The 56088-nt window shown below is 72.7% G+C and carries 53 protein-coding genes and 1 pseudogene (1 of these 54 only partly in view); 25 read left to right on the top strand and 29 right to left on the bottom strand.

The window, feature by feature from the left end:
• Positions 1 to 2: a 2-nt sliver of an ABC transporter substrate-binding protein gene (locus tag ABD998_RS15280; RefSeq protein WP_345441002.1), read on the bottom strand. 1282 nt of this gene lie to the left of the window's left edge; only 2 of the gene's 1284 nt are visible here; the start codon is cut by the window's left edge — 2 of its three bases fall inside, at positions 1 to 2; the stop codon falls past the left edge of the window.
• Between the two features lie 155 nt (positions 3 to 157).
• Positions 158 to 1636, bottom strand: coding sequence for a C-glycoside deglycosidase beta subunit domain-containing protein (locus tag ABD998_RS15275; protein ID WP_345440999.1), 1479 nt, complete (start codon positions 1634 to 1636; stop codon positions 158 to 160).
• Positions 1637 to 1737: 101 nt separating this feature from the next.
• Between ABD998_RS15275 and ABD998_RS15270 the strand changes: the two genes are divergently transcribed.
• Both ABD998_RS15270 and ABD998_RS15265 read left to right on the top strand, forming a co-directional pair.
• The gene (locus tag ABD998_RS15270) at positions 1738 to 1980 is read left to right on the top strand and encodes a hypothetical protein (RefSeq protein ID WP_345440996.1); all 243 of its coding nucleotides are present in this window, start codon (positions 1738 to 1740) and stop codon (positions 1978 to 1980) included.
• On the top strand, positions 1964 to 2380 hold the full coding sequence (locus tag ABD998_RS15265) for a PIN domain-containing protein (RefSeq protein ID WP_345440993.1): 417 nt from the start codon (positions 1964 to 1966) through the stop codon (positions 2378 to 2380). The genes ABD998_RS15270 and ABD998_RS15265 overlap by 17 nt, the downstream gene beginning before the upstream one ends.
• A gap of 88 nt (positions 2381 to 2468) precedes the next feature.
• On the opposite strand, the gene ABD998_RS15260 is transcribed toward ABD998_RS15265, so the two are convergent.
• Genes ABD998_RS15260 through ABD998_RS15245 form a run of 4 tightly spaced genes read right to left on the bottom strand, consistent with a single transcriptional unit; the run spans position 2469 to position 6487 of the window.
• Positions 2469 to 3482, bottom strand: a complete 1014-nt coding sequence (locus ABD998_RS15260; protein WP_345440990.1) for a sugar phosphate isomerase/epimerase family protein — start codon at positions 3480 to 3482, stop codon at positions 2469 to 2471.
• Positions 3483 to 3499: 17 nt separating this feature from the next.
• Positions 3500 to 4582, bottom strand: coding sequence for a Gfo/Idh/MocA family protein (locus tag ABD998_RS15255; protein WP_345440988.1), 1083 nt, complete (start codon positions 4580 to 4582; stop codon positions 3500 to 3502).
• Positions 4572 to 5687: a Gfo/Idh/MocA family protein gene (locus ABD998_RS15250; RefSeq protein ID WP_345440986.1), complete on the bottom strand. Its 1116-nt coding sequence runs from the start codon at positions 5685 to 5687 to the stop codon at positions 4572 to 4574. The genes ABD998_RS15255 and ABD998_RS15250 overlap by 11 nt, the downstream gene beginning before the upstream one ends.
• A 35-nt stretch (positions 5688 to 5722) precedes the next feature.
• Positions 5723 to 6487: a sugar phosphate isomerase/epimerase family protein gene (locus ABD998_RS15245; RefSeq protein WP_345440984.1), complete on the bottom strand. Its 765-nt coding sequence runs from the start codon at positions 6485 to 6487 to the stop codon at positions 5723 to 5725.
• 149 nt (positions 6488 to 6636) lie between these two features.
• Here ABD998_RS15245 and ABD998_RS15240 point away from each other — a divergent pair, with 149 nt between their 5' ends.
• Positions 6637 to 7800, top strand: coding sequence for an ROK family protein (locus tag ABD998_RS15240; protein WP_345440982.1), 1164 nt, complete (start codon positions 6637 to 6639; stop codon positions 7798 to 7800).
• Positions 7801 to 7863: 63 nt separating this feature from the next.
• Here the strand turns inward: ABD998_RS15240 and ABD998_RS15235 are convergent, their stop codons facing one another.
• Positions 7864 to 10089, bottom strand: coding sequence for a beta-glucosidase family protein (locus ABD998_RS15235; RefSeq protein ID WP_345440979.1), 2226 nt, complete (start codon positions 10087 to 10089; stop codon positions 7864 to 7866).
• Positions 10090 to 10193: 104 nt separating this feature from the next.
• Between ABD998_RS15235 and ABD998_RS15230 the strand changes: the two genes are divergently transcribed.
• Entirely contained in the window at positions 10194 to 11177 is a 984-nt protein-coding gene (locus tag ABD998_RS15230; RefSeq protein WP_345440976.1) for a LacI family DNA-binding transcriptional regulator, read from the top strand.
• A gap of 141 nt (positions 11178 to 11318) precedes the next feature.
• On the opposite strand, the gene ABD998_RS15225 is transcribed toward ABD998_RS15230, so the two are convergent.
• Both ABD998_RS15225 and ABD998_RS15220 read right to left on the bottom strand, forming a co-directional pair.
• Positions 11319 to 12137, bottom strand: a complete 819-nt coding sequence (locus tag ABD998_RS15225) for a M56 family metallopeptidase (protein ID WP_345440973.1) — start codon at positions 12135 to 12137, stop codon at positions 11319 to 11321.
• An 11-nt stretch (positions 12138 to 12148) separates the two neighbouring features.
• Entirely contained in the window at positions 12149 to 12505 is a 357-nt protein-coding gene (locus ABD998_RS15220; RefSeq protein ID WP_345440971.1) for a BlaI/MecI/CopY family transcriptional regulator, read from the bottom strand.
• A 172-nt stretch (positions 12506 to 12677) separates the two neighbouring features.
• Here ABD998_RS15220 and ABD998_RS15215 point away from each other — a divergent pair, with 172 nt between their 5' ends.
• The 9 genes from ABD998_RS15215 to ABD998_RS15175 all read left to right on the top strand — a co-directional run bounded on the left by ABD998_RS15215 (position 12678) and on the right by ABD998_RS15175 (position 29431).
• Positions 12678 to 14258 carry a cytochrome ubiquinol oxidase subunit I gene (locus tag ABD998_RS15215; protein WP_345440969.1) on the top strand — a complete coding sequence of 527 codons (1581 nt, stop codon included), beginning with the start codon at positions 12678 to 12680 and terminating at the stop codon, positions 14256 to 14258.
• Positions 14259 to 14270: 12 nt separating this feature from the next.
• Entirely contained in the window at positions 14271 to 15308 is a 1038-nt protein-coding gene (cydB, locus tag ABD998_RS15210) for a cytochrome d ubiquinol oxidase subunit II (protein ID WP_345440967.1), read from the top strand.
• A complete protein-coding gene (cydC, locus tag ABD998_RS15205; protein WP_345440964.1) occupies positions 15305 to 18661 on the top strand; it encodes a thiol reductant ABC exporter subunit CydC in 3357 nt (1118 codons plus the stop codon). The genes cydB and cydC overlap by 4 nt, the downstream gene beginning before the upstream one ends.
• Positions 18662 to 18740: 79 nt before the next feature.
• On the top strand, positions 18741 to 20756 hold the full coding sequence (locus ABD998_RS15200; protein WP_345440961.1) for an APC family permease: 2016 nt from the start codon (positions 18741 to 18743) through the stop codon (positions 20754 to 20756).
• Positions 20757 to 20826: 70 nt separating this feature from the next.
• Positions 20827 to 24105, top strand: coding sequence for a transglutaminase family protein (locus ABD998_RS15195; protein ID WP_345440958.1), 3279 nt, complete (start codon positions 20827 to 20829; stop codon positions 24103 to 24105).
• Positions 24102 to 26594 (top strand): circularly permuted type 2 ATP-grasp protein, encoded by a 2493-nt coding sequence (locus ABD998_RS15190; protein WP_345440955.1) that lies wholly within the window; start codon positions 24102 to 24104, stop codon positions 26592 to 26594. Before ABD998_RS15195 ends, ABD998_RS15190 begins: the two co-directional genes overlap by 4 nt.
• Positions 26591 to 27496: a transglutaminase family protein gene (locus ABD998_RS15185; protein WP_345440953.1), complete on the top strand. Its 906-nt coding sequence runs from the start codon at positions 26591 to 26593 to the stop codon at positions 27494 to 27496. The genes ABD998_RS15190 and ABD998_RS15185 overlap by 4 nt, the downstream gene beginning before the upstream one ends.
• Positions 27493 to 28470, top strand: coding sequence for a zinc-binding metallopeptidase family protein (locus tag ABD998_RS15180; RefSeq protein ID WP_345440951.1), 978 nt, complete (start codon positions 27493 to 27495; stop codon positions 28468 to 28470). The genes ABD998_RS15185 and ABD998_RS15180 overlap by 4 nt, the downstream gene beginning before the upstream one ends.
• A 1-nt stretch (position 28471) precedes the next feature.
• Positions 28472 to 29431 carry a GlxA family transcriptional regulator gene (locus ABD998_RS15175; RefSeq protein WP_345440949.1) on the top strand — a complete coding sequence of 320 codons (960 nt, stop codon included), beginning with the start codon at positions 28472 to 28474 and terminating at the stop codon, positions 29429 to 29431.
• A 28-nt stretch (positions 29432 to 29459) separates the two neighbouring features.
• Here the strand turns inward: ABD998_RS15175 and ABD998_RS15170 are convergent, their stop codons facing one another.
• The 3 genes from ABD998_RS15170 to ABD998_RS15160 all read right to left on the bottom strand — a co-directional run bounded on the left by ABD998_RS15170 (position 29460) and on the right by ABD998_RS15160 (position 31791).
• Entirely contained in the window at positions 29460 to 30458 is a 999-nt protein-coding gene (locus tag ABD998_RS15170) for a PHP domain-containing protein (RefSeq protein WP_345440946.1), read from the bottom strand.
• Positions 30459 to 30671: 213 nt separating this feature from the next.
• Entirely contained in the window at positions 30672 to 31190 is a 519-nt protein-coding gene (locus ABD998_RS15165) for a DUF1697 domain-containing protein (protein WP_345440943.1), read from the bottom strand.
• A gap of 10 nt (positions 31191 to 31200) precedes the next feature.
• Complete coding sequence (locus ABD998_RS15160; RefSeq protein ID WP_345440940.1) at positions 31201 to 31791, bottom strand: TetR/AcrR family transcriptional regulator; 591 nt, start codon at positions 31789 to 31791, stop codon at positions 31201 to 31203.
• An 87-nt stretch (positions 31792 to 31878) separates the two neighbouring features.
• On the opposite strand from ABD998_RS15160, the gene ABD998_RS15155 reads away from it, so the two are divergent.
• Entirely contained in the window at positions 31879 to 32160 is a 282-nt protein-coding gene (locus tag ABD998_RS15155) for a hypothetical protein (protein WP_345440937.1), read from the top strand.
• Here ABD998_RS15155 and ABD998_RS15150 read toward each other — a convergent pair whose 3' ends face one another.
• The 7 genes from ABD998_RS15150 to ABD998_RS15120 form a co-directional block, all read right to left on the bottom strand.
• The gene (locus ABD998_RS15150) at positions 32161 to 33162 is read right to left on the bottom strand and encodes a DNA topoisomerase IB (RefSeq protein WP_345440934.1); all 1002 of its coding nucleotides are present in this window, start codon (positions 33160 to 33162) and stop codon (positions 32161 to 32163) included. It lies immediately after the preceding gene.
• 33 nt (positions 33163 to 33195) lie between these two features.
• Positions 33196 to 33867, bottom strand: a complete 672-nt coding sequence (locus tag ABD998_RS15145) for a DUF624 domain-containing protein (RefSeq protein WP_345440931.1) — start codon at positions 33865 to 33867, stop codon at positions 33196 to 33198.
• A complete protein-coding gene (locus tag ABD998_RS15140; protein ID WP_345440928.1) occupies positions 33864 to 34772 on the bottom strand; it encodes a carbohydrate ABC transporter permease in 909 nt (302 codons plus the stop codon). The genes ABD998_RS15145 and ABD998_RS15140 overlap by 4 nt, the downstream gene beginning before the upstream one ends.
• 14 nt (positions 34773 to 34786) lie before the next feature.
• Complete coding sequence (locus tag ABD998_RS15135; protein WP_345440925.1) at positions 34787 to 35761, bottom strand: ABC transporter permease; 975 nt, start codon at positions 35759 to 35761, stop codon at positions 34787 to 34789.
• Entirely contained in the window at positions 35758 to 37383 is a 1626-nt protein-coding gene (locus ABD998_RS15130; RefSeq protein WP_345440922.1) for a type 2 periplasmic-binding domain-containing protein, read from the bottom strand. Before ABD998_RS15130 ends, ABD998_RS15135 begins: the two co-directional genes overlap by 4 nt.
• Positions 37384 to 37535: 152 nt before the next feature.
• Entirely contained in the window at positions 37536 to 38525 is a 990-nt protein-coding gene (locus ABD998_RS15125) for a LacI family DNA-binding transcriptional regulator (RefSeq protein WP_345440920.1), read from the bottom strand.
• Entirely contained in the window at positions 38522 to 39496 is a 975-nt protein-coding gene (locus ABD998_RS15120; protein ID WP_345440918.1) for a LacI family DNA-binding transcriptional regulator, read from the bottom strand. The genes ABD998_RS15125 and ABD998_RS15120 overlap by 4 nt, the downstream gene beginning before the upstream one ends.
• A 91-nt stretch (positions 39497 to 39587) precedes the next feature.
• On the opposite strand from ABD998_RS15120, the gene ABD998_RS15115 reads away from it, so the two are divergent.
• Positions 39588 to 41783, top strand: coding sequence for a beta-L-arabinofuranosidase domain-containing protein (locus ABD998_RS15115; RefSeq protein WP_345440915.1), 2196 nt, complete (start codon positions 39588 to 39590; stop codon positions 41781 to 41783).
• Between the two features lie 37 nt (positions 41784 to 41820).
• Here ABD998_RS15115 and ABD998_RS15110 read toward each other — a convergent pair whose 3' ends face one another.
• Complete coding sequence (locus ABD998_RS15110) at positions 41821 to 42522, bottom strand: gamma-glutamyl-gamma-aminobutyrate hydrolase family protein (protein WP_345440912.1); 702 nt, start codon at positions 42520 to 42522, stop codon at positions 41821 to 41823.
• Positions 42523 to 42791: 269 nt separating this feature from the next.
• On the opposite strand from ABD998_RS15110, the pseudogene ABD998_RS17800 reads away from it, so the two are divergent.
• Together ABD998_RS17800 and ABD998_RS15105 are read left to right on the top strand one after the other, a co-directional pair.
• Positions 42792 to 43391, top strand: a pseudogene (locus ABD998_RS17800) (cutinase family protein); the annotation flags it as partial.
• A 34-nt stretch (positions 43392 to 43425) separates the two neighbouring features.
• Entirely contained in the window at positions 43426 to 43746 is a 321-nt protein-coding gene (locus ABD998_RS15105; RefSeq protein ID WP_345440909.1) for a hypothetical protein, read from the top strand.
• 52 nt (positions 43747 to 43798) lie between these two features.
• Here the strand turns inward: ABD998_RS15105 and ABD998_RS15100 are convergent, their stop codons facing one another.
• Positions 43799 to 44734: a LysR family transcriptional regulator gene (locus ABD998_RS15100; protein ID WP_345440906.1), complete on the bottom strand. Its 936-nt coding sequence runs from the start codon at positions 44732 to 44734 to the stop codon at positions 43799 to 43801.
• Positions 44735 to 44805: 71 nt separating this feature from the next.
• On the opposite strand from ABD998_RS15100, the gene ABD998_RS15095 reads away from it, so the two are divergent.
• The gene (locus ABD998_RS15095) at positions 44806 to 45720 is read left to right on the top strand and encodes an EamA family transporter (protein ID WP_345440903.1); all 915 of its coding nucleotides are present in this window, start codon (positions 44806 to 44808) and stop codon (positions 45718 to 45720) included.
• A gap of 36 nt (positions 45721 to 45756) precedes the next feature.
• On the opposite strand, the gene ABD998_RS15090 is transcribed toward ABD998_RS15095, so the two are convergent.
• Genes ABD998_RS15090 through ABD998_RS15080 form a run of 3 tightly spaced genes read right to left on the bottom strand, consistent with a single transcriptional unit; the run spans position 45757 to position 47517 of the window.
• Entirely contained in the window at positions 45757 to 46530 is a 774-nt protein-coding gene (locus ABD998_RS15090; protein ID WP_345440901.1) for a thioesterase family protein, read from the bottom strand.
• Positions 46527 to 47084, bottom strand: a complete 558-nt coding sequence (locus ABD998_RS15085) for an NYN domain-containing protein (protein ID WP_345440899.1) — start codon at positions 47082 to 47084, stop codon at positions 46527 to 46529. Before ABD998_RS15085 ends, ABD998_RS15090 begins: the two co-directional genes overlap by 4 nt.
• Positions 47085 to 47142: 58 nt before the next feature.
• Positions 47143 to 47517, bottom strand: a complete 375-nt coding sequence (locus ABD998_RS15080; RefSeq protein WP_345440897.1) for a hypothetical protein — start codon at positions 47515 to 47517, stop codon at positions 47143 to 47145.
• A gap of 105 nt (positions 47518 to 47622) precedes the next feature.
• Here ABD998_RS15080 and ABD998_RS15075 point away from each other — a divergent pair, with 105 nt between their 5' ends.
• Genes ABD998_RS15075 through ABD998_RS15060 form a run of 4 tightly spaced genes read left to right on the top strand, consistent with a single transcriptional unit; the run spans position 47623 to position 50283 of the window.
• Positions 47623 to 48015, top strand: coding sequence for a TOBE domain-containing protein (locus tag ABD998_RS15075; protein ID WP_345440895.1), 393 nt, complete (start codon positions 47623 to 47625; stop codon positions 48013 to 48015).
• 24 nt (positions 48016 to 48039) lie between these two features.
• Complete coding sequence (gene modA, locus ABD998_RS15070; RefSeq protein WP_345440893.1) at positions 48040 to 48813, top strand: molybdate ABC transporter substrate-binding protein; 774 nt, start codon at positions 48040 to 48042, stop codon at positions 48811 to 48813.
• 4 nt (positions 48814 to 48817) lie between these two features.
• A complete protein-coding gene (locus ABD998_RS15065) occupies positions 48818 to 49630 on the top strand; it encodes an ABC transporter permease (protein WP_345440890.1) in 813 nt (270 codons plus the stop codon).
• Entirely contained in the window at positions 49627 to 50283 is a 657-nt protein-coding gene (locus ABD998_RS15060) for an ATP-binding cassette domain-containing protein (RefSeq protein WP_345440887.1), read from the top strand. Before ABD998_RS15065 ends, ABD998_RS15060 begins: the two co-directional genes overlap by 4 nt.
• 6 nt (positions 50284 to 50289) lie before the next feature.
• Here ABD998_RS15060 and ABD998_RS15055 read toward each other — a convergent pair whose 3' ends face one another.
• A complete protein-coding gene (locus ABD998_RS15055; RefSeq protein ID WP_345440884.1) occupies positions 50290 to 51225 on the bottom strand; it encodes an aldo/keto reductase in 936 nt (311 codons plus the stop codon).
• 107 nt (positions 51226 to 51332) lie between these two features.
• Between ABD998_RS15055 and ABD998_RS15050 the strand changes: the two genes are divergently transcribed.
• Entirely contained in the window at positions 51333 to 52208 is an 876-nt protein-coding gene (locus ABD998_RS15050; RefSeq protein ID WP_345440881.1) for a LysR family transcriptional regulator, read from the top strand.
• 61 nt (positions 52209 to 52269) lie between these two features.
• On the opposite strand, the gene ABD998_RS15045 is transcribed toward ABD998_RS15050, so the two are convergent.
• Complete coding sequence (locus tag ABD998_RS15045) at positions 52270 to 52920, bottom strand: FMN-dependent NADH-azoreductase (RefSeq protein WP_345440878.1); 651 nt, start codon at positions 52918 to 52920, stop codon at positions 52270 to 52272.
• A gap of 78 nt (positions 52921 to 52998) precedes the next feature.
• Between ABD998_RS15045 and ABD998_RS15040 the strand changes: the two genes are divergently transcribed.
• Positions 52999 to 53334 carry a winged helix-turn-helix transcriptional regulator gene (locus ABD998_RS15040; RefSeq protein ID WP_345440875.1) on the top strand — a complete coding sequence of 112 codons (336 nt, stop codon included), beginning with the start codon at positions 52999 to 53001 and terminating at the stop codon, positions 53332 to 53334.
• A 22-nt stretch (positions 53335 to 53356) separates the two neighbouring features.
• On the opposite strand, the gene ABD998_RS15035 is transcribed toward ABD998_RS15040, so the two are convergent.
• Positions 53357 to 53854 carry a SixA phosphatase family protein gene (locus tag ABD998_RS15035; protein WP_345440872.1) on the bottom strand — a complete coding sequence of 166 codons (498 nt, stop codon included), beginning with the start codon at positions 53852 to 53854 and terminating at the stop codon, positions 53357 to 53359.
• Between the two features lie 143 nt (positions 53855 to 53997).
• On the opposite strand from ABD998_RS15035, the gene ABD998_RS15030 reads away from it, so the two are divergent.
• Entirely contained in the window at positions 53998 to 54198 is a 201-nt protein-coding gene (locus tag ABD998_RS15030) for a hypothetical protein (RefSeq protein ID WP_345440869.1), read from the top strand.
• Positions 54199 to 54248: 50 nt separating this feature from the next.
• Here the strand turns inward: ABD998_RS15030 and ABD998_RS15025 are convergent, their stop codons facing one another.
• Both ABD998_RS15025 and ABD998_RS15020 read right to left on the bottom strand, forming a co-directional pair.
• Positions 54249 to 54614: an SdpI family protein gene (locus ABD998_RS15025; RefSeq protein ID WP_345440866.1), complete on the bottom strand. Its 366-nt coding sequence runs from the start codon at positions 54612 to 54614 to the stop codon at positions 54249 to 54251.
• 99 nt (positions 54615 to 54713) lie between these two features.
• Positions 54714 to 56088, bottom strand: a 1375-nt coding sequence (locus tag ABD998_RS15020; RefSeq protein WP_345440861.1) for an HNH endonuclease signature motif containing protein, incomplete at its 5' end; no start/stop codon positions are given.

The following is a 56088-nucleotide window of genomic DNA, read 5'->3' as shown; positions in this document are numbered from 1 at the left end:
ATGGTGTTGCCTTTCTGACGTCATCGTCGGAACTGCGCGGGTACGGGAGCGCGGGTGCTCCCGTGGAGAAGCATGCCCTCGTTCCGCCGGAAAGACACATAAGGGTTCCGGATGCCGCGCATCAGCGCCATGGAAGTGCGCGGCACCCGCACCGCTGTCAGGCGGGCTGCACCGCCCGGCGCATGCTCGCGCGGATGAGGTCGTGCTGGCGGCGCACGAGCGCGAGCGGGTCGACCTCGCCGAGCTCGGCGAAGGCGTGGCCCTCCCACTCGCTCGACCAGTAGCCGCGGTACCCGCCCTCGACGAAGACGCGCACGAGCTCGGGGTAGTCGATCGCGGGCTCCTGACCCGTGTCGTCGATGTCGTAGAACTTGGCGTGCACGTGCAGGATCTGCGGCATGATGTCGGCCCACTCGCGCGGGTCGACGTGGCCGTGCATGTTGAAGGCGAGGTGCGCGAACGCCCCCAGCCGGCCCGGGTCGAAGCCCCTGCCTCGCAGGTACGCGATGAACTCCTCCTGGCGTGCGCGCATCGGCTCGTCCGTCGCCCAGATCTCCTGCAGGCGTGCGACCGCCTCGTCGTCGAGACCCGCCCGGCTGACGGCCCTCAGCAGCGTCGGCGACATCGCGTGCATCGTCGCCGAGAAGTCGGCGACGAAGCCGAGCAGCGGCGAGTCGAGCTCGGCGTACAGCTCGCGGATGCGCAGCACCTCGGGCGCGTTCGGCCCCGAGGGCGCGTGGATCTCGTACGCGAGCTTGAGATCGAGCTGCTCGGCGACGGGCAGCAGCCGTCGCAGCAGGTCGGGCTTGGCCGACTGGATGCGCACGAGCGGGAACCCGAGCCGCTTCGCGCCCTGGAAGAGCAGCTCGCTCACCTCGAACTCCTCGTCGGGCGTCATGTCGCGATCGCGCCTGCGCCCCATGTCGAGGTTCGCTCCGAACGAGCTCGCGGCGAAGCCGTGCCGGTCGAAGGCGGCTCGCCAGGTGCGCTCGAAGTCGCCGGAGACGCGCGGATAGGTCGGGAGCATCTGCGAGGCGACGATCTCGATGCCGGGGCCGATGCCCAGCTCCGCGACGCGGTCGAGCAGGCCGTCGAAGTCGTACCAGCCGGCGCGGAACTCGGCGCTCGCGGAGTAGAGCGTGAGTCCGAGCCGGAACGGATCGCGCTCGTCGTCGACGGGGGCGGGCGGCACGGCCGTCTCGAGCCCGACGGGTGCCGCGTCGTGGTCGGTCGCTGTGAGGCGGAGCTCCTGGTGCACGACGTTCGGGACGTAGACGCCGGGCCCGCCGTCGGCCCCGGGCGCGATCTGCATGTACGGCAGCCGCAGTTCGCCGTGGATCACGACGTCGGCCGTCTCGCCGAGGGCGATGGGCTCGTCGCGCCGGACGACGAGCACCGGATGGCTCTGCAGATACCAGAGCACGTCGCTCTGCGCGGGGAGGTCGCCGACGGCGTACCGCACGCCGTCGAGCTCGAACGCGAGGTCCGCCTCCTCGACGGGCTCGTCGTCGATCCGGACGGCGAGCGATGTCACCGACGAGAGCCACAGGCTGCGGTACCACGGGATGGTCAGCTGCAGCGCCGCGCCCTCGGGATGGACGCGCAGGCTCGATGCGTCGAGCAGGCCGTTCGGCATGGTGACTCCTTCGTCGGGGGGATTTATGTTGAGACTAGACCTACTTTCGCCTGTTTTCAACATAAGCTCGCGTGTCACAGTTCCTGTGATACTCTCGGCGCGTGAGGAACATCACGGTGACCGTCTCCGACGAGGCGTACCGCCGCGCGCGCCTGCATGCGGCGCAGGCGGGAACCTCTGTGAGCCGCATGGTGGCCGACTTCCTCTGGTCGGTGGGCGACGACGATCTCGCAATCGCGGAGGCGGCCACGGCGCGCGAGGCGCTCGCGCAGCGGATCACCGGCTTCCGCGCATCCGACCGCCTGCCCCGCGACGACATCCACGATCGTGCCGCGATTCGTTGACACGAACGTCCTGCTCTATGCGCTCTCCGACGACCCCGGAGAGAAGGCGAAGCGCGACGCCGCGCTGTCGCTCCTGCGCGCGCCCGACCTCGCCCTCTCCACTCAGGTGCTCGCCGAGTTCCATGTGCAGGCGACCCGGCCGTCGCGCCCCCACCCCGTCGCCCACGCCGACGCGGTCGCGTTCGCCGAGACGCTCCTGGTGTTCACGATCCAGCCCGTCACGACGGACGTCGTGCGCGCGGCCTTCGCCATCCAGAGCCGCTTCGACCTGTCGTTCTGGGATGCGCAGATCGTCGCCGCTGCGCGCACGGCCGGATGCCGCGAGCTGCTCACCGAGGATCTGAACACGGGGCAGGACTACGACGGCGTGATCGCCGTCGACCCGTTCGCAGTGCGCTGAGCCTCCCTCTCGCGGCGTTGTCCTCGACGCCCCCGACGCAGAGAACGCCGCCCCGGGCTCCCGGGACGGCGTTCTCCGCATGCAGGGCCTACTGGTTGCTGAAGGCGGCATCGAACGACGCCGCAGGCAGCTTCCACAGCAGCGAGCGGATGTAGGCCACCGCCTCCGCGGCGCCGTGGAGGCGGTCCATGCCGGCATCCTCCCACTCGATCGAGATGGGGCCGTCGTAGCCGATCGCGGCGAGGGCGCGGAAGGCGTCCTCCCACGGGATGTCGCCGTGCCCGGTGGAGACGAAGTCCCAGCCGCGGCGCGGGTCGCCCCAGGCGAGGTGCGAGCCGAGCACGCCCTGGCGGCCCGACGCCTTGCGGATGCGCGTGTCCTTGCAGTCGACGTGGTAGATGCGGTCGGCGAAGTCGCCGATGAACGACACCGTGTCGACGCCCTGCCACGCCATGTGGGAGGGGTCCCAGTTGAAGCCGAACGCCGCGCGGCGGTCGATCGCCTCGAGGGTGCGCACGCTCGTCCAGTAGTCGTAGGCGATCTCCGACGGGTGGACCTCGTGCGCGAACCGCACGCCTTCGGCGTCGAACACGTCGAGGATGGGGTTCCAGCGGTTCGCGAAATCCTCGTAGCCGGCATCGATGACGTCGGCCGGCACGGGCGGGAACATCGCCACGTACGGCCAGATCTTCGAGCCCGTGAACCCGACGACCGTGTCGACGCCGAGCTTGCGCGCGACGCGCGCCGCGCGCTTCATGTCCTCGGCCGCCCGCTGGCGGACGCCCTCGCCGTCGCCGTCGCCCCACACGTAGTCGCGCAGAATGGCCTGGTGCCGGAAGTCGATGGGGTCGTCGCACACGGCCTGGCCGGCGAGATGGTTCGAGATCGCCCACACCTTGAGCCCGTACTTGTCGAGGATGTCGAGCCGCGACTGCACGTAGGCGTCGTCCTCGTCCGCGCGCCGCAGGTCGAGGTGGTCGCCCGACGCGGCGATCTCGAGGCCGTCGTAGCCCCACTCCGCCGCGCGCTGGGCGAGCTCCTCGAACGGCATGTCGGCCCACTGGCCGGTGAAGAGGGTGACGGGATGCCGTGCCTCGGTCATGGTTCCTCCTGGTCTGTTCATTCGTCGAAGGGCGTCTCGACCCACGCGCCCGTGCGCGCGGACTCGACGACCGCCTCGGTCAGCTGCGCCGCGCGGAGACCGTCGCGGAACGTGGCGAGCCCCTCGGGCTCGGCGCCCGCCGTCGCCGCGTAGGCGTCGGCGACGAACGCGTTGAAGGCATCCTGGTACCCCATCGGATGGCCGGACGGCACACGGCACAGTCGCGCGGCGTCGGGCGAGAGGATGCCCTCCTCGCGCGGCAGCAGCAGCACGCCGTCGCGGCGCCCGATCCAGAGGTCCTCCGGCCGCTCCTGCTCGAAACGGTATGCGGCGTCGCCCGTGTGCACCTCGAGCGTGAGCCCGTTCTTGCGTCCCGCCGCCATCTGGCTCACGAGCGCCGTGCCGGGCGCCCCGCCGGAGAGCTGGAACAGCACGGCGGCGATGTCCTCGTTCGCGACGGGATGGCCGGCGCGCTCGGCGAACACGGTGCGCGTGAGGGCGCTCAGCTTCACGACCCGCTCGCCCGTGACGAACTCGACGAGGTCGAACAGGTGCGAGCCGATGTCGGCGAAGGCCCGCGAGGCGCCGCCCGCGGCGCCCGCGCGCCAGTTGCCGTCCTCCTCGCCCAGCAGCCAGTCCTGCAGGTAGGCGGCGTCGAGCGACAGCACGGCCTCCCCGCCCGCCGCGACGCGCGCCCGCGCCTCGCGCACCATGGGGTGGTACCGGTAGACGAACGGCACGGCGCCGACGAGACCCGAGCCGGCCTGGGCGTCGACGAGCCGGCGCGCATCCGCCGACGTCGTCGCGATGGGCTTCTCGCACACCACGTGCTTGCCTGCCGCGAGCGCCGACAGGGTCTGCTCGGCATGCTGCGCGTTGGGCGTGACGACGTGGACGACGTCGACGTCGTGCTCGGCGAGCAGCGCGTCGTAGCCCGCGAACGCGTTCTCGATGTCGAGGTCGGCCGCGGCCGACGACGCGCGCTCGGCCGACGACGAGCTCACGCCGACGAGGCGGGCGCCGGCGGCGCGCGCGGCACGGCTGTGCACGCGCGCCATGAATCCTCCGCCGACGAAGCCGGCGCCGATGTCAGAGCTCATAGGGCGTCCAGTCCGCGGGGATGGGCGCCGGCCGCTCGATGCGGCTCTCGACCGCGACCGTCTCGCCGGTCGCGATCGACCGGTCGATCGCGATCATCGTCTCCAGCACGTGCAGGCCGATGTCGCCCGACGCACGGTGCGGGCGGTTCTCGCGGATGCCGCGCACGAGGTCGACGACGCCGAGGCCGCGTCCTCCGACGATGCCGTCGACGGGGAGGTCCTCCCACTCCTGCTCGCGCGGGTCGCCCGCGCCGCCCCGGAGGATGCGCAGCGGGCCCTCGAACATGTTCGGGTCGGGGATGACGAGCGTTCCCTCCGTCCCCGTGATCTCGACGACGCCCATCCGGGTGAGCCACGACTCCCAGCTGAAGATGCTCGAGCTCGTGCCGCCCTCCACGAACTCGAGGTTCGCGTTCACGAGCGTGGGCACGAGCACCGGGAACTCCTGCCCGGCGCGGTCGCCTGCGACGACGGTGCGCGTCTTCGTGCTCGACAGGCCGAAGGCGGAGGCCTTCGCGACCGATCCGAACACGTTGACGAGCGTCGTCAGGTAGTACGGCCCCATGTCGAAGACGGGGCCGGCGCCCGGCGCGAAGAAGAAGTCGGGGTTCGGGTGCCACTTGTCGGGGCCGATGCTCATCATCTGCGTCGATGCGCCGATGGGCTGGCCGATGTCGCCGCGCGCGATGGCGCGCAGCGCGCTCTGCACACCCTGGCCGAGAACGGTGTCGGGGGCGATGCCGACGCGCAGGCCCTTCTCCGCCGCGCGGCGCACGAGCTCCCGGCCGGAGGCGAGATCGACGGCGATGGGCTTCTCGCTCCACACGTGCTTCCCGGCGTCGATCGCGGCGAGCGACACCTCGGCGTGCACGGCGGGGATCGTGAGGTTGACGATCAGCTCCACGTCGGGGTGCGCGAGGACCTGGTCGGGGGTGCCGGAGAACGGCACGCCGTGCTTCTCGGCCTGCGCCGCCGCACGGGCCGTGTCGATGTCGCCGACCGCCACCACGACGACGTCGGGGAACTGCCCGAGGTGCTCGAGGTAGGTGTCGCTGATCATGCCGGCGCCGATGAATCCGACGCCGACGGGCTGCTGTCCGCTCACGGGACGCTCGCTTTCTCTCTGGTTCCGGGTGGACGTCAGGCGCCGAGGAGGGCTCGCGTGCCCGCGAGCCCCTGGGCGATGCCGTCGAAGATGTCGCCGCGGTACTCGTCGAACTCGACGACGAGCAGCTCGGCCTGGGGGGCGGCGGCGAGGACCGGCTGCCACTCGATCGCGCCCTGGCCCGCGGGGAGCTGGTCCTCGCGGTCCTTGCTGAGGGCGCCGTCGACGAGGGGTGCGTCCTTGATGTGGAGCTGCCGGACACGCGAGCCGAGCGACGCGAGCAGGGCCGGCACGTCCGCGCCGCCCACGGCGGCCCAGTAGGCGTCGACCTCGAGGCCGACCTCGGCCGGCAGGGCGCCCGCCAGCACCTCGAGGGCGGTCTCGCCGTCGAAGACGTTCTCGACCTCCCAGAAGTGGTTGTGGTAGCCGAACGAGAGTCCGTACGCCTTCGCCTTCTCGGCGTGCGCGGCGAGCTCGTCGGCGATGCGCAGCACCTCGTCGCGGTCGGCCCAGCGCTCGGGGGCGATGAACGGGTCGATGAGGGTCGTCACGCCGAGGGCCTGCGCGGCCTCGAAGAACGCCTCCGGCTCGCCGCTGGAGAGCACGGCGTGCGCGGTCGGGGCGGTGAGCCCGTTGGCGGCGAGACCCTTCTCGAGCTCGGCGCGCCACTCGACGATGTTGAAGAGCTCGATCTGCTCGAAGCCGATCCCGGCGGCGCGCGCGAGGGCGGCGCCGGCGTCCGCGGTCACCGCCTCCCGGATCGTGTAGAGCTGGAGCGCGATGGAGGGGGAGGCGGACATGGTTCTCTCTTCTCTGAGTCTGCGGGTCCTGATGACCGCGCTCTCACGGCCATCCCTGCGATGCTATCCGCACTTCTGTCGGTGGACAAGCAAAAGTATGGGTAACGCCGGCCGAAATCCTCTACGCTGGCACCCGACGAGGAGGACGGATGCCCGATGCCACAGGACCGCTGACCGCAGGCGGGCTGTTCCAGCGCTTCAGAGACGGCGCGCCGCGCACGCGCGGCGAGGTCGTCGCCGACACGGGCCTCGGCCGCGCCGCCGCGTCGGCGCGGCTCGACGCGCTCGTCGGCGCCGGGCTGCTCGTCCCCGCGGGGGCGGCGACGTCGACGGGCGGGCGCCCCGCCCAGGTGCTGCGCTTCGACCCTCAGGCGGGGGTCGTGCTCGCGATCGACTTCGGCGCGCACCACGCCACGATCGGGCTCGCCGATCTCTCGGGATCCCCTGTCGCCACCGTGTCGCGCGAGCTCGACATCACGGCCGGCCCTGCGGCGAGCCTCGACATCGCCCTCGGCCACGCGGGCGAGCTGCTCGCCGACGCCGGAGCCGAGCTGTTCGGCATCGGCGTGGGCATCCCTGGCCCCGTCGAGCATTCGTCGGGGCGCCCGGTGAACCCGCCGATCATGCCCGGATGGGACGGGTTCGACATCCCCGCCGCCGTGCGCGCGCGGATCGACGGCGAGGTGCACGTCGACAACGACGTCAACATCCTCGCCATCGGCGAGCACGCGCTGCGCGGGGGCGAGGTCGACGACCTCGTCTACGTCAAGGTCGCCACGGGCATCGGAGCCGGCATCATCTCCGGCGGACGCATCCAGCGCGGCGCCCTCGGGTCGGCCGGCGATCTCGGCCACATCCACGTGCGTCTGCCCGACTCGCCGCTCGTCGCCGACTCCGACGGCGATCTCGAGGCGGTCGCGAGCGGCACCGCCGTGGCCGCGGCGCTCCGGGCCCGCGGCGTCGACGCCGCCTCCAACGCGGATGTCGTCCGGCTTGTGCAGACGGGCCATCCCGAGGCCGTCGCCCTCACGCGCGAGGCGGGCCGCATTCTCGGCGAGGCGCTGTCGATCGTCGTGAACCTCGTGAACCCGTCGCTCATCGTCATCGGCGGGAGCCTCGGTCGCGTCGCCGACCACCTCATCGCAGGAGCGCGCGAGGTCGTCTACCGCCGGTCCATCCCTCTCGCGACGCAGCACCTGCGCATCGAGCCCTCGCGCGGCGGCGTCACATCGGGTGTGCGGGGAGCGGCGACCATGACGCTGCAGTACGCCCTGTCGCCCTCCGCGATCGACAAGCGGCTCGCACGCGCCTGAACGGGGGCCCGCACGCGCCCTGGACGGCAGGCCCGCCCCCTCCGGGTGCGGGCCTGCCGCCCATCACACCTGCGCGAGCAGCTGCTCCGCGGCCGCCGTGCCGTCGACGTCGCCGCCGAATCCGAGCACGGTGCGCAGCGGCATCGACTCCATCATGCGGCTGATCTCGGGGTCGGCGAAGATCGCCGCCGACGCCCCGCCGTTCGCGGCGAGGGCGGACTCGAGGACGCCGGCGCCCTTCGGGTGCCGCTGCCAGTCGCCGATCGTCGACTCGATGTCGAGCGTCGACTCCGGCACGGGCACCGCGAGCTCGATCTCCGCGGACGCCGCGATGTCGCGCGACGACGTGCCGACCTCGACCGTGAACGCACCGGGCTCGACGGTCCATCCGCTCTCGCCCCAGAACGCGAAGGCGCGCTCATCGAGCTCGATGCGCACCCGCTCCGACGCGCCGGCGGCGAGGCGCACCTTCGCGAAGCCCTTGAGCTCGCGCACGGGGCGGTCGACCGACGCCTCCACGTCGCCGACGTAGACCTGCACGACCTCGGCGCCCGCACGCGCGCCGGTGTTCGTCACGGTGACCTCGACGACCGCGTGCGCGACGGCGGTGTCGGCGACCGACACCGCGACGTCCGACAGCGCGAACGTCGTGTAGCCGAGGCCGAATCCGAACGGGTACTCGACCTCGCGCTCGGTGCGGTCGTACCAGCGGTAGCCGACGTAGATCCGCTCGCCGTAGACGACCTTCTTCGGGGTACCGGGGAAGTTCACGTGCGCGGGGTTGTCGGCGAGGCGCACCGGCACGGTCTCCGCGAGGCGGCCGCCGGGCTCGACGGCGCCGAACAGGATGTCGGCGGTCGCCGACCCGGAGGCCTGGCCGCCGAGCCACGTCTCGAGGATGGCCGGCACGCGCCCCGCGATGCCGTCGAGCGCGACGACGGCGCCGTTCGACAGCACGACGACGACGTTCGCGTTCACCTCGAGCACGGCATCGACGAGCGCGCGCTGGACGGCGGGCAGGTCGATGTGCGTGCGGTCGAAGCCCTCCGACTCCTCGGCGTCGGGCAGGCCGAGGAAGAGCACGACCGTCTCGGCCCCGGCGGCGAGGTCGACGGCCTCGGCGCGCAGCGCCTCGTCCTCGGCGCCGTCGAGGCGGAAGCCTGCCGCGAAGCGCACCTCGCGCGACGCGGTCGCGCGGATGGCCTCGAGCGCGGTGTCGAGGCGGGTCGGCTGGATGTGCGATGAGCCGGCGCCCTGATAGCGCGGGGTCTCGGCGAACGCGCCCACGACCGCGATCGCCCCGCCCTCCGCGGGAGACAGCGGCAGCACGCCGCCCTCGTTCGCGAGCAGCACGGCGCTCTCCGCGGCGATGCGGCGCGCGAGCGCGTGGTGCGCGTCGACGTCGACCGGCTGGGTCTCGCCGCGCGCCTCGCGCAGGCGGTCGTGCACCGTGAGGATGCGCGAGACCGCGATGTCGACGACCGACTCGTCGAGCGCGCCCGACTCGAGCGCGGCACGGACGTCCGCCGCGTGGCGGGGGCCCGCGGCGGGCATCGTCAGGTCGAGGCCGGCCGCTACAGCGGCGGCCGGGTTCGACACGGCGCCCCAGTCGGAGACGACGTAGCCCTGGTAGCCCCACTCGTCGCGGAGGACCTCGGTGAGCAGCCAGTGGTGCTCCGACGCGTACGTCCCGTTGATGCGGTTGTACGAGCACATCACGGTCGCGGGCTGGGCGTCCGTCACGGTGCGCTCGAAGGCGGGGAGGTAGATCTCGCGCAGCGTGCGCTCGTCGACCTCGGCGCTCACGCGCATGCGCTCGGTCTCCTGGTTGTTGGCGGCGAAGTGCTTGAGCGAGGCGCCGACGCCCTGCGACTGGATGCCGCGCACCCATCCGGCGCCGAGCGCGCCCGCGAGGAGCGGGTCCTCGGAGAAGTACTCGAAGTTGCGGCCGCAGAGGGGCGAGCGCTTGATGTTGACGCCGGGGCCGAGGAGCACGTCGACGCCGAGTGCGCGGCTCTCGCGGCCGAGCGCCTCGCCCATTTCCTCGAGGAGGGCGGGGTCCCACGTCGAGCCGGTGGCTGCGGCCGTCGGGAACGCCGTCGCGGGGTGGCTGTCGTTGATGCCGAGGTGGTCGGCGCTGCCGGACTGCAGCCGCACACCGTGCGGGCCGTCGGTGAGGACGGCGCCCTCGACGCCGGCGTGCGCGACGGAAGCGGTGGACCAGAAGCTGTCGCCGGTGAGCAGAGAGAGCTTCTCGTCGAGCGAGAGCTTCGAGACGGCGGGGTGCATGGGAGGCCTTTCTCTTGCGCGGACGCCCTCGTCGGCCATCCACTTACGCGCTTCAGTGTGGTGTTGAATGTATCTTGCCCGCCCCCTCGATCGCAAGGACGCGCATGGCTTCACAGGAATCACGCCGGATCACGGCCGCCGACGTCGCCCGCGCCAGCGGCGTCTCGCGCGCGACCGTCAGCTACGTGCTGAACGACACCCCGGGGCAGACCATCCCGGAGTCCACGCGGCAGCGCGTGCAGCAGGCGGCGGATGAGCTGGGCTACGTCCCGAGCATCCACGCACGCGCACTCGCCTCGCGCAGCACGGGCATCGTCGTGATCGACAGCAGCACCATCCCGCCGGGCGCCCTCGTGGCGGGCGCGACGCGCTCGCTGTCGAGAGGGCTCGTCGACCGCGGGTACGTGCCGGTCGTGAACCAGTACACGGGCGCCGACGAGGCGGGAGAGGTCCTCGTCACGCTCGCCCAGCGGCTGCAGCCCGTCGCGGTCGTCGCCCTGGGCGGGCTCGACCCCGCACTCACCGCGCTCCTGGAGCAGGCCGGCGTCGAGCGCATCGTCGCCCCCTCGCCCGGCGACGATCCCGCCTCCGAGCGCATCGGCGAGCTCGCGGAGGTGCAGATCGCGTACCTCGCGGATCGCGGACATCGTCGTGTCGTCTACGTCACGCCCGCCGAGCCCGAGCTCGCGGCGCTCGCCGAGCTCCGGCTGGCCGGCGCTCGCGGCGCCGCGGCCGCGCACGACGTGTCGCTCACAGCCATCCCCCTGCACGAGCAGGAGCACCTCGCCGACGAGCTCGCCCGGCTGCACGCCGACGGCGCGACAGCCGTCGCGGCGTACAACGACGAGGTGGCCGTGGGCGTGCTCGGAGCCGCCGCGCGCGCAGGGGTCGACGTCCCGGGAGCGCTCGCGGTGATCGGCATCGACGACCTCCCCCTCGCGCGGCGCACGCACCCGCAGCTGACGACGGTGTCGCAGAGCGACGGGGCCGCGCAGCTCGAGATCGTCGACGTCGACGCCGTGCTCGCGGGGAGGACGGCCATCCTCCCCCACCCGCGCCCGCGGGTCGTCGTCCGAGGCTCCGCGTAGCGGGCGGGGTCGACGCGGCGGAACCGCTGCCGCGTTTCGCGGCGACCGCCGCACCGTTCGACGCGAATCGCGGCAGGGGTTCGGCAGAATCCGACTGTCGCCCCGAAACACGGCGAGAAGCGCGCCCCGCCGGCACCCCGCCTACTCGGCGAGCCGCCGGAAGCGGTCGCTCACGCGGGTCGAGCCCGATACGGCCGCCTCGGCGCCCGGCACGCCGCTCGCGCCGACGTGCAGGATGGCCCGCGCCAGCACCTCGTCCCGCACCTCCCTGCGGGCATGGTCGTCCGCGAGCATCTCCACGAGCGCCGCGACCTCGGCCTCCGCGCGCGCCGCGATCGGGAACCACGGCAGCGCAGAGCGCCATGCGCGGAAGGCGAGGAGCAGGATGTCGTGCCGCTGCTCGACGTGCGCCCGCTCGTGCGCGATGACGGCGACGAGCTCGTCGGCGTCGAGTCGGTCGAGTAGGCCCTGCGACAGCACCGTGACCGAGCCGGCGCCGCGGGGCAGGCAGTAGGCCACCGGCACGGCGTCGTCGATGACCCGCGTCCGCGCCCGCGTCGGGTGGGGCGACGTGAGCATGTCGAGGAGAGCCAGGTGCCGCCGGCGCTGGCGCGTGACCTGCACGACCGTGACGGCGAGGTGCACGAGCAGGTAGACCGTGAAGGCGATCGCGGGCACGACGGCGATCCATCCGTGCCGCGGGGCCACGGCATGCCCCGCGAGCGCGAGCGCGCCGATCATCGAGAAGCCTCCCGCGAGGCCGATCGCCTGCCACAGCAGCAGCGCGATGACGGGGTTGCGCATGGGCCACGTCGCCCGCGACAGGGCGACGGGGACGGGCCACGCGAGAGCGAGCGCGACGACGCCGAGCACGACGGCGCCCCACACGATCAGATCGTGCGGGATGATCAGCGCGCCGTCGAGTGCCGGATCGGCGAGCGCGGGAAGCGCCGCGGCCATGGGATGTCGGCTCAGGCGGCGCCGCGCAGCAGCTTGCGGAGCACGGCGGCGTCCTCGGCCGAGACGCCTCCGACGAACCGCTCGAGCACAGCCATCCGGTCGGTCGACTCGCCGAGCACCTCGTGCATGAGCTCCGCGACGTGATCGGCGCGGGACGCGACCGGCGTGTACCGGTGGGGGCGGACGGAGCGGTCGGAGGCGACGAACCCCTTCTTCTCGAGACGCGAGAGCACGGTCAGCAGCGTCGTGGCGGCGAGCTGACGCCCGTCCCCCTCGAGCTTCTCCTTGACGTCGTACGCGGTCACGGGCATCTGCGCGTCCCAGACGGCGTCCATGACGGCGCGTTCGAGTTCGCCGAGCGTCCCCATGCGCACCTCCTCCCGGCCTGCGTCCGCGACGCGGACTGACGATCAGACCATCCTGCCATCCAATTCTACTCCCCGTCGAATTTCTTCTATGCTCTGTCGAAGTAGTTCTACAGAGCGTAGAATTGCGAGCAGGCCGGGAGACCGGCACCTCATCCCTGCGAAGGAGACCCGCGTGGACGTCCTCGACATCGCCCGCTGGCAGTTCGGCATCACGACCGTCTACCACTTCCTCATGGTGCCGCTCACGATCGGCCTCGGCATGACGGTCTCGATCCTGCAGTCGGCGTGGGTCCGCACGGGCGACGAGAAGTTCCTGAGGGCGACGAAGTTCTGGGGAAAGCTCTACCTCATCAACTTCATCCTGGGCGTCGCCACGGGTCTCGTGCAGGAGTTCCAGTTCGGGATGGCCTGGAGCGAGTACTCCCGTTTCGTCGGGGACGTGTTCGGCGCCCCGCTGGCCCTCGAGGGGCTGCTCGCCTTCTTCGCGGAGTCCACCTTCCTCGGCGTCTGGATCTTCGGATGGGGGCGCCTCCGCAAGGGCGTGCACCTCGCGGCGCTGTGGTGCGCCGTGCTCGGATCGTGGATCTCCGCCTACTTCATCATCGTCGCGAACTCGTGGATGCAGCACCCCGTCGGCGTCGAGCTCGGCGACGACGGCCGCCCCGTGATGACCGACATCTGGGCCGTGCTGACGAACAACACCGCGATCGCCGCGTTCACGCACACCGTGTTCGGCGCGCTCGTCGTCGCCGGGATGTTCCTCCTCGGCATCTCCTGGTACCACCTGTGGCGTCGGCGCCACGACGGCATCGACACGGTCGACGCGTCCGACCGCGTCGTCGTCGGCTCGGCTCCCGACGTGCCGGGCCGCGACGAGAAGGATCACGGCGTCTGGATCTGGTCGCTGCGCTTCGGCGCGATCGTCGCCATCCTCGGCTTCGCCGGCACCGTCGCGACGGGCGACATCCAGGGCAAGCTCATGTACGAGCAGCAGCCCATGAAGATGGCCGCGGCCGAGGCCGCCTGCCACACGGGCTCGGCGTTCTCCGTGCTCTCCCTCGGCGACCCCGGATCGCGCGACTGCTCCGACGTCGTCACCCTCATCGAGATCCCCGGGGTCCTCGGGTTCCTCGGCACGGGCGAGTGGGGCGCGGAGATGCCCGGCATCAGCGACCTCGAGCCGCAGTACGTCGACCAGTACGGCGAGACCATCCCCGACGACGAGCTGTACGGCGACCGCGCGGGCAGCGAGGTCGAGTACGTGCCCGTCATGTGGGTCACGTACTGGGGCTTCCGCCTCATGATCGGCCTGGGCGGCATCGTCGCGGCCGCCGCCGTCGTGGCCCTGTGGCTCACCCGCAAGGGCACCGTGCCGCGCTCCCCCTGGATCATGCGGCTCGCTCTGCTCGGCATCGTCGCGCCCTTCGCGGCCAACATCGCCGGCTGGATCTTCACCGAGATGGGGCGGCAGCCGTTCGTCGTCGCGCCGAACCCCGACGCCACCGGCGTCGACGGCGTCTTCATGTTCACCGCGGCCGCCGTCTCCCCCGGCGTCACGGCGGGCGAGCTGCTGTTCTCTGTCATCACCCTCGCCGCCGTCTACGGCGTGCTCCTCGTCGTCGAGCTCTTCCTCCTCGTGAGGTACATCCGCGGCGGGGTCGCGAGCGCGATGCCCGAGCTCGCCCACGAGGCCGACGACGACCATCCCGACGACGACGCGAAGCGAGACGACGTCCTCGCGTTCGCCTACTGAACGGAGCTCCCCATGGACGCCCTTCCCGTCTTCTGGTTCATCGCCATCGCCGTCCTCTGGATCGGCTACCTCCTGCTCGAGGGCTTCGACCTCGGCGTGGGCATGCACATGGTCTTCTCGACCCGCGCCGAGAAGGACCGCCGCGTCATGCTCAACACGATCGGCCCCGTATGGGACGGCAACGAGGTGTGGCTCATCACGGCGGGCGCGGCGATCTTCGCCGCCTTCCCGCACTGGTACGCGTCGCTGTTCTCCGCGCTCTACCTCCCGCTCACGATCACGCTCGTCGGCCTCATCGTGCGGGCGGTCGGCATCGAGTACCGCGGCAAGGTCGCGACGGCGCGCTGGGCGACGTTCTGGACGTGGATGATCGGCCTCGGCTCGACCATCGTCGCGTTCTGCATCGGGGCGGCTCTCGCGCTGACCTCGACGGGCCTGCCGCTCGACGAGAACGGCAACCGCGTGGGCGGGCCGTTCGTCTGGCTGACGCTGCCTGCCATCGTGGGCGGCCTCGCCGTGGTCGGCTTCGCGCTCGCGCACTCCGCGACGTTCCTCGCGCTGAAGTCCGACGGCCCCGTGCGCGAGCGCGCCGGACGCTTCGCGGCGCGGTGGGCGCCGCTGTGCCTCGTTCCCGCCGCCGTGTGGGCGCTGTGGGTGCAGCTGCGCTTCGGCGGCACGCCGCTGTCGTGGGCGCTCACGGCCGTCGCCGTCGCCGCCGCCCTGTTCGGGTGGCTGCAGGCGCGACGCCGGCGCGAGGGCCTCGCGTTCGTCGGATACGCGGCGTTCGGCTTCGCGGGCGCCGGGGCGGTCTTCGCGGGCATGTTCCCGCGCGTGCTCCCCTCGACGATCGACCCCGCCTTCGACCTCACGGTGTGGAACGCCGCGAGCGGCTCGTACACACTGGGCGTCATGACCGCCGTCGCCGTCGTCGCCCTCCCCGTCATCCTGCTCTACCAGGCGTGGAGCTACTGGGTGTTCCGCAAGCGCGTGACGCCGGGCATGATCCCCGACGCGCACGTCGTGCTGCCCGCCGTGCTGCGCGCGCGGTGAGGCGCAGCGGGGCCTCGGGCATCGACCCCTGGGCGATCGAGGCGGAACGCGCGGCGGCGGCGCCCGGTTTCCGGCGCCCCGATCCGGGGCCCGTGCCGAGGCGGCGGCTGTTCTCGCTCGGCCTGCTCGCGGCGTTCAGGGCGCTCGGCCTCGTGCTCGTCGCCGAGGCGGTCGCACGCGGCATCACGGCGCTCGGCGCGGGCGGCATCGGGCCGGAGGCGACACGGCTCATCCTCTCGCTCGGGATCGCCGGTGCCCTGCTGCGAGCGGGCGCAGAGTGGGCGACCGCCGTGCTGGCACGGCGCATCGCCTCGGGCGTCAAGACCGACCTGCGCGGGAGGCTCTGGCGGCGAATCACGCGGGGCGGGGCGGATGGCGGCGGCACGGCCGTGCTCGCGGCCGACGGGCTCGACGACCTCGACGACTACTACACACAGTCGCTGCCGTCGCTCGTCGCCGCCGCCGTCGTCCCCCTCCTCGTCGGGGTGCGGATCCTGGGGGCCGACTGGCTGAGCGCGCTCGTCATCGTCGTCACGGTGCCGCTCGTGCCGCTCTTCATGACGCTCATCGGGAAGCACACCCAGCAGCGCACGGACGCCGCGCTGACCGCGCTCACGCGGCTGGGCGACCACCTCGCCGAGCTCGCCAGGGGCCTCCCCGTGCTCGTGGGCCTCGGCCGCGTCGAGCGGCAGACGCAGGCGCTCGACGGCATCCAGCGCGAGTACCGCGCGCGCACGCAGGAGACGCTGCGCTGGGCGTTCCTGTCGGCGCTCGCCCTCGAGCTCGTCGCGACGATCTCGGTCGCGGTCGTCGCCGTGTTCCTGGGGCTGCGGCTTCTGAACGGCACGATCGGGCTGGAGGCGGCGCTCGTCGCCCTCATCCTCGCGCCCGAGTGCTTCGCGGCGCTGCGAGAGGTCGGCACGGCCTTCCACGCCTCGCAGGACGGCCTGTCGGCGCTCGAGCGCGCGACGCGGCTCATCGCGCGCCCCGCAGCGCGCGACGTGCGCACGGGCCCGGCGGGGGCCATCCGCCTCGAGGGGCTCGCCGTGCGCTACGCGGGTCGGGCGGAGCCCGCCCTCCGCCCCGTCGACGCGGAGCTGTCGGGCGTCGTGTCGATCGCAGGCCCCTCGGGGGCGGGCAAGTCGACGCTGCTGGCGGCGCTCGCGGGCACGCTCCCCGACGACGCCCAGGTCTCGGGCCGGGTCGTCGGCGTCGACCCGGCTGGCGTCGGCTGGGCGCCGCAGGCCCCGCACGGGTTCGCGGCGACACCGCGCGCCGAGCTCGCCCTCTACGGCGCCGATCCGGAGCCGGCGCTCGCCGAGCTCGGGCTCCTCGACCGCGCCGACGCGGCCATCGCGGAGCTGAGCCCCGGCGAGCAGCGCCGGCTCGCCGTCGCCCGCGCCTTCGCCCGCGTCGACGCGGGCGCCGGCATGCTCGTGCTCGACGAGCCGACCGCCCACCTCGACTCCGCCTCGGCCGAGCTCGTGCGCGCGGCCATCCTGCGCCGTGCCGGCCGCGCCGTCGTCGTGCTCGCGAGCCACGAGCCCGAGACGCTCGCCCTCGCGACCGCGACCGTGCCGGTGGCCGGCCCTGCGGCTGCGACCCCCGCTGCGGCTGCTGCTTCCCCTCTCTCGCCCATCGGATATCCGTTTGACGAGAGCCCCTCCGAGAACGCGTCTTCGCATGTCCTTTCGACAAGCGGATATCCGTTGGGCGAGGAAAGAGGCGGCGACCAGGTGACACGGCGGCGGCCTCTCACCCTGTTCGCGCTGCTGCGCCCGCAGCTATGGTCATGGCTCGGCGCGGTCGGGCTCGCCGCCATCGCGACAGGGCTCGGCCTCGCGCTCACGGCCGTCTCGGGATGGCTCATCGTGCGGGCGAGCGTCGAGGAGTACATCATGTACCTCCTCGTCGCGATCGTCGGCGTCCGCGCGTTCGGCATCGGCCGCTCGGTCGGCCGGTACGCCGAACGGCTCGCGACGCACCGCGCGGCGTTCCGCGCCGTCGACGCGCTGAGGCTGCGGCTGTGGCGCGCGATCGCGGCGCGCGGAGCGGGCTCACGGCGGCTGCTGGAGGGCGGTGCGCCCCTCGACTACCTCGTCACCCTCGCCGACGACCTGCGCGACCAGCTGCCGCGCGTGGTCGCCCCGCTCGTCGTCGGACTCCTCGTCGTCGCGGGCGCCGGCGTGACGACGGCGTTCGTCGTGCCGCAGCTCACGTGGCTCGTCGTCGCCGTCCTCGCGGTCGCCACGGCGGCCGGAGCGGCGCTCGCCGTCGTCTCGGCGCGGGGGTCGGGGGCGGCAGGGCTCTCGGCCCGCTCGGGGATCGTCCGCGGCACGACGTCGCTCGCCGCGGCGGCGGGAGACCTGCGCGGCAACGGGCGCGTCGACGCCGCGCTGGCGGATCTCGACACCCGCGCCGCAGCGCTCGCGCGCGCCGAGCGCCGGTCGGCGTGGTCGGCAGGGCTCGGCGCGGCCGTCGTGACCGCGGGCGCGACGGGTCTCGCCGTCGTGGTGCCCGTGCTCTCCGGGGGCGCCGCAGCCGAGAGCGCCTCCGTCGTGGCCCTGCTGTCGCTCGCGGTGCTCGAGCCGCTCGCCGCGTCGGTCGCCGCGGCGCACCGCCTGCCCGCCCTGCGCGCCGCGCTCGCGCGACTCGGCGACGTGCTCCGCCCGGCCCCGCAGCCGGAATGGGGAGACGGCGGACCCGGACGGCCCGTGGCGGAGGTCGCGCTCGACGACGTCGCGATCGGCTACCCCGGCGCGACGGCGCTCGCGGTCGACGGGGTCGACGGCGCGGCGCGGCGCGGACGCTGGCTCGTGCTCGACGGGCCGTCGGGCGCCGGCAAGTCGACCGTGCTGTCGGCCGTCATGGGCGCGCTCCCGCTCGCACGGGGCGCCGTGCGCGCCGACGGCGCGCCCCTCACGGCCTTCCGCGAGCGCGCATGGAAGGACGCCGTCGCATGGTGCCCGCAGGACGCGTACGTCTTCGACTCGACCCTGCGGGGCAACCTCCTGCTCGCCGATGCGTCCGCCGACGACGCCGCGCTCGAGGGCGCCCTGCGGCTCGCGGGCCTCTCCCCCCTGCTGTCGGCGCTCGACGAGGGCCTCGACGCGCGGGTCGGCGCGGGCGGCTCCGCCCTGTCGGGCGGCGAGCGCCAGCGGCTCGCCGTCGCGCGGGCGCTGCTGTCGCGCGCCGACGTCGTGCTCCTCGACGAGCCGACGGCGCACCTCGACGCCCCGACCGCGGCCGCGATGATGACGGATGTCCGCGCCGCGACGCGCGACCGCGTCGTCGTGCTCGTATCGCATCGGATGGCCGACCGCCACGCGGAGGACGCCGTGGTGCGGCTCTGACGCGATCCGCGCCACCGCGGGCGACACGCCGTCGCCCGCGGCTTGCACGGAGGCGCGCGCAGGCGTAGTTTCGCCCGTCGTGACGAACGAGCCCCGTGACCCGGGTGACGGGTTCACCGCGAAGCGGTGGATCATCGGCGAGACGCTGCCGACCGACAAGCTGGACGACCAGCTGCTGCCGAAGAAGATGGCGCTGCCGATCTTCGCCTCCGACGCGCTCTCCTCCGTCGCGTACGCGCCGCAGGAGCTGCTCATGATCCTCATGACGGGAGGGCTCGCGTTCCTCGCGTTCAGCCCGTGGGTGGCGGTGGCGGTCGTCGCGCTGCTCGTCGTCGTCGTGACCAGCTACCGGCAGCTCATCAAGGCGTACCCCTCCGGCGGCGGCGACTACGAGGTCGCGCGCACCAACCTGGGAGAGATCCCGGGGGTGGTCGTCGCGGCCGCGCTGCTCGTCGACTACGTGCTCACGGTGGCGGTCTCGGTCGCCTCGGGCGTCGACAACATCATCTCGGCGGTGCCGGAGATCGCGCCGCTCCGGGTCGAGCTCGCGGTGCTGTTCGTCGTCCTCATCATCGTGGTGAACCTGCGCGGCGTACGCGAGGCCTCGCTCGTGTTCGCCATCCCGACGTACCTCTTCATCGGCTCCGTCGCCCTGATGATCGTCGTCGGCGTGCTCCGCACCGTCGCCGGCGATCCTCCCGTCGCCTCGAGCGCCGAGTTCGCCGTGCAGGCGGAGGACCTCACGCAGGCGGGCGTCATCCTCCTCGTGCTGCGCGCGTTCTCGAGCGGATGCTCGGCCCTGACCGGCGTGGAGGCCGTCTCGAACGGCGTCCCCGCGTTTCGGCGGCCCAAGGTCCGCAACGCGCAGCTCACGCTGACGATGATGGGCGGCATCGCGATCGCGCTCTTCTCGGGGCTCACGCTGCTCGCGCTCGTGTCGGGAGTGCACTACGCCGAGGACCCGTGCGCGCTCATCGGGTTCGACTGCGCGACCCCGCAGCCGAGCCTCATGGCGCAGGTGGCGGCGGCGACGTTCGGGGGCGGCTCCCTCCTCTTCTACGTCGTGCAGGCCGCGACGGCGTGCGTCCTCCTCCTCGCCGCCAACACGGCGTTCAACGGCTTCCCGCTGCTCGGCGCGACGCTGGCCCGCGACGGCTACGCGCCCAAGGCGCTCAACACGCGCGGAGACCGCCTCGTGTTCTCGAACGGGATGGTCGTCCTCGGGATCGCGGCCATCGCCATCCTCGTCGTGTACCGGGCCAACCTCACGACCCTCATCCAGCTGTACATCATCGGCGTCTTCGTGTCGTTCTCGCTCGGCCAGCTCGGGATGGTGAGGCACTGGCGGCGCGTGCTGCGTGAGCTCCCCGCGGCGTCGGCGGAGCGGCGGCCGGCGCGCACGGGGCTCGTCATCAACGGCGCCGGCGCGGCGCTCACGGTGCTCGTGCTCGTCATCGTGACCATCACGAAGTTCACGCACGGGGCATGGCTCGTCTTCCTCCTCATCCCCGTGCTCGCGACGCTCATGGTGGGCGTGAGCCGCTACTACCGCGATGTGGAGCACGAGATCGCGGCCGACGACGACACGCACTTCGGATCGCGCGGCGACCTCGCGCTCGTCCTCGTCAACCGCGTGCAGAAGCCCGTCCTGAAGGCCGTCGACTACGCGCTCGCGGCCCACCACGAGAAGACCCTCGCCGTGCACGTGGCCGTCGACCCCGAGACGGCCGAGCGCGTCCAGCGGGAGTGGCGCGAGCACCGCGTCCCCGTGCCGCTCGTCATCGTCGAGTCGCCCTACCGCGAGTTCGCGCATCCGGTGAAGGCGTTCATCGAGGCGTACCGGGAGAAGCACGGCCCCACGGTCGCGACCGTCTACCTGCCGCAGTACATCGTCGGGCACTGGTGGGAGGGGCTGCTCCACAACCGCCGCGCCCGGCGCATGGCGAGCCAGCTCATGCTCGTGCACGGCGTGAAGATCGCGCTCGTGCCGTGGCTGCTCGACTCGTCCGAGCTCATCTACGGGCGGCGCTCGCGTCCCGTCCCCGGGCAGGAGCGGGCCGGCCGGCCGGTCGAGCGCGCCCGTTCCGACGGCTGAGCCGGCTCGCGGTCGTCATCCGTGCGCATTCCGTAACCACCCCGCAACCGATTCGCGACACGATAGGCGCATGTCGATCAAGGTCGCGCTGACGCATGCCACCGAGTACCGCTTCGCGAAGCCCGTGGCGGTGTCGCCGCATCTCGTCCGGCTGCGCCCTGCCCCGCACACGCGCACGCCGATCGAGGCCTACTCGCTCGACATCAGCCCCGCGAACCACTTCGTCAACTGGCAGCAGGATCCGTTCGGCTGCTGGGTGGCGCGCGTCGTCTTCCCCGAGCGCGTCGACCACGTCGCCATCACGGTGGGCCTCGTCGCCGACATGAAGGTCATCAACCCGCTCGACTTCTTCATCGAGGAGCACGCAGAGAGGTTCCCGTTCTCGTACGCGCCCGAGCTGGCCGCCGACCTCGCGCCGTACCTGCGCCCGGTCGACGATGCGGAGGAGGCGGAGGCCTGGCGCACCCGCCTCCCGGCACTCCCCGCCGACGGCGTCCCGACGGTGCAGTTCCTCTCCGACCTCAACGCCGCCGTCTACGGTGCCGTCGACTACGACATCCGCATGGAGCCCGGCGTGCAGGCGCCGGACGTCACGCTCGACCGCGGCATCGGCTCGTGCCGCGACAGCGCGTGGCTGCTCGTCAGCCTGCTGCGCGGCTACGGCCTCGCGGCGCGCTTCGTCTCGGGCTACCTCGTGCAGCTCGCGGCCGACGAGGAGTCGCTCGACGGTCCGAGCGGGCCGGCGAGCGACTTCACCGATCTGCACGCGTGGGCCGAGGTGTACGTCCCCGGCGCCGGATGGATCGGGCTCGACCCGACGAGCGCCCTGTTCGCGGGCGAGGGGCACATCCCGCTGAGCGCCGCTCCCCATCCCACGTCGGCCGCGCCCATCGAGGGCGCCACCGACCCCGTCGAGGTGACGTTCGCGTTCCGCAACGAGGTGCGGCGCGTGCACGAGGATCCGCGCACGACGAAGCCGTACTCCGACGAGCAGTGGCGGCGCATCGACGCCCTCGGCGAGGAGGTCGACGCGCGGCTCGAGGCGGGTGACGTGCGGCTCACGATGGGCGGCGAGCCGACGTTCGTCGCGCTCGACGACCAGGTGAGCGCGGAGTGGAGCACCGAGGCGGACGGCCCGCACAAGCGGGAGCGCGCGAACGATCTCGCCGAGCGCCTGCGAAGGGCGTACGCCGAGAACGGCGTCGTGCACCGCGGGCAGGGCAAGTGGTACCCCGGAGAGCCGCTGCCGCGCTGGAACATCGCGCTGCAGTGGCGTACGGACGATGTGCCGCTCTGGCGCGACGCCGACCTCTTCGCCGATCCCTGGGCGGCCGAGCGCAACCCGCGAGCAGACGAGGAGGCGGCCGAGCTCGCCCGCGTCGTCGCCGACCTCATGCGCCTTCCCGCGACCTCGCTGCACGCGGCGTTCGAGGATCCGCTCGTCGCCCTCCACGCGCAGGTGAGCCGCCCCGAGGGGCCGCGCCCCGTCGGCGGCGACCTCGACGCCGACGGGCTCGCCGCTCTCGACCGAGAGGCCGGCGATCCGACCGCGTGGGTGCTGCCGATCGCGATGGAGTTCGGACGCTGGACGAGCCCCGCATGGCGGTTCCGCCGCGGGCGGCTCTTCCTCTCCCCCGGCACGAGCGCCGCGGGTCTGCGCCTTCCCCTCGACTCCATCTCGTGGCGCGACCCCTCGTCGCAGGGCGAGCCGTCGTACGAGCGCCCCGAGCCCGTCTCCGTCGCGCCGGGAGCGCCCCGGCCGGTCATCGTCGAGCCGGAGGGGGCGGCGCGGACGGCGCTCGCCTTCGAAGCCCGCGACGGGCAGGTGCACGTGTTCCTCCCCCCGACGGCGACGCTCGAGGAGTACGCGACGCTCCTCGTCGTCCTGGAGGAGGCGGCGGCCACGGTCGGCACGCGCATCGTCGTGGAGGGCTACATGCCGCCGCCCGACGCGCGGCTCGCGCAGATCGTCGTCACGCCCGACCCCGGCGTCATCGAGGTCAACGTCCATCCGACCGCCAGCTGGGCCGCGCAGCGCGATCTCGCCTTCGACCTCTACGAGCACGCGCGGCAGGCGCGGCTGTCGACGGAGAAGTTCGACCTCGACGGCCTCCACACCGGCACGGGCGGCGGCAACCACATCACGCTCGGCGGTCCGACACCCGCCGACTCCCCGCTCCTGCGCCGCCCCGATGTGCTCGCGAGCCTGATCGCGTACTGGCAGCGCCATCCGTCCCTCTCGTACCTCTTCTCCGGGCGTTTCGTCGGGCCCACGTCGCAGGCGCCGCGCTTCGACGAGGGGCGTCCCGAGGCCGTTTACGAGATGGAGATCGCGCTCGTCGAGCTGGGGCGCCAGCTCGACATGGCCGCGTCGCTCGGGGAGGAGCCCGTGCCGTGGCTCGCCGACCGGTCGTTCCGCCATCTGCTCACCGACCTCACGGGCAACACGCACCGAGCCGAGTTCTGCATCGACAAGCTGTACGACCCCTCGACGAGCCGCGGGCGCCTGGGCCTGCTCGAGATGCGCGGCTTCGAGATGCCGCCGCACCCGCAGCTCGCGCTCGTGCAGGCCCTCCTCGTCCGCTCGCTCATCGCGATGTTCTGGGAGCGCCCGTACCGCGAGCCGCTCGTCCGCTGGGGCATGCGGCTGCACGAGGACTTCCTGCTCCCCGAGGGCGTCACGCGCGACATCCGCCAGGTCGCGGCGGATCTGCGCGCCCACGGCATCGCGTTCGACGACGCCTGGCTCGAGCCGTTCGTCGAGTTCCGGTTCCCGCGGATCGGCACGCGCACCGTCCCGACGCCCGCGGGAGCGGTCGACCTGGAGCTGCGGCAGGCGATCGAGCCCTGGAACGTGCTGGGAGAGGAGGCGACCGGACGGGGGACGGCGCGCTACGTCGACTCCTCGGTCGAGCGCGTCGAGGTGCGCGTGTCGGGATTCGATCCCCGCACCGCCCTCGTGACGTGTCAGAGTATTCCGGTGCCCCTCACTGCGACCGACCGACCCGGCGTGTACACCGCCGGCATCCGGTACGTCGCGTGGCAGACGTGGTCGTCGATGCACCCGTCCATCGGCGTGCAGGCGCCGCTCGTGTTCGAGGTCGTCGACGCGTCGACGGGCGTGAGCCTCGGCGGTGCGACGTACCACGTCGTGCACCCGGGAGGGCGCGCCTACGAGCATCCGCCCGTCAACGCGAACGAGGCGGAGGCACGGCGCGGCGGCCGCTTCGAGCCGTTCGGGCACAGCACGGGCCGCCACAGCATCGCCGAGCTGCGCGAGCGCGGCGCGCGCGCCGCGAGCCCGGATCTGCCGCGCACGCTCGACCTGCGGAGGGCCGCCATCGGGTGACCCTGCTCCGTGACTACGCGGCATCGCTGTCGCAGCCGACGCTCCCCCTGCACCCGACGGGAGGGGCGGGTGCGGCGCGCTTCGACGAGGTCGTGGGGGCCGACGGACGGCTGCGTCCGGCGTGGCGCGACCTCGCATCGGTGGTCTCCGACCTGACGCCGGACGAGCTCGCGCGGCTCTCCGCCGAGGGAGCGGAGCTGCTCGCCGACGACGGCGCGAGCTATGCGCAGCAGGGCACGAGGCCGCGGCCGTGGCGGCTCGATCCCGTCCCGCTCGTCCTGGACGCTGCGGAGTGGGACAGGCTCGAGGTCGGGCTCGCACAGCGCGCCGAGCTGCTCGGCGCCCTGCTCGCCGACCTCTACGGACCGCAGCGGCTGCTCGCGTCGCGCGTCGTGCCGTCGGCGGCGGTCTTCGGCCACGCCGGGTTCCTCCGTCCCCTCGTCGGGGCGTCGGACCCGGCGCCGCTCGTGCTCACGGGAACCGACCTCGGCCGCGGCGCCGACGGCGAGTGGCGCGTCCTGTCCGACCGGGTGCAGGCGCCGTCCGGACTCGGCTACGCGATGGAGAACCGCCGCGTCACGGCACGCGTCCTGCCGGGGCTCCACCGCGAGACGCGCGCCCACCGCGTCGAGCCGTTCCTGTCGGCGCTGCGCACGGCGCTCGTGCAGGCGGCGCCTGCGGGTGCCGACGGCCCGCGCGTCGTCGTGCTCTCGCCCGGGACCCGGTCGGAGACCGCCTTCGACCAGGCGTTCCTCGCGCATGCGCTCGGCTTCCCCCTCGTCCGCGGCGGCGACCTCGTCGTGCGCGACGGACACGTCTGGATGACGCCGTCGGGATGGCCGCGCACGGCGCCCGTCGACAGGGTCGACGTCATCCTGCGCCGCGTCGACGCCGACTGGAGCGATCCGCTCGAGCTGCGCGGCGAGTCGCAGCTCGGCGTCACGGGTCTCGTCGAGGTCGTGCGCCGCGGCAACGTGCGGATCGCGAACGGCCTCGGCGCCGGCGTCCTGGAGAACCCTGCGCTCCTCTCCGTCATGCCCGCGATCTGCGAGGCGCTCCTCGGCGAGGAGCTGCGCCTGCCCGTCGCGGAGACCTGGTGGTGCGGCGACGACGCGCAGCGGCGCACCGTGCTGGACCTCCTCCGCGCCAGCCCGGACGAGGTCATCGTGCGGCGCATCGACGGCGGGCCCGATCTCGCGTCGGCTCCCCCGGACCAGCTGCGCGCACGCATCGAGCGAGAGCCGCTCCGATACGCGGCCCAGCGGCGCGTCCCGCTCTCGCAGGCGCCCGTCCTCCGCGAGGGCGCGCCGGACGACGAGCGGATCGGCACGGCGCCCGTGACGCTGCGGGCGTTCACGGTCCGCGACGGCGCGGCGCAGCGCCCCTTCGCGGGCGGCCTCGCCATGGTGGCGGATGCCGGCCCGCGCGCGCGAGCACTCCGCCCTGCCGGCGGGGTGCCGATCACGAAGGACGTCTGGGTGCTCAAGGCGCAGGCGGACGACCCCGACCAGGGCATCGACCGCGTCGTCCGCACCGCCCTCGCGCGCGCGACGCCCGTGTTCTCGCCGCGGGCGCTCGACGATCTGTTCTGGGCCGGCCGGTACTCCGAGCGCGCCGAGGACCTCGTCCGCATCGTGCTGACGGCCGACGCGCTCGCCCGCGGCAGGCGGCGCTCCGACGGCGCGGACGCCCTCGGCTCGGCGCTCGCCCACCTGGCGGGAACGCGCGGGGAGGACCGCGAGGCCGACCATCGCTCCGTGCTGCTCGACGCCGACCGGCAGGGATCGGCCGCGGAGGCCCTCGCGCGGCTGCGCGACGCGCTCGCCGGCGTGCGCGACCAGCTGTCCGACGACACGTGGCGCGTCTTCGGAACGACCGACCGCGCCGCCGACCTGCTGCGGGCGGACGAGAGCTATCCCATCTCGGATGCCGCCGCTCGCACCCTCACGGGTCTGCTGTCGCTGCACGGCGTGACCCGGAGCATGATGCGCGACGACGGCTGGAACGCGCTCGAGGCGGGGCGGCAGCTGGAGCGCGCCATCCAGGTGTGCCTCCTCACCCAGGCGACGCTGCCGGCGCTCGCGGGCGCCGGCTCGGAGGAGGCGCTCGAGGGCGTGCTCACGGCGGCGGAGAGCGCCGTGACCTACCGGCGCCGGTACGGCGGCTCCGGGAGGTCGGCCGAGGCCCTCGAGCTGCTGCTGATCGACGCGGACAACCCGCGCTCGCTCGCCGCGGCCGTCGGCGCGCTCGCCGAGCACCTGGGCGCGCTGCCCCTGTCGACGGGGTCGACGCGCCCCGAGCGGCTGCTCGAGGACCTCGCCTCCCGCATCGGAGGACGCACGCCGCTCGCCCCGGGCACGGCGCTCGAGGAGTTCCTGCGGGCGGCGCTCGCCGACCTCCGCCAGCTCGGGGAGGCGATCGCCGTGGTCCACTTCGAGTCCGGGCCGCTGCCGCGCTCGATGGGCGCCGCCGCGGAGGTGCCCGCATGAGGTACCTCGTGACCCACACGACGACGTACACGTACGACGACGACGTGCACGACAGCTACGGCGTCGGGCATCTCGTGCCCCGGCCGCTGCCGTGGCAGTTCGTCGCCGCACACGACGTGCGCATCGCGCCGTCGCCCGCCGCCCTCCGCACGGAGCTCGACGGATACGGCAACGAGCTGACGTACTTCCAGGTCGTCGAGCCGCACCGCGAGCTCGTCATCGCCGCGACGAGCGACGTGCGCATCGACGACCCCGTGTACGACGCGACGGCCCTCGCGGATCCGTGGGAGGCGTCGCGGCCGCTGCGGTCCGACGCCGCGTCGGCCTGGTCGGCGACCGAGTTCGCCCTCGAGTCGCCCCTGGCCGCGCATGCCGAGGAGGCCGCGGCCTACGCCGCCGCGTCGCTCGTCCCCGGTCGCCCCGTCGGCGAGGCGGTCACCGACCTCGTGCACCGCATCCACGCCGACTTCGAGTACGACAGCACGGCGACGACCGTGACGAGCACCGTCGCCGAGGTGCTCCGCAAGCGAGCGGGCGTCTGCCAGGACTTCGCCCACCTGACGCTCGCCTGCCTGCGCGGCCACGGCGTCGCGGCACGCTACGTGAGCGGCTACCTCGCGACCGAGCCGCCGCCCGGCAAGGAGCGCATCGTGGGGGCCGACGCGTCGCACGCGTGGGTCGCCGTCTGGCTGCCGGGGTCGGACGAATGGCTCGCCGTCGATCCCACGAACGACCAGTGGGCGGGGGAACGGTACGTCACGGTCGCGTGGGGGCGCGACTACGGCGACGTCTCCCCCGTCAAGGGCGTCATCTTCACGGAGGCGCGTCGGTCGACGCTCGCCGTGTCGGTCGACGTCGCCCCCGTCGATCCCGCCCCCATCGCGAAGGAGACCACGTCGTGAAGACCTACTCGTGCCGCGTGTGCGGCAACCGCCTGTACTTCGAGAACTCCGTCTGCGTGAGCTGCGGATCGGCGCTGGGATACTCGCGCGTCGAGCAGGAGATCGTCCCGCTCGACGACGAGGGCTCCTACATCGACGCGGAGGGTCTCGTCTGGCACGTGTGCGCGAACCTCGATCTCTCGGGATGCACGTGGCTCGCGCCCGCGCCCGGCGCGCAGTGCGCGGCGTGCGATCTGACGCGCACCCGCCCCGCCGACGACGACGCGGAGGGCCTCGAGCAGTTCCCCGTCGCGGAGCGCGCGAAGAGGCAGCTCGTCGCCGAGCTCGACCGGCTCGGGTTCCCCGTGGTCGGGCGCGACGACGACCCGGAGGGCGGTCTGTGCTTCGACATGCTCTCGAGCGTCGGGGAGGACGTCGTGATCGGGCATGCCGACGGCGTCATCACGATCGACCTCGCGGAGGCGAACGCGTCGCACCGCGAGCGCGTGCGCGACGAGCTGGGCGAGCCGTACCGCACCATGCTCGGCCACCTGCGCCATGAGTCGGGGCACTACTTCCAGTGGCTCCTCGTCCGCGACGAGGCGCTCGTCGCCCGATCCCGCGAGCTCTTCGGAGACGAGACCGCCGACTACCAGGCCGCCATCGACCGGCACTACGCCGAGGGCGCTCCCGCCGACTGGCCCGAGTCGTTCATCACGACGTACGCGACGATGCACCCGTTCGAGGACTTCGCGGAGACCTGGGCCCACTACCTCCACATCACCGACACGGTCGAGTCGGCGCGCGAGACGGGGCTCGTCTCCGCTCCCGAGCCGACGGCGTTCCGCGATCTCGTCGCCGACGTGTGGATGCCGCTGTCGCTCGGGCTCAACCTCATCAGCCGGTCGATGGGCAAGGACGACCTGTACCCCTTCGTCATCCCCGCGCCCGTCGTCGACAAGCTCGACTTCGTCGCGTCGCTGCGCCCGTCCTGACGTGGCCGACCCGTCAGGGCTGCGGCGCGTCGCCGTCGTCGTGCTCGAGGGCGCCAAGCCCCTCGACGTCGGCATCCCCGCGCAGGTCTTCACGACGCGCGCGAGCATGCCCTACGAGGTGCGCGTGTGCGGGGCCGAGCCGGGCCTCGTGACGGGCGGCGACGGCCTGTCGTACCACGTCGCACACGGTCTGGAGGCGCTCGCGTGGGCAGACCTCGTGTTCATCCCCGGCTCCCGGGCGCCCGACCGCGAGGACCCTCCCTCCGCCGTCGTCGACGCCCTCGTGGCGGCCCATGCGCGCGGCGCGCGCATCGCGGCGATCTCGACGGGCGCGTTCGCCCTCGCGGCGACGGGCCTGCTCGACGGACGCCGCGCGACGACCCACTGGCACTACACCCGTCAGCTGGCGCGCCGCCATCCGCGCGTGCACGTCGACGAGAACGTGCTCTTCGTCGACGAGGGCAGCGTGCTGACCTCGGCGGGCGCCGCGTCGGGGATCGACCTGTGCCTGCACATCCTGCGGTCGGACCTCGGCGTCGCGGCGTCGAACCACGCCGCCCGCCGGCTCGTCGCGGCGCCGTACCGCAGCGGAGGGCAGGCGCAGTACGTGCCCCGCAGCGTGCCGGAGCCCATCGGCGAGCGGTTCGCGGCGACGCGGGAGTGGGCGCTGCACCGTCTCGGCGAGCCGCTCACGCTGGAGTCGCTCGCGCGTCACGCCGCGGTCTCGCCGCGCACCTTCTCCCGTCGCTTCGTCGAGGACACGGGATACACGCCCATGCAGTGGATCATGCGCGCGCGCATCGACCTCGCCCGCGAGCTGCTGGAGCGGTCGGAGCGCGGCGTCGAGCAGATCGCCGCGGATGTCGGGCTCGGGACAGGCGCCAACCTGCGTCTGCACTTCCAGCGCATCCTCGGGACGACCCCGAGCGACTACCGCCGCACGTTCACCCAGGGAGAATGAGCGGCACCCAGGGAGAATGAGCGGACTCTCATCCTCGGGGCCGGTCGAGCCATTCGCGCAGCCGCCCGAGAGGCCAGGTCGTGACGATGCGCTCGGCCGGCACGCCGGCTCGCTCCGCCCTCGCCGCTCCGTGGTCGAGGAGCGACAGCTGACCGGGCGCGTGGGCGTCGCTGTCGATCGCGAAGAGGCAGCCCGCATCGAGGGCGAGGGCGATGAGCTCGTCCGGCGGATCCTGCCGCTCGGGGCGGGAGTTGATCTCGACCGCGACGCCGCGCTCCGCGCACTCCGCGAACACGGCGGCGGCATCGAAGGCCGAGGCGGGCCGCGTGCCGCGTGCGCCCTCCACGAGGCGCCCCGTGCAGTGCCCCAGCACGTCGGCGTGCGGATGGCGGACGGCGGCACGCAGGCGCCGCGTCATGTCGCGCGCGTCCATGCGGAGCTTCGAGTGCACGCTCGCGACGACGACGTCGACACGCGCGAGCAGGGCGTCGTCCTGGTCGAGCTCGCCGTCGTCGAGGATGTCGACCTCGATGCCGCCGAGCAGCGCGAAGGAGTCGTCGGAGAACCCGCCGACGAGATCGAGCTGACGCGCCAGCCGCTCGGCCGACAGCCCGTTCGCCACCGTGAGGCGGGGCGAGTGGTCGGTGAGGGCGAGGTACTCGTGCCCGAGCCGACGCGCGGCGTCGGCCATGAGGTCGATGGGCGCGAGCCCGTCCGACCAGTCGGAGTGCGCGTGCAGGTCGCCGCGCAGCAGGCCGCGGAGCTCCGAGCGGACGGACGCGGCGGCCGTCGCGCGGAGGTCGGCGAGATACGTCGGCACCTCGCCCGCGAGAGCCTCCTGGATGACGCGGAACGTCGTCTCGCCGATGCCCGCGCGTCGCCGCAGCCCGGCGGGGTCGCGCAGCTCGGATGGCGACAGCTCCGCGACGACGGCCGCCGCGGAGCGGAACGCCTTCGATCGGTAGCGCGACGATCGTCCGCGCTCCAGCAGCCACGCGATCTCCGTGAGGGCGTCCAGCGGGTCCATGCCGACAGTCTGCCCCTCCCCAGCAGCGGTCGCCCGTGGCGGGATGGCGAGATCCTTTCGGACACTGTCTTTCTCGCCGCTTTCCGACGCGCATCATCCGCGAGAGCCTGTGAGGGTATTCGACGGGTTCAGCGCTCGCACCGCCGCCCGTCCGCCATACCTTTCGAACGGGTCCGACGCACAGCGGGCCCGTTCGGCTGTCTCCGGGGCCGGTCAGGCGACGATCTTCGCGACCGTCCGGATGTTCCGGGTCGTCGTCACGGCCTTCCAGCGCGGGCGCGCGAGCTCCTTCGCGAACGGCGTCGTCACGCTCGCGCCCTTCGGAGGGTGCCAGAAGACGACGCCCGGCCCCGCCGCGACGGGATCGTCGGCGGTCGACTCCGCGAGGGCGAGCACGTCGTCGCGGACGTCGCCGTCGGCGCAGAACACGATGTACGGCTGACGGGCCGCATCCGCCGCGTCGAAGGGGAACGCCGCGAGCGCGGCGCGCAGCTCGTCGCACGATGCGAGCACGATCCACGCCTCGTAGCCGAAGCGCTCGCCTAGGGCGCGCTCGATGCGCTCCTTGACGGCGGCGCGGTCGCCCTCCGCCGTGAAGCGCACATTGCCGCTCGCGACGTAGGTGCGCGCATCCGCGTACCCGAGCTCGACGAAGAGGGCCTTGAGGTCGGCCGAGCGCACCGTGATGCCGCCGACATTCACTCCGCGCAGCAGCGCGACGAGATCTGCCATGGCGCCGACTCTACGTCGCGACGAGGCGCTCGACGAGGGCGCGCACGGCCCCGACGACGAAGTCGCGCCGCACCGCGACGCGCTCCGGCCGGTCCGCCGCGTCGCCGACGTAGAGCCGGTCGACGGAGCGGAACACCTGCCATCCGTCGGCGAGCGTGACGATCGTGAGGAGCAGCTCGGCCGCCGCCGGTTCGTCGAGCGCGGGCAGCACGGACCGGATCTGCGCGATCTTGCGCGCGTGCGCCGCCGACCGGGCCTCGAACGCGACGGGCGCATCGCGCTCGAGCCCCTCCCACGCGAGCAGGCGCGACAGCTGCGGATGCGCGGCGTGGTAGTCGAAGACGGCCTCGGCGTACCGCAGCACGGCGTCGACGCCCTCCCCCCTGATCGGGACGGCGTGGATGACCGCCAGCAGCTCCGATTCGAGCGCCGCGCCGAAGAGTCCCTCCTTGTCGCCGAAGTACGCGTAGATGCGCTCCTTGTTGACGCCCGCCGCGCGGGCGATGCGGTCGACGCGCGCGCCGGCGAGTCCCGCGGCGCTGAACTCGTCGACGGCGGCGGCGAGCAGGCGCCGTCGCGTCTCCTCCGGTGCGTAGGCCATGCCGAGACCCTATCCCAACCGTCTGGTTGCAACCGCGAACGGGCTGTGCTTCACTTATCCCAACCGCTTAGTTGGAAGGCAGCCCCCGTGTCCACTCACCGCCCCGTCGCCCCGCCGTCCGTCCACGTCCGCGCCGCCCTCACGTGGCTCGCGATCTTCCCCCTCGTCACGCTCGGCTTCTACGCGACAGCGCCCTTCAGCGAGAACTGGCCGCCCGTGCTGCGCTCGTTCGTGCTCACGCTCGTCGTCGTGCCGCTCGCGGTCTACCTCGTCGTGCCGCAGCTGCTGAGGGCGTGGATGTCGCTGGCCGCTCGCCGTGCGCGGGCGCTGCCGGCGGACGCCGCTGTCGACTCCGCGGCCGACGCCTGATCAGCCGCGGATGAGGCGCAGCGTGGCCCGCTCGAGAGCGAGCTGCCGTGCGTCGGCGTCGGCGTGCCTGCGGGCGACCGCTCGGGCGATCGTCCGCCCCTCCTCGAAGGCCGACACGACCCGCGGGTCGACGTAGGAGGCGCGGGCGACCGTCGGGGTGTTCCCGAGGAAGGCGGCGACGTCGCGCATCGTCGCCGTGACCGCACGCCGTCTGGCAGTGGTCGACATCTCCTCCTCGACGCGGGCGGCGAGGTTCCCGGCGGCGAGCACGGTGCCGTGCCACGTGCGGAAGTCCTTCGCGGTCGCCTCCTGGCGCGTGACGTCGCGCACGTAGTCGTTGACGAGCGCGGGCGTGAGGCGGCGCCATCCGCCGGCGTCGCGGAAGGCGAGGAGCGCCGTCGCCCCGTCGCGCCGGCGCCGCATGGTCTCGAGGGCCGCGCCGACGGCCTCGTCGGCGATCTCGATGCGGTGCTCGACACCGGACTTGCCCGTGAACCGGAAGACGAGCGCGTCTCCCGCGCGGCGCACGTGCCCGCGCTCGAGCGTCGTCAGGCCGAAGCTGCCGTGGCGATCGGCGTACACGTCGTCGCCGATGCGGAAGCAGCCGAGGTCGAGGAGGCGCGCGGCCGTCGCGCAGGCCCGCGCGACGGGCATCCCGTCGCGGCCGAGGTCGTCGAGCAGGCGCGGCCGGGAGCGCCCGAGCGCCTCGCCGAAGTCGAGCACGCGGTCGAACTTCGCCGCGTCGCGCCGCGCACGCCACTCGGGATGGTAGAGGTACTGCCTCCGCCCCGCGTCGTCGGTGCCGACGGCCTGCAGGTGGCCGTTCTCGTGCGGGCTGATCCAGACGTCGCGCCACGCCGGCGGGATGACGAGCGAGCGGATGCGCGCGACATCGGCGGCGGGCAGGCGTGCGCCGTCCGCGTCGAGGTAGGCGAAGCCGCGTCCGGACCGCCGACGCGTCCACCCCGGCTGATCGGGCGAGGTGCGGCGCAGGCGGACCATCCCGTCAGTCTGCGGCGCGCGACGCCGTGCCCGTCAGGCCTTGACAACCTCCGTGTCGGCGCGTGCGACGACCGCCTCGACGCGCCGGGGCAGCACCCCCGTGCCCCACAGCGCCCCCGTCGCGAGCCACATCGGCGCGGCGAGGCCGAACACGGGGATGAGGCCCGGCGCGAGGTAGTACGCGCACAGCACGCCGGCGAAGACGGCGAGGTGCACGAGTGCCGCGACGGGCCGTCCCGCGAGGAGCAGCGCGCTGCGCCGGACGATCGCGAGCGGCCGCTCGTCGAAGTGCGCCCCGAGCGGCCACGCCGTCACCCCGATCGCGAGGACGAGCACGACGAGCATCCACAGCATCCCGCCGACGAAGGTCGAGAAGGCGTCGCCGCCGAGCGCTCGCACGAGGCGCTCCTCGACGACGAGCAGGGCGACGGCGCCCGCGAGCATCCACCCCAGCGCGTTCGCCTGGCGCGCCTCCGCGTGCCGGGCGGCCGCGAACTCCCGGCGGAGCGCCCGCCATCCGGCGCGGTCGTCGTCCACGCCATCGATCGCGTCGCGCCGGGCGACCGCGGCGAGCGCAGCGGTCGCGGGGAAGGCGCCGGCGACGACGACGCCGCGCAGCGTCCATCCCCACCACAGCAGGTTGAGCCGCACGAGCCGGAGGACGACGTCGACGAGCCGCAGGTGCACGGCGAGCAGGCGCTTCATCCCTTCACCGACCCGATCATGACGCCCTTGTCGAAGTACCGCTGCAGGAACGGGTACAGCACGATGAGCGGCAGGGTCGACACGACGATGACGCCGTACTTGATCTGGTCGGCGTACTGCTGGCCATAGCCCGCGCCCGATCCGCCGGCGCCGCCCGCCCCTCCCGCGAACGCCTGGTTCGACAGCAGGATGTCGCGCAGCACGATCTGCAGCGGCTGCTTGTCTGCGTCGCGCACGAAGATGAGGCCCGTGAAGAAGTCGTTCCAGTGCTGCACGAGGTAGTACAGCGCGATGACGGCGATGATCGCCTTCGACAGCGGCAGGGCGATCCGCACGAAGAACTGGAGGTAGTTCGCGCCGTCGATCATGGCCGCCTCGAACAGCTCGTTCGGCAGGGAGTGCTCGAAGAACGCGCGCGCGATGATGAGGTTGTAGACGTTGAGCGCCGAGGGCAGCACGAACACGAGCCAGTTGTCGAGCAGCCCGATGTCGCGGTACAGCAGGTAGGTCGGGATGAGCCCGCCCGAGAAGAACATCGTGAACGCGAAGAACAGCATGAGGGGCCGGCGCCACACGAACTCGGCGCGCGAGAGCGCGAAGGCCGCCGGCATCGTCACGATGAGGTTGAGGGCCGTCCCGACGAGGCTGTACACGAGGGTGTTGCGGTATCCCGTCCAGATGCGCTCATCCTGGAGGATCTGCTCGTACCCGAACCAGCTGATCCCCTGCGGGAACAGCACGACCTGGCCGGTGGCCACGAGCGACGGGTTGCTGATCGACGCGATGACGACGAAGTACAGCGGGTACAGCGTGACGACGAGGACGATCACGCACAGCGTCGCGATGACGAGCGTGAAGAAGACGTCGAGCGGGCGCTGGTGGCGCAGGCGCGCGAAGCGTGACATCGGATGGGCCCCTCTCACCACAGGCTCGTGTTCGACACGCGCTTGGCGATGTGGTTCGTCACCACGAGGAAGACGAAGTTGATGACGGTGTTGAACAGGCCGATGGCCGTGGAGTAGCTGAACTGGCTGCTCAGGATGCCGATCTTGTAGACGTAGGTCGAGATGACCTCCGACACCGGCAGGTTGAGCGTGTTCTGCATCAGGAAGATCTTCTCGAAGCCGGTCGCGAGCACGCCGCCCATGTTCAGGATGAGGAGCACCACCATGGTCGGCACGAGCGCGGGCAGGTCGACGTGCCGGATGATCTGGAAGCGGTTGGCGCCGTCGATGCGCGCCGCCTCGTACAGCTCGGGTGCGACGCTCGAGAGCGCCGCGAGGTAGATGATGCTGTTCCATCCGCAGTGCTGCCACACCTCGGAGATGACGTAGACCGGCACGAACGCGTTCGGGTCGCCGAGGAAGTTGGCGTCCTCGACGCCGAAGATCCCGAGGAACCGGGTGATGATGCCCGTCGTGGGCGAGAGGAACACCTGCAGCATTCCGACGATCACGACGATCGAGATGAAGTGCGGCATGTAGGTGACCGTCTGCATGAACCGCTTGCTGCGGTCGCGCGCGATCTGGTTGATGACGAGCGCGAGGCCGATGGGCGCGAGGAAGCCGACGACGAGGGTCGTCAGGCTGATGACGACCGTGTTCCGCATGAGCGTCCAGAACATGGGGCTCTCGAAGAACTGGATGAAGTACTTCAGCCCCACCCAGTCGCCGCCCGTGAGGCCCTTCGCGAAGTCGAACTCGCGGAACGCGAGCTGGATGCCGTACATCGGCACGTAGGCGAAGAGCGCCGTGAACCCGATGGCGGGCAGCAGCATGAGCCACAGCTGCCACGTGCGCGCCGTGTTCAGGCGCGACCGCCTCGGGATCCACGGGAGCCGACGGACCCTGCCGCCCTCCGGCGGCAGGGTCGTCACGATGCGCGTCGTGGTCATCCGGCGATGAAGTCGTCGTAGTACGACTGGTGGATCTCGATGTTCTGCACGAGGCCGGCGCCCTCGACCTGCGCGACGTAGTCGTCCCACTGGTCCTCGATCCCGCCCTGCGTGACCCACTCAGCGAACTTCGTCTGCGTGAGGTTGAGGATGGTCGTGTTGTTGAGGGAGATCGTGTTGAGGTCCTCCGCGCTCATCTTGATGAACTGCGTCGGGTAGACGTCCTCCTCGAGGTCCATGTTCGCGAGGGCGTCCTCGAGCGGCACCGTCTGGTCGCGAGCCTCCTGCAGGTCGGTGGGCAGCTCTACCTCGATGTCGTCGCGGATCCACATGGGGCCGTTGTCGGCGAGCGACGACGTCCACTTCCACGTCGACGGGTCGCTCGTGCCGTCGGCCGGCGGCAGCACGCGGTAGGTCGTGTCGTCGACCTTCTCGACGTTCGTGCCGAAGTCGCCGAACAGCACCTGGATCGACATGTCCTGGTCGTAGAACGCGTCGATCGCGGCGAGCGCCGCCTCCTTGTTGTCGGAGCTCGCCGACATCGCGATCTGGTTCGCGGGGAAGTTCTCGCCGTACCCGTCGTAGCTCCAGGTGACGGGCTCGGACTGTCCCTCCTCGGCGAGCAGCGGCGCCATCGCGGCGTACTGCGGGGCCAGCTGCGCGCCGAACCGGTCGGACGCCGTCCATCCCCAGCTGAACCCGACCGCGGCGGTGTCGCCGTCGCCGCGCGCCGTGGACTGGTACGCCGAGTAGTCGTGCGTCATGACCTCCTGCGAGATGAGGCCCTCCGCATAGGCGCGGTGGAGGAACTCCACCATCTGCCGGTAGCGGTCGTCGACGAGGAAGTTGCCCACCTCGCCGTCCTCGAGGAAGTAGCCGGCGCCGCCGCCGCTCGAGATCGGGAGGCCGAGGCTCCCGAGGAGCACGGAGGGCTGGAAGTAGCCGAAGCCGCCCGTTCCCACCGCGCTCCAGTCCCACGGGATCTCGTCGGACGGGTCGCCGTCGCCGTTCGCGTCCTCGTCGCGGAACGCGACGAGCACGTCGAAGAGCTCGTCCCACGTCGTCGGCATCTCGAGGCCGAGCTCGTCGAGCCACTGCTGGTTGATGTACTGGTGGATGACCGTCTCGGGCCAGAAGCGCTTGTAGCCGGGCACGCTGTAGATCTCGCCGCCCGACTGCGTCGCCATGTCCTGCAGCAGCGGCTGCGCCTCGAACATCCCCTGGACGTTCGGCAGGTCGTCGAGGTGGGCGGAGAGGTCCTCGAACAGCGTGCCGTAGGTCGCGAGGTCGGAGTCGGTGATGGCGTTCGTCCCGACGATGAGGTCGGGGATGTCGCCGGAGGCGAGGATGGCCGACTTCTTCTGATCCCAGTCGGCCGACACCTCCTGCCACTCGATGTCGACGCCGAGCTGCTCCTCCAGGTCGGCCGCCCACTGCATCTTCGACATCTCCTGCGTGAGCGGGTGCTTGATGACGAGGATCTGCAGGGCGCCGTCGTCGGAGCCGCCTCCGTCGCCGGCCGAGCACGCGGTGAGCGCGAGCGACGAGACGGCGACGACGGCGCCCGCCATCGCGATGGCCCGGCGCCGCCGGGATGGGCTGCGGAAAGCACTCAGGTGCACGGAATCCTCCTCGATCAGGTGCAGGAGTCGGCCGTCGGCCGCTCCGCCGGTCAGCATAGGGAGGCAGATTCAACGTTGTCAACGACAAGACAGAAATCGATGTGAGCGCTCACCGGGAAGAGGTCCGCCGGAGCGCGTCGCCCTCCGGGCGATCAGGCGGAGGCGCGGACGACGAGGTCGGCGCCCGTCTGCACCTCGCGGAGCGGCCCGTCGTAGCCCTCGATCCGCTCGACGAGCATCCGCACGGCCGCCGCCACCATCTCGTCGCCTCGCGGGCTCGCCGAGGTGAGGGCCGGCACGAGGAACGCGCCCTCGACGGTGTCGTCGAACCCCGTCACGGCGACGTCGTCGGGAACCCGCACGCCGCGTGTGCGGAGCACGCGCATGGCGCCGATCGCCATGGCGTCGTTGACGCAGAGGGCGGCGTCGAATCGGCGCCCGGTCGCGAGGAGAGCCGTCATGGCCTCGAACCCCGACGCCCGCCTGTCCCAGTCGGAGCCGAACGCGACGAGCTCGGGGTCGTGCCGGATGCCGGCGTCCGCGAGCGCATCGCGATAGCCGTCGAACCGCGGCCCCCGGGGCTCGGAGCCCTCCTCCCCCGACCAGATGAGCGCGATCCGACGCCTCCCCTGGGCGAGGAGGTGCCCCGCGAGGCGGCGGAAGCCCTCGTACTCGCCCATCACCACGCGGTCGAAGTGCCGCGATGCGTACGCGCCGAGCTGCACGGTGGGCCGATTCGGAGGCGTGACGTCGAGCATCTCGTCCGTCACGGCGTGCGGGCAGAGGATCACGCCGTCGACGTCGCGCGCCGCCGTCACGGCGCGCAGCTCGGTCTCGAGATCGTGGGCGACGACGAGGGTCGAGGTCATGCCGCGCCCCTCGATCTCGAGCACGAGCCGCTCGGCGGTCTCCGCGAAGTAGGGCTGGTAGAGGCGGGGGACGACGATCGCGACCCGCCCCGTGCGGCCGGACGCGAGCTGCCGCCCCGCGGGGTCGCCGATGTAGCCCAGCCGGGAGACGGCGTCGAGCACCCGCACCCTCGTCTCGGCGGAGGCTCCCGGTCGCCCGAGCACCACGTTCGACACGGTCTTCGCCGAGCACCCCGCCTCGCGGGCGACGTCGGCGAGCGTGACGGGGGTCATCCGATCACCGCCCCGAGAGTCGACTCCCTGCGCACGAGCTCGACCGGCAGCACACGGCGCGGCTGCGGAGGTCCGCCCGCGAGCCGAGCGTCGAGCGCATCGAGCGCGGCGCGGGCGAGGGCGCCGTAGCCCGGATCGACGGTCGTGAGGCTCGGCGTCGTGTACTGCGCGTCGTCGGTGCCGCCGAACCCGGCGATCGCGACGCGCCCCGGCAGGGGGACGCCGCGGCGGGCGAGCGCCGACAGCAGGCCGAGGGCCACCTCGTCGCTCTCGCACAGGACGGCGTCGGCGTCGGGGTGGTCGCCGAGGATGGTCTCGGCGGCACGCTCCCCCGCCTCGCGGGTCGAGGTCGGCACGTCGATCACGGCGAGCGGCGCGCTCTCCATGAGGCGCAGGGCCTCGGCGACGAGACTCGGCCGCGCGGCGTCGTGCGCGACGCCGACGAGCACCACGGCGCGGCGGCGCATGTTGGCGAGGTGGCGCACGAGCACCCCCGCGGCGGCGGCGAGGTCGGAGCCGACCTCGTCGGAGCCGCCTCGCCCTCCCTGCACGGAGACGACGGGCCCGGTCGCGGACGCAGGGTCGGCACCCGCGCCCGCGTCGCCCAGCAGCAGCACGCCGTCATGGAGGACCCCGCAGGAGGCGAGGATGCGCGCGGCCCGCGCCGGGTCGCCGTGCGTCGGCTCGAGCGAGACGGCGAGGCCGCGGCGTGCCGCCTCGGCGACGAGGGCCTCGGCGAGCATGGCCGTCGTCGGCCCGTCGAGCGCCGTGACGCCGATCGCGATGCGGCCGGTCCGGCCGGTGCGCATGGCACGGGCCCCGCCGTTCGGCACCCAGCCGAGCTCCGCGATCGCGCGCGTGACGCGCTCGACGACCTCGGCGCGCGTGTGCGGCTCGCGGTTGACGACGCGGGAGACGGTCTTCACGGAGACGCCGGCGGCGCGCGCCACATCCGCCATCGTCACCGCCATCCGCTCAGCGTATTGCGTGCACGGAGGGTTTGTGATTGACAACGCTGAACCATACACTCGGTCGCGACCCGCCCACACCCCGGGAGCCACGATGAAGTTCTTCCCCGCCGACGCCGTGCGCGTGACCGACGGCCCGTTCGCCTCGGCCATCCGCACCGACCTCGCGTACGTGCTGTCGCTCGATGCCGATCGGCTGCTCGCGCCGTTCCTGCGTGAGGCCGGGCTCGCGCCCGACGCCCCGCCCTACGGCAACTGGGAGGACTCGGGCCTCGACGGCCACACGGGCGGGCACTGGCTGTCGGCGCTTGCGCACCTGCACGCCGCGACAGGGGATCCCGAGCCGCTGCAGCGACTGACGGCGGCGCTCGATGTGCTCGAGCGCGCGCAGGACGCGGTCGGCACGGGATGGCTCGGCGGCGTGCCGGGCGGCGCGTCGCTCTTCGAGGCGCTCGCCGACGGCGGGGTCGCGGCCGCGCGCTCGCTCGGATCGAGCACGCACTGGGTGCCCTGGTACAACCTGCACAAGACGTTCCAGGGGCTCGTCGATGCGCATGTCGTCGCGGGCGACGCGCGGGCGCTGCGGATGGCCGTGCGGCTCGCCGACTGGTGGCTCGCGATCTCGTGGCGGATGGACGACGACGCCGTCGAGGCCATGCTCGACACCGAGTTCGGCGGCATGAACGAGGTCTTCGCGGAGCTCGCGGCGCTCACGGGCAGGGACGATCTCGCCGCCGAGGCGCTGCGGTTCGCGCACCGCGCCATCCTCGATCCCCTGCGCGAGGGCCGCGACGACCTCACGGGGCGCCACGCGAACACGCAGATCCCGAAGGCCGTCGGCTATGCGGCGACGGGCGACGCCGAGCAGATCGCCGCCGCCGACGTCTTCTGGCGCACGGTCGTGGAGAGGCGCAGCGTCGCGATCGGCGGCAACAGCGTGCGCGAGCACTTCCACGACCCCGCCGACTTCGCTCCGATGATCGAGGATCGCGAGGGCCCCGAGACGTGCAACACGTACAACATGCTCAAGCTCACGCGCGAGCTCGCCGAGGCGCGGCCACGACCCGAGCTGCTCGACTACGCAGAGCGCGCGCTGTTCAACCACGTGCTGTCGGCGCAGCATCCGGACGGCGGCTTCGTCTACTTCACCTCGATGCGGCCGCGGCACTACCGCGTGTACTCGCAGCCGCAGGAGGGGTTCTGGTGCTGCGTCGGGACGGGCATGGAGATGCAGGCGCGCTACGGGGAGTGGATCTTCGGCGTCGAGGGCGGCGCGCTCGCCGTCAACCTCTTCGTGCCGGCCGAGCTCGACGCCAACGCGTTCGGGGTGCGGCTGCGGATGACGACGGCGTTCCCCGCGGACGGCCGGGTGTCGATCGCCGTCGCGGCCGAGGCGCCGCGCTCGTTCGCGCTGCGGCTGCGGGTGCCGTCGTGGGCGGGGGCGCTCGAAGACCTCCGCGTGAACGGCGAGCCGGCCGGGGCCGCGGCCGTCGACGGCGCCGTGATCGTCGAGCGCACATGGGCGGATGGCGACGAGCTGTCGTTCGGCGTGCCGATCGCGGTGCGCGCCGAGCGGCTGCCCGACGGCTCGCCATGGCAGGCGCATCTCGCGGGGCCGCTCGTGCTGGCCGCGCGAGACGACTCGGGCGAGCTCGCCGGCCTGCGCGCCGACGGCAGCCGGATGGGGCACATCGCGGCCGGGCCGCTGCGGCCATTCGCCGATCTGCCCCTCGTGGCAGATGGCGCGGGCGGCGTCTCGGCCGACGGTCCGCTGCGCTGGCGGCTCGCGACGTCGGGCGGCGAGGTGGAGCTCGAGCCGTTCGCGGGCATCCACGACAGCCGGTACACGATCTACTGGCCCGTCGACGGACCGGGGCGGCGCGAGGCGCTCGTCGCGCAGGACGCGCATCTCGCGCTCGATGCGGCCACGGTCGACGTCGTCGCGTTCGGCGAGCAGCAGCCCGAGTCGGATCACGCGTTCGCGGGCGACGACTCGACGGTCTGGAGCGACGGCGACGCGCGCGGCCGCACGCTCGGCTCCGGGGTGACGGTCGTGCTGAACGACCCCGCGTGGCATTCGCGGAAGCTGCGGATCGCCGTGCGGTCGGGCGGCGACGCGGCCATCGCCATCCGTCTCGGCGACGCGCTCGTCGCGGAGGCCGACGTCGCCCCCGGGGTGGGGGCGCTCGAGTTCGTCATCGCCCCGCCCGCCGCGGGCGCGCGTCTCTCGCTGGCCCCTGTGCCGGGGCGTCCCGCGCCGGTCGTGACCGAAGCGCGCCTGCTGCGCTGACTCGCTCCGCTCGCGGGGCGACCAGGAGGCCGCTCGCTCAGCGCGAGAGCGCAGCCTGCTCCCCCAGCCGCCGCAGCAGGGGCACGAGCTGCGCGACGGCGACGGCCGGGTGCTCGGGGTGCCACTGCACGCCGGTGATCGGCGCCGACTCGTGGACGACCGCCTCGACGATCCCGTCGGACGCCCGCGCGACCACGCGCAGGCCGTCGCCGACGCGGCCGATCGACTGATGGTGCGTGCACAGCACCTCGCCCGCCGCGACGCCGGCGAGCGGGCCCTCGTGCGCGAGCTCCGTCGTGACGTAGGGGTCGGCACCCGGAGCGCCGCGGTGGCCGTCGTGGTCCTGCACGAGCGTGCCGCCGAACGCGACGTTGAGCACCTGCGCACCCCGGCAGATGCCCAGCAGGGGCGTGCCGGTGCGCAGCGCGTCGCGCACGATCGCGATGTGCGCCTCATCCGACGCCGGCTCGTGATGCCCCGACCCGGGGTAGTCGACGGCGCCGCCGTATCGCGCGGGGTCGACGTCCTCGCCGCCGAGCAGCACGATCGCGTCGGCGGCGCGCACCGCGTCGAGCACATCGTCCAGCGGTCGCTCGGACGCGGCGATGAGATCGGCGTCCCCTCCGAGCGCGTCGACGGCGGCGAGCGCGCCCGCGTTGAGGGCGTCGAGGTCGGCCTGGAAGCCCGGCGCGTGCGGCCGGGAGGTGCGCAGGTGGACGAGGGCGATGCGGAGGCTCACGCGTCCATCATCGCGCGGCCGCTCACGCCTCGAGCGCGATGCTCCACGCGGGCTCGGCGGGGCGCTGCCCGGGGAGCGCATCGGCGAGCGCATCGGCGAGATCAAGCAGATGTCGCGGTCGAGCAGATAACGACACGTCAAGCGAGATGGCTGGACACGGGAACGAGTGAGTTGGAACCGCTCCACAATCGTCAGCCGTGGCCCCCAAAATACCGACAGCGATGCCAGCCCGCGCACGATAACCTCGGCGAGCAGGCGGCCACGGGACACTAATCGCCACTATCGCCAACAAGCTGAAGAACGACGTCGCGGGGACGGGATTCGGCTGGACGGTCAGCCTCAACTATCCAGCGACAGCCTCGCTGAATCCGGTGGATACAAGTAAGGCATACACGACGAGCAGGGACACTGGCGTCTCGAGACTGGTGGCGGAGCTGGAGTCGTACCTTAATTGTCAGCAGCGCCCTATGGTATTCCTCGGCGGGTACTCACAAGGCGCAGATGTGATCGCACGAGCGCTGCCGAAGCTGACATCGTCTGCTCGATCTCTCATCAAGGGAGTCGTCCTCTTCGGGGATCCAGGATACCTCCCGAATAGAGCAATCAACGCTCCGGGGCTTAACCCAGCGAATCACGGGTATTTCCCATGGTCAACTACTGCCGCAAACCTACTCGACAATCTCAAAACCCAAGGCTGGAATGCAGACACCAATAAGTCCGGCTGGAGACAGACGGTCCGCTCATACTGCCGAAAAGGCGACGCGGTGTGCCAGAACGTGGTCGTCTCAGGATGGGATATACACGAGAACTACACGGCGTACATCGCCCCCGCGCACGCTTATCTGCGCAATTTTCTTCTTCAAGGTTAAGTGAGGAGAACGCCTGGCGACTATGATGGATCAGATGGACGACGACGATTTTGGCGTGCGGAGCCCAGACCCCAGCTCCGGTTCCGCAACACCGTGGATCCTCACAGTGATCGTCACTGTCTGTCTACCGTTCACCTTGGTCACGATGGCGTTCCAAAACGTGGGAAACGCGTCCGGAGCAGGCCGCGACCTCGCGATCATGATGGCGACCATAGGCGGTTTCGGTTCTCTGGGATTCTGGGCGCTACTGGCGTATGCGGCTCGCCGCCGACATGGGGCGGTCCGCACTATCGGATGGCTCGCGTTTTCGGCATTGGTCACGGTCGGGGTGGTCTGCGCGCTCATCGCGATGTGATCAACTCCACGAACACCACGCTCCCGGGCATTGCGCGACATCGCGCGGCCGCTCACGCCTCGAGCGCGATGCTCCACGCGGGCTCGGCGGGACGCTGCGCCGCGAGCGCATCGGCGAGCGCCGTGCGGAACGCGCGAACGGCGGGATGGCCCGCGCGGCCCGACCGCACGGCCGTGTAGAGCATCCGGTGCGGGCCGCCCGGCAGGCTCGCGAGCGGGAGCCCGTCGAGGTGCGGCGAGGCGAGCAGGGCGGGGATGAATGCGACGGCGTGGCCCGTGCGGACGAGGTGCGCGTGCAGGAGCGGGTCGGGGCTCTCGAAGCGCACGCGCGGCTCGAACCCGGCGCGCCGGCAGACCGAGCGTCCCCACAGCCCCGTCGGCGTGTCGTCGGGGTCGAGCGCCCACGGCGTTTCCGCGAGGTCGCGGAGGCGGCGCGGGCGGGTGCCGATCACCCCGCCGGGAGGGATGACGAGGCACAGCGGGTCGGCGAGCAGGTCGGCGCGGTCGACGCCGTCGAGCACCCGCTCGGGGATGCCGGGGTACTCCTCGCCGAGGATCAGGTCGAACTCGTGCGACAGCAGCCCGTCGTAGGCGGGCCCGTGATCGCGCTGGGTGATGTCGACGGAGAGCTCGGGATGACGGTCGGCGAGGAGGTCGAGTGCCGCGGGGGCGAGGGCCAGCACGACGCTCTGGAAGGACGCGACATGCAGGCGTCCGCGCAGCACGCGCTGTCCCGCGGCGAGCTCCGCCTCCGCTTCCTCGAGCCGTGCGAACGCGGCCTCCGCATGCGCGACGAGGGCACGGGCATCCCCTGTCAGGCGCACCGTGCGCCCCGTGCGCTCGAGGAGTGCCACACCGGTCTCGCGCTCGAGCTGGGCGAGCTGCTGCGAGACCGCCGACGGCGTGAAAGCGAGGGCCCTGGCCGTCTCGACGATCGTGCCGCGCCGACCCAGTTCGCTGAGCAGGCGCAGGCGCGGCACATTGAGCATCAGTTCTCCTTATGTGTTCCCGTCAGAAAGCCTTGCTGGATTGACGATACGCCGCGGGCGAGACTGGTGTCATGACGTCCGCGACCCGTGCCCGCTCCGGCGTGGGCGGCTCCGTCGCCCTCATCATCGGCTCGTGCGTCTCGCTGCAGTTCGGGGCGGCGCTCGCCGTCCAGCTGTTCCCCGCGCTCGGCTCGTGGGGCGTCACGGCCCTGCGACTCACGATCGCGGCGCTCATCCTCGTCGTGGCGGTGCGCCCGCGGCTCGGCGGGTGGACGCGGACGCAGTGGCTCGCCGTCGTCGGGTTCGGTCTCGCGCTGGGCGCCATGAACGGGTTCTTCTACGCGGCGCTCGAGCGCATCCCGCTCGGCACGGCGGTCGCCATCGAGTTCCTCGGTCCGCTCGTGCTGGCGGCCTGTCTCACACGACGTGGCTCCGATGTCGCCTGGGTCGGCGTCGCGCTCGCCGGGATGGCCCTGCTCGGCATCGACAGCGCCGTCGGCGCCGAGGCGCTCGACCCCCTCGGCGTCGTCTTCGCGCTCGTCGCGGCGGCGTTCTGGGCCCTCTACATCCGCACCAGCGCCCGCGTCGGCCGGCTCGTGCCGGGGCTCGGCGGGCTCGCCATGGCGCTCGTCGTCGCCTCGGTCGCGCTGCTGCCGTTCGGCGTCCCCGCCGTCGCCGGGGTGGCGCTCGACCCCGGTCTCCTCGCTCTCGCGATCGGGACGGCCGTGCTCGCGTCCGTCGTGCCGTACGTCCTCGAGCTGCTCGCGCTGCGCCGGCTGCCGCAGCGCGTGTTCGGCGTGCTGCTGAGCCTCGAGCCCGTGATCGCCGCGCTCGCGGGATGGCTGCTGCTGGCTCAGGCGATGAGCCCGTTGCGGATCGCCGCCGTGGCGCTCGTCGTCGCGGCGAGCGTCGGCACGGCGCTCGCCGCGCGGCGCACGACGGAGGCTCCCGCGCTGACGGGGGCCATCCCGGTCATCCCCGACTGACGCGAGGCGCGTGCCTGGGCGACGGGGCGACGATACCTAGCGAGCCCGCAGCGTGAGGATCTGATCCGACGTCCCCACAGGACCGCGGCGGTCGTGCAGCACCGTGTGCGTGAGGCCGGTGCCCGTGCGGCCGAAGCCGACGACCGTGTCGCATCCGATCCATTCGCCGACCGGGTCGTCGATGAGGTGCACCGTGACGTCGAGGTTCGGGAAGGCGAGCTCCTGCGGGTGAGCGCGCGGCGTCACGCCGTTGGCGACGTCGATCACGCCGATGAGCCGCGCCGTGTCGCTCACCTCCTCGTCCGCCACGAGCGCGAGCCGCGGCCGCAGCCAGAAGCGCGAGCGCCCCGGCGCGATGTGCTCGCGCCGCACGTCGACCGTGCGCACGAACTCTCCCGCCCAGATCGACGACGGCTCCCACGCCTCGAGTCCCTCCAGCGGAGGCAGCGGGAGGTGGTCGGCTCCCGCGATCGCCGATGTGTCGCTCGTCTGCATGAGCCACGCGCGCAGCACGATCGCGGTGCGCCCGCCGTGCGCGAGGGTCGCCTCGACGAGCTCGATCGTTCGGCCGGGGCGGATGGTCGTGACAGCGATCTCGACGTCGCCGATCGCGTACGGGCCGAGGATGTCGAAGCTCAGCCGCGCGAGTCGCGCACCGCCGGATCCGCGGCGCGCGAGCTCGCGCTCGACCGCGTGAACGAGCAGTCCGAGCGACGGCGCGACGTGCTGCTCTGCGGGGTTCCAGCCGCCTCCGACCGCCGGGGTCGCCCGATAGCGGTGCGCGTCGAGGCGCTCGAAGTAGGCCGTCACGCGTCGAGGAAGGTCGTCGGGTCGAACTCCTCGATCGGCACGACGCGCATGCGCGGCAGCCGCGCGTCGAAGACGGCGGCGTCGAACTCCAGGTCGAACTTCTCCAGCCCCGGAACGGAGGCGTAGCCGGCGTTGCGGAACTCGGAGAACGAGACGATGCCGACGCGACGGCCGTCCGTCGTGAGCGCGCTCAGGTCCTCGAGGAAGTCGCCGTCGTGGCTCACGAGCATGACGGCGGCCTCGCGTGCGGCGAGGGCGCGCAGGGTGCGCTGGATGGCGATGTCGACGACCTTGTCGTCGGGCCCGCCCGAGAGCAGCACGACCTCGTAGTCCATCGCCTTGAGCGCCTGCACGAAGCTCTGCGGCAGCACGGTCGTGGCGTTGATGAAGAAGACGCCGCGCGCCGTCTTGTTCCATTGCCGCGCGGCGAACGAGATGAGGCGGTCCCAGCGCGGGCGCTCCTCGGGGAGGGGCCGGCGGCCGATGATCGACGTGCCGAGCGTCGCGTCGATGTTCTCTCCGTCGACGAGGACCCACGTCACGTCCGCGCTCATGCGCACCTCCATCCGGCGGCGTCCCGAGCGGACGGCCCCGGCTCGATCCTAGGGCGGCTCAGCCGCAGAGCGCGTCGACCGAGCTCTTGGCCTGCTCGACGGCCTCGATCGTCTCGGGCGCGCGGAGGTCGCTCGTCTGCGCCAGCTGCTCGGCGTTCGCGCGGACGAGGTCGCCCACCTGGCCGCCGAGGTCGTCGGCGAGCCCCTCGAGCGTGGCGACGAGGTCGTCGCGCCCCGCGGAGAGCTGCTCCTCGGTCGTCGCACCCTGCTCGAGGAGCGCCTGGTACTGCGCGTACGCATCGTCGGCCGTGGCGCACAGCTCCGCGACGGGGATGCCCAGGGCCTCGCCCGCGGCCTGGGTCGCCTGCGCGCAGCCCGCGAGCGAGGATGCGGCGAGGAGGGCGAGGACGACGGCGAGGGCGGGACGACGCATGCTGCGAGCGTAGCCATGGCGCCTGGGGAAGCGGCCCGACATCTCCCGGAAACGCAGATGCGGAACTATTGTCATTGACGAGCCGCATACGCGTTGGGAGTCGCCATGTCCGTCATCCGCATCCGCGACGCCGCGCGCTTCCTCGGCGTCAGCGACGACACCGTCCGCCGCTGGGTCGACGGCGGCACGTTGACCGCGCGCGCGGACGCGGCGGGACGCAAGGCGGTCGACGGGCTGGAGCTCGCCGAGCTCGCCCGCAGACAGGCCGAGCTCCCCGAGGACCCGACGACGGGCGCCACCTCGGCGCGCAACCGCTTCGTCGGACTCGTCACCGCCGTGACGAGCGACACCGTCATGAGCCAGGTCGAGATGCAGTGCGGCCCGCACCGCGTCGTCTCGCTCATGAGCACGGAGGCCGTCCGCGAGCTCGGGTTGGCCCCGGGCTCCGTCGCGGTCGCCGTGGTGAAGGCGACGACCGTGCTCGTCGAGACCCCCTGACCGCCCTCCCCGATTCGGAGTCCCATGCGCCGCGCCATCCTCGCCCCCGCCGCCCTGCTCGCCGCCCTCGTCGCGACCGGATGCGCGGGCGCCCCCGCCGCGGCCCCGTCGACGGCGGCCGAGCGCGAGCTGCAGGTGTTCGCCGCAGCATCGCTGACCGGCACGTTCACGGAGCTGGCGGAGGCCTTCGAGGCGGATCACCCCGGTGTGACGGTGCAGCTGAACTTCGACGGGTCGTCGGGGCTCGCGACGCAGATCGTCGAGGGCGCGCCCGCCGGCGTCTTCGCCGCGGCGAACACGACCACCATGGAGCAGGTGGTCGACGCGGGGCTCACGGCCGGCGGTCCGGAGCTGTTCGCCCGCAACGTGCTCGAGATCGCCGTCCCCGCCGGCAACCCGGCCGGCATCGAGGGCTTCGCCGACCTCGCCTCCCCCGACGTCGTGCTCGTCGTGTGCGCCGTGGAGGTGCCGTGCGGCGCCGCCACCGCCGCCGTCGAGGAGGCGACGGGCGTCGTCCTCGCTCCCGTGAGCGAGGAGAACGCCGTGACCGATGTGCTCGGCAAGGTGACGTCGGGCGAGGCGGATGCCGGGCTCGTCTACGCGACCGACGTGCGCAGCGCCGGCGACGCCGCCGAGGGCATCCCCTTCGACGAGGCGGAGGAGGCGCTGAACGACTACCCGATCACGGCGCTCGCGGGCGCGGCCGACCCCGCGCTCGCGCAGGAGTTCGTCGACTTCGTGCTCGGCGACGAGGCGCAGGGAGTGCTGGCGGACGCCGGCTTCCTGTCGGCGGAGTAGGTCCATGGCCGTGCGCGCCGATCGCACCCGCGCCATGGTGACGACCGATCTGCCCCGATGGCTGTGGATCCCGGCCGCCGCGGGGTTCGCGTTCCTCCTCATCCCGCTCGCGGCGCTCGTCGCCCGGGCCGACTGGGGCGGGTTCTGGGGGCTGCTCACGAGCGAGGCCGCGCTCGACGCGCTCGGACTCAGCGTGCGGACGGCGCTCGTGTCGACGGCGTTGTGCCTCGTCATCGGCATCCCGCTCGCGACCGTCTTCGCACGGGCGCGCTTCCCCGGTCTGCAGGTCGTGCGCGCGCTCGTGCTCGTGCCGCTCGTGCTGCCGCCCGTCGTGGGCGGCATCGCGCTGCTGTACGCGTTCGGACGGCGCGGACTCGTCGGCCAGGCGCTCACGCCGTTCGGCGTGCAGATCCCGTTCACCGAGGTCGCCGTCGTCATGGCGCAGACGTTCGTCGCGCTGCCCTTCCTCGTCATGAGCGTCGAGGGGGCGCTGCGGTCGGCGGGCACGCGCTACGGCGCCGTCGCCGCGACGCTCGGCGCGTCGCCGGTGCGGGTGCTGTGGCGCGTGACGCTCCCGCTCATCGCCCCCGGGATCCTGTCGGGCGCCATCCTGTCGTTCTCGCGCGCGCTCGGCGAGTTCGGAGCGACGCTCGCCTTCGCCGGCAGCCTGCAGGGTGTGACCCGCACCCTGCCGCTGCAGGTGTACCTCGTGCGCGAGAGCGACAGCGCGTCGGCCGTCGCGCTCTCGCTCGTGCTCATCGTGCTCGCCGTCGCGGGCGTCGTGCTCGCGTACCGCCCGCGGCGGGTGGCGACGTGACGTCGGCGGATGGCGGTGGCGCCTTCCTCGGGATCCGGGCGCGGGTGGATGCGCGGGGGGTCGATGTCGATCTCCGCGTCGCACACGGCGAGACGGTCGCGGTGGTCGGCCCGAACGGGGCGGGCAAGTCGACGCTGCTCGCCGTGGCGGCGGGGCTCCTCCGCCCCGACGCCGGGACGGTCGAGCTCGACGGCGTCGAGCTCGCCGGCCCGCGAAGGTGGGTGCCGCCGCATCGTCGGGGCATCGTGCTCATGGCGCAGCAGACGCTGCTCTTCCCGCATCTCTCGGTGCGCGACAACGTCGCGTTCGCCCCGCGGGCATCCGGCCTGTCGCGTGCCGCGGCTCGCGATGCGGCCGAGCGCTGGCTCGTCGAGACGGGGGTGCGGGCGCTTGCGGAGCGCCGCGCCTCCGATCTCTCGGGCGGCCAGGCGCAGCGCGTCGCCCTCGCCCGCGCGCTCGCCGCGGAGCCGGCCGTGCTCCTCCTCGACGAGCCGATGGCGGCGCTCGACGTCGACGCGGCCCCCGAGCTGCGCGCGCTGCTCGCGCGTGCGCTCGGGGGCCGCACAGCCGTGCTCGTGAGCCACGACCCCGACGACGTCGCCGCGCTCGCCGATCGGTCGGTGCGGATGGCCGCCGGCCGGGTCGCGGGCTGAGGCGGGTCAGGGCACGCGGTGCCCTGCAGCGCGGACGAGCTCGTACCACTCGGCGCGCGAGAGCTCGACGTCGGCGCCCGCCGCGGCGGCCGCGACGCGCGCGGGCGTCGTCGTGCCGAGGACGACCTGCATCCCGGCGGGGTGCCGTGTGATCCACGCCGTCGCGATGGCGATCGGCTCGACGCCGTACTGCGCGGCGAGGCGGTCGATGACGGCATTGAGCTCGGGGAACTCGGGGGATCCGAGGAACACGCCCGTGAAGAAACCGGACTGGAACGGCGACCACGCCTGGATGGTCATGCCGTTGAGGCGGCTGTACTCGACGATGCCACCGCCGTCGAGCACGGCCGACTGCTCGAGACCCTGCATGTTCGCGGCGATGCCCTGCGTGATGATCGGCGCGTGGGTGATCGACAGCTGCAGCTGGTTTGCGACGAGCGGCTGGCGCACGGCGGTCTTGAGCAGGTCGATCTGACGCGGGGTGTGGTTCGAGACGCCGAAGGCGCGCACCTTGCCAGCGGTCTCGAGCTCGTCGAACGCTCGGGCGACCTCGTCGGGCTCGACGAGCGCGTCGGGGCGGTGCAGGAGGAGCACGTCGATGTAGTCGGTGTCGAGCGCGCGGAGCGAGCCCTCGACCGATTCGACGATGTGGGCGTAGGAGAAGTCGAAGTGGGGGCCGTCCGCGCCTGGCACGATGCCGCACTTCGTCTGGATGGTGAGCTCCGCGCGCTCCGACGGCGTGAGGCGCAGGGCCTCGGCGAAGCGCTGCTCGCAGCGGTGCAGCTCGCCGCCGTAGATGTCGGCGTGGTCGAAGAAGTCGATGCCCGCGCCGCGGGCGGTGTCGACGAGCTCGCGGATCTCGGCGTCGCTCTTGTCGGCGATGCGCATGAGGCCTGCGACGACGGCAGGAGCCTGGAGGGTGCCCAGGGCGACGGTCTTCATGGTGTCCTCTCCGGCCGGCGGCGTCGCCGGCGCGCTCCTACGATAGGGAGCGCGCCGGCAGAAATCCAACAACTGGCGCTCATGAGCTTCAGAAGCGGGAGTGGTGAATGGATCTGCGGCAGATGGAGTACCTCGTCGCCCTCGCGGACGAGCGGCAGTTCACGCGCGCGGCGGCCGTGTGCGGCATCTCCCAGTCGGGACTGTCGGCCGCCATCCGCGGACTGGAGGAGGAGCTCGGCACCGCGCTCTTCACGCGGTCGACACGCAGCGTGGAGGCGACGGCGTCCGGGCGGGCGCTCCTCCCCCACGCGCGGACGATGCTGGCGCAGGCGGCGTCGGCGCGCGACGCCGTGACGCGCGCGAGCGCGGAGCTCACCGGGAGGTTGCGGATCGGCACGGAGCAGTGCCTGGGCGTGGTCGACGTGCACGGTCTGCTCGAGCAGGTGCATCGGCGCCATCCGCTCGTCGACCTCGAGTTCACGCAGGCGGGCTCGCACGAGCTCGTGACGCGCACGCGCGACGACGAGCTCGATCTCGCCTTCGTCGCCGCGACGGAGCACGCGGGCGCACTGCACGCCGTCGAGCTGGGCAGGCTCCCGCTCGTGCTGCTCGCACCGCACGGCCATCCGCTCGCTCAGGGGCACGAGGTCGGATGGGGCGCGCTCGACGGCGCGGACTTCGTCGACTTCCCGGAGTCGTGGGCCATCCGATCGCTCAACGACGCGCTCTGCGGGGCGCGCGGCGTCGAGCGCAGCGTGCGGTGCGCCGTGAACGACGTGCACGCGCTCATCGACCTCGTGCGCCGGGGGCTGGGCGTCGCGATCGTGCCCGCGCACGTGGCGGCCAAGCCCGAGGCACGCGAGCTCGCGACGCTCGCGCTCCCCGTCGACGCGCCCGCGTGGGTCGTCTCGGTCGTGGCCCGGCGGCCATCCTCCCCCGCTACGGCGCTCGCACTCGAGATCATCCGATCGTCGCCATCGTGATGTGCGCGGTCCGCGTCGCGCGGACGATCCGAGGGGGCGGGCGCCCCGCCCCCTCGTGCCGTCAGGCCGCCTGGAGCGACTCGGCGAGTTCGCGGCCCGCCGTGCGCGCCGCGTCCTCGGCCGTCCGGCGGAGATCGGCGGCGACGTCGGCGAAGGCGTCGAGCGCCGGGTTCACGCCGACGAGCGTGAACGGGCGCTCGACGACGCGGAGGTCGAGGCCCCAGACATCCTCGAGGACGCGGCGGAGCCACGCGGTCGAGTGGTCCCATCCGTCCTTCGGGGTGCCGGGGGCGTAGTTGCCGCCGAGCACCGTGACGAGGGTGGCGGGCTTGCCCTGCAGCGCGGTGCCCTGCGGGTCGATGCGCGGGTCGGTGTAGGCCACGTCGAACCACGTCTTGAAGTGCTGCGAGACGCCGTAGTTGTAGAGCGGCACAGTGAAGAGGAGGGCGTCGGCGTCGACGAGCTCGTCGGCGAACGTCGCGGCAAGGGCCTGCGCGGCTCGGTGGCCGTCGGTGCGGTCGCCCTCGGGCACGAAGCCCGCCGTGACGGCGTTCTGCCACGTGGTCGCGGGGACGGGCTCTGCGGCGAGGTCGCGGCGCACGATGGCATCGGCGGGATGGACGGCGGTCCACTCGGCCTCGACGAGGTCGCCGAGCGCGCGGCTGGCGGAGGTCGCGGGGAGGATGCTCGCATCCAGGCGGAAGAGGGTCATGGGTCTCCTGTCAGGTTCGATGAGTCACTCTGAAAAAGAGAGCGGCTATCGGGACAGTAGCACAGGTAGGATGGGGTCGTGGCGGAGATCGAGCATGGCGGACCGGCGTGCGACGCCGCGATCTCGCTCGCGTTCTCGGTGCTCGGCAAGCGATGGAACGGGATGATCATCGACGCTCTGAGCGGCGGGGCGCTGTCGTTCGTGGCGCTGCGCCGCGCGGTGACGGGGATCAGCGACGCGGTGCTGTCCGACCGCCTGTCGGAGCTCGCGGGGGTCGACCTGGTGTCGCGCGAGGTGCACGCGGGGCCGCCCGTCTCGGTGGACTACGCGCTGACGCCGGCCGGAGAGGCGCTCGTTCCGGTGCTCGCGCAGCTCGGCACGTGGGCGTCGGAGAATCTGCGCGTCGTGCGCTGACGGTTCACGGCCGCGGCGATCGTCAGGCGCCGCGGCGGGTCACGGCCCTCACGGTCGCGGTCTGCGGTGCGAGGTCGGCCCAGTGGTCGACGGGTGCGTCGAGGACGGCGAGGGTCGCGGTCGGGAAGTCGAGGGGCACCAGGGCACGCTGGCCGGGCGCGGCGAGGGTGTCGACGAGATCGTGGATGCCCGGGTTGTGGCCGACGAGGAGGAGGATGCGGGCCGAGCCGCCGTTCTCGCGGACGACCTGGAGCAGGCGACGCGATGAGGCGAGGTAGACGTCGTCGACGATGGACGGCTCCGGCGCGGCAGGCCACACGGCACTCGCGAGGCTCCAGGTCTCGCGGGTCCGGCGGGCGGGGGAGACGAGCGCGGCATCCGGCGTGAGCGCGCGGGCGAGGATCGCTTCTCCGACGACTCGCGCGTCGCGTTCGCCGCGGGCGGCGAGCGGCCGGTCGGCGTCGTCGACGCCCTGCGGCCAGTCGGACTTCGCGTGTCGGAGCAGGAGGAGCCGCAGCATCACCCTTGCGTACCATCCGGGGAGCATCGCGGCAAGGGTGTCGCGAGGTGGCGCGGGGCGCCCTAGGTTCTGTGGGGTGCGATGGCACGCGTCCGCGACGGAGCGGCGCAGGATCGCGCACCGCAGCATCGAGGAGACACCCCATGACCATCGCCGACGACGTCACGCACACCACCTGGAGCCGGGTTCAGTCGGGTCTGCACGTCGGGAACCGCGACGGAGAGTTCCTCGGGTTCGTGGAGAAGGGGCCGGATGGCCGCTTCGTCGCGTTCGACGGGCACGCCGAGCCGGTCGGCACGTTCACGCGGCTGGAGGAGGCGGAGGGCGCGGTCGAGCACGGGTGAGCGGCTCAGCTCGCCGAGCGGGATCATCCCGCCGTACGGGTGAGCCGGCGTCAGCCCGCTGCGCGGGCGGCCCGGTTCGCCGCTCGGACGGTCGGGACGGCGCTGAGGAGGACCGCACCGTACCCGCCGAGCACGACCGCGAGCGCGGCGAGGTCGGACAGCCGGTCGCCGAACGCGATGAGGAGGACGACGCCGACGAGCACCGCTGTGCCGCAGCAGGCGAGGGTGCCGATCATCCCCGGCACCGCCGCGCGGTGCCCGGCTTCCCATGCGGCGTCGGAGGCGAGGGTGTGCCTCGTGCGGATGCCGATGCGGCCGTTCCTCTCGAGGTCGCCCCGACGCGACGGGCCGATCAGCAATGCCATGACGACGCCGACGATCGCGAAGCCGAAGAGACCGGGGACGAGGCTCGTCATGCCCTCCAGTCAATCAGAGGCGGTCAGGGGTGACGGGGGCACCCTCGGCGTCGGTGCCCGTGTCGGGTCGCTCCCGGGGTCGAGGTCGTCGTCGGGTGGTCAGAATGCGCGCACGTCTCGGTCGTCCTGCCATGGCCGAGGGCCGGGGTCGGGGTGCCATCCGGGTGGGGCCTGGTCGGTGAGGCCGTTCTCCCATTCGTGTCGCCACTGGTCGTCGAGGTCGGCCTGGGTGACGGGCGCGTATTCCCACTCCGGTATGCGCGGGTCGGGTGGGTCGGGTGCATGCATCGCGGTGTGCGCGGTTTGCGGGGGCGGTTGCGTGGGGTAGTCGTGTCCGAGGGGGCTGGTCCAGACGATGACGCCGGGTTGGGGTTGTCGGATGCGCCAGGGGGTGTGGTGTCGGACCTGGTGGTGCGCCGTGCAGAGGGCGGAGAGGTTTCCGGCGCAGGTGGGGCCGCCTCGTTCCCATTCCCGGGTGTGGTCTTTCTCGCACCGTGACGCGGGCTGCGGGCAGCCGGGGACACGGCAGGTCCCGTCGCGCAGCTCGATCAGCCGCCGGATCGCCGCGGTCGGGGTGTAGTGGTCGACGGTGTGGAGGGCACCGGTGTCGGGGTCCTGGAAGAGGCGCTCCCATCCGGGGGCGTCTTGCGCGAAACGGCGGGCGACATCCGGGGGGAGGGGTCCGTATCCGGCGAGGAGGGCGGGGTGGTCGTCGAGGCCGGCGAGGGTGGTCGCGGCGATCGTGACCGCCACGGTGCCGCGGATCGCGGCGGCCTTCTCCGTCGACCCGTCGATCGTGTGGGTCGTGGGGGCGCCGGTGAGGAGGAGGTCGGTGGCGAGGTCCGCGCGGATCTGATCCCTCGTGCGGGCATCCCGCCCCCGCTCCACCGCGGCGGCGACCTGCTCCTCGGTGGGGCGGAGGGGGAGGGCGGGGTCGTGGGGGTACCAGGTGCCGTCGTGGAACACCTCGACGTGCTCCCGGATCATCGAGCATCCCGGGAGGGTGGACCGGACGGTCCGCCGGGCACCGTTGCGCGGGCCATCCGCGGGGCCAAGGGCGTCGGAGCTGCCGGTGCTGTCGGGGCCGTGGACGTTGGCGCCTGTCGTGGGGCGGGTGGCGTACCCGTTCGCGTCGACCGCGACACCGTCACCGTTGACCCGCATCCCGAACGCGTTCCGGCGGACAGGGCCGCCCGTTGCGGCCGTCGCGGCTCCACCGGCACCCGCAGCCCCTCCCGCACCCACAGCGGTACCGGCAGTGGCGCGCCGCTGCTCGTCCTGAGCCGTCCGCTTCTTCTCTTCGGCGGCGAGTCGCTTCTCTTCGGCGGCGATGGGTTTCGCGATCGCGGTGAGGCGGTCGTGGATGGCGGTGATCTTCGCGGCCTCATCGGTCAGGATGAACTCCGCCAGCCCGTCGTCGAGAGCCCGCACCCGGGTTCCTCTCCGGTCCAGGGCGCGCCGGTGCCGTTCGGGG

It is taken from the genome of Microbacterium gilvum, from assembly GCF_039543865.1.
Classification (GTDB): Bacteria; Actinomycetota; Actinomycetes; order Actinomycetales; family Microbacteriaceae; genus Microbacterium; species Microbacterium gilvum.
This window is presented reverse-complemented; position numbering and strand designations above follow the sequence as displayed.

Excerpts from the sequence above, each read along its gene's own strand:
- ABD998_RS15275 (WP_345440999.1), bottom strand. The coding sequence starts at position 1,636 with ATGCCGAACGGCCTGCTCGACGCATCGAGCCTGCGCGTCCATCCCGAG.
- ABD998_RS15260 (WP_345440990.1), bottom strand. The coding sequence starts at position 3,482 with ATGACCGAGGCACGGCATCCCGTCACCCTCTTCACCGGCCAGTGGGCC.
- ABD998_RS15255 (WP_345440988.1), bottom strand. The coding sequence starts at position 4,582 with ATGAGCTCTGACATCGGCGCCGGCTTCGTCGGCGGAGGATTCATGGCG.
- ABD998_RS15245 (WP_345440984.1), bottom strand. The coding sequence starts at position 6,487 with ATGTCCGCCTCCCCCTCCATCGCGCTCCAGCTCTACACGATCCGGGAG.
- ABD998_RS15240 (WP_345440982.1), top strand. The coding sequence starts at position 6,637 with ATGCCCGATGCCACAGGACCGCTGACCGCAGGCGGGCTGTTCCAGCGC.
- ABD998_RS15235 (WP_345440979.1), bottom strand. The coding sequence starts at position 10,089 with ATGCACCCCGCCGTCTCGAAGCTCTCGCTCGACGAGAAGCTCTCTCTG.
- ABD998_RS15230 (WP_345440976.1), top strand. The coding sequence starts at position 10,194 with ATGGCTTCACAGGAATCACGCCGGATCACGGCCGCCGACGTCGCCCGC.
- ABD998_RS15225 (WP_345440973.1), bottom strand. The coding sequence starts at position 12,137 with ATGGCCGCGGCGCTTCCCGCGCTCGCCGATCCGGCACTCGACGGCGCG.
- ABD998_RS15220 (WP_345440971.1), bottom strand. The coding sequence starts at position 12,505 with ATGGGGACGCTCGGCGAACTCGAACGCGCCGTCATGGACGCCGTCTGG.
- cydB (WP_345440967.1), top strand. The coding sequence starts at position 14,271 with ATGGACGCCCTTCCCGTCTTCTGGTTCATCGCCATCGCCGTCCTCTGG.
- ABD998_RS15195 (WP_345440958.1), top strand. The coding sequence starts at position 20,827 with ATGTCGATCAAGGTCGCGCTGACGCATGCCACCGAGTACCGCTTCGCG.
- ABD998_RS15185 (WP_345440953.1), top strand. The coding sequence starts at position 26,591 with ATGAGGTACCTCGTGACCCACACGACGACGTACACGTACGACGACGAC.
- ABD998_RS15170 (WP_345440946.1), bottom strand. The coding sequence starts at position 30,458 with ATGGACCCGCTGGACGCCCTCACGGAGATCGCGTGGCTGCTGGAGCGC.
- ABD998_RS15165 (WP_345440943.1), bottom strand. The coding sequence starts at position 31,190 with ATGGCAGATCTCGTCGCGCTGCTGCGCGGAGTGAATGTCGGCGGCATC.
- ABD998_RS15160 (WP_345440940.1), bottom strand. The coding sequence starts at position 31,791 with ATGGCCTACGCACCGGAGGAGACGCGACGGCGCCTGCTCGCCGCCGCC.
- ABD998_RS15150 (WP_345440934.1), bottom strand. The coding sequence starts at position 33,162 with ATGGTCCGCCTGCGCCGCACCTCGCCCGATCAGCCGGGGTGGACGCGT.
- ABD998_RS15145 (WP_345440931.1), bottom strand. The coding sequence starts at position 33,867 with ATGAAGCGCCTGCTCGCCGTGCACCTGCGGCTCGTCGACGTCGTCCTC.
- ABD998_RS15140 (WP_345440928.1), bottom strand. The coding sequence starts at position 34,772 with ATGTCACGCTTCGCGCGCCTGCGCCACCAGCGCCCGCTCGACGTCTTC.
- ABD998_RS15135 (WP_345440925.1), bottom strand. The coding sequence starts at position 35,761 with ATGACCACGACGCGCATCGTGACGACCCTGCCGCCGGAGGGCGGCAGG.
- ABD998_RS15125 (WP_345440920.1), bottom strand. The coding sequence starts at position 38,525 with ATGACCCCCGTCACGCTCGCCGACGTCGCCCGCGAGGCGGGGTGCTCG.
- ABD998_RS15120 (WP_345440918.1), bottom strand. The coding sequence starts at position 39,496 with ATGGCGGTGACGATGGCGGATGTGGCGCGCGCCGCCGGCGTCTCCGTG.
- ABD998_RS15115 (WP_345440915.1), top strand. The coding sequence starts at position 39,588 with ATGAAGTTCTTCCCCGCCGACGCCGTGCGCGTGACCGACGGCCCGTTC.
- ABD998_RS15105 (WP_345440909.1), top strand. The coding sequence starts at position 43,426 with ATGGACGACGACGATTTTGGCGTGCGGAGCCCAGACCCCAGCTCCGGT.
- ABD998_RS15100 (WP_345440906.1), bottom strand. The coding sequence starts at position 44,734 with ATGCTCAATGTGCCGCGCCTGCGCCTGCTCAGCGAACTGGGTCGGCGC.
- ABD998_RS15095 (WP_345440903.1), top strand. The coding sequence starts at position 44,806 with ATGACGTCCGCGACCCGTGCCCGCTCCGGCGTGGGCGGCTCCGTCGCC.
- ABD998_RS15085 (WP_345440899.1), bottom strand. The coding sequence starts at position 47,084 with ATGAGCGCGGACGTGACGTGGGTCCTCGTCGACGGAGAGAACATCGAC.
- ABD998_RS15080 (WP_345440897.1), bottom strand. The coding sequence starts at position 47,517 with ATGCGTCGTCCCGCCCTCGCCGTCGTCCTCGCCCTCCTCGCCGCATCC.
- ABD998_RS15075 (WP_345440895.1), top strand. The coding sequence starts at position 47,623 with ATGTCCGTCATCCGCATCCGCGACGCCGCGCGCTTCCTCGGCGTCAGC.
- modA (WP_345440893.1), top strand. The coding sequence starts at position 48,040 with ATGCGCCGCGCCATCCTCGCCCCCGCCGCCCTGCTCGCCGCCCTCGTC.
- ABD998_RS15065 (WP_345440890.1), top strand. The coding sequence starts at position 48,818 with ATGGCCGTGCGCGCCGATCGCACCCGCGCCATGGTGACGACCGATCTG.
- ABD998_RS15055 (WP_345440884.1), bottom strand. The coding sequence starts at position 51,225 with ATGAAGACCGTCGCCCTGGGCACCCTCCAGGCTCCTGCCGTCGTCGCA.
- ABD998_RS15050 (WP_345440881.1), top strand. The coding sequence starts at position 51,333 with ATGGATCTGCGGCAGATGGAGTACCTCGTCGCCCTCGCGGACGAGCGG.
- ABD998_RS15045 (WP_345440878.1), bottom strand. The coding sequence starts at position 52,920 with ATGACCCTCTTCCGCCTGGATGCGAGCATCCTCCCCGCGACCTCCGCC.
- ABD998_RS15035 (WP_345440872.1), bottom strand. The coding sequence starts at position 53,854 with ATGCTGCGGCTCCTCCTGCTCCGACACGCGAAGTCCGACTGGCCGCAG.
- ABD998_RS15030 (WP_345440869.1), top strand. The coding sequence starts at position 53,998 with ATGACCATCGCCGACGACGTCACGCACACCACCTGGAGCCGGGTTCAG.
- ABD998_RS15025 (WP_345440866.1), bottom strand. The coding sequence starts at position 54,614 with ATGACGAGCCTCGTCCCCGGTCTCTTCGGCTTCGCGATCGTCGGCGTC.